Genomic DNA, 57,671 nt, shown 5'->3' on the forward strand with positions numbered 1-57,671 from the left:
GCTTCTCGTCGAGGTCGACATTCCAGTAGACGGTGCCGTGCTTGTACTTGTACAGGCGCTGACCGAGGAGATCTTGGAATCCGGCACGCACGTTCATGTTGTCGTAGCCGACCTGGGTCTCACGGGCGCGCACTGAGTAGAACAGCGGGGTAACACCACCGGTCCAGTATTGCTCGGCATATTTGAAGGTCCACAGCGTATCCGGGTCCTCCGGACCGTTCTGCCAGTCGTTGAAGCCTTCCGGCCAGGTGAAGTTGTGGGCAGTGATCGGGCGAGTCTGCAGGAGGTAGAACTCACCATCGACGTATGCCCACTCGATGTCCTGAGGAAGACCGCCGTAGTGCTCCATGACCTTGCGGCCGAGATCGGCGAGTTCGGCGACCTGGCGGTCGGTCAGGCTGAGTCTCTCCGCGTCTTCCTCGGACACCGGAAGGGTGACCGTGCCGCTCGGTTTGTCCGGCGCCCTGACGATCTTCTCCTTCTTGTTGCCGACGTTCGCCTGCTTGAGGTTGAGGGTTGCGGCATCGATGGTGAACTCGTCCGGGTTGATGATTCCGGACACAATCGCCTCACCGAGTCCGTAGGCCGCGTTGATCACGAGTTCGTCGGTGCGATTGTTCAGCGGGTTGGCCGTGAACATCACGCCGCTCACATCGGCCTCGACCATGGTCTGGACGACAATCGCGATGCTGGCCTCTCGATGGTCGAACCCGTAGTCTTCGCGGTAAGCGACTGCGCGTGCCGTCCACATCGACGCCCAACAGCGACGAACCGCATCTAGGACGTTGTCGATTCCTCGGATGTCGAGGTAGGTATCGTGCATGCCGGCGAAACTGGCCGAGGCGGTGTCTTCGGCCGTGCCGGACGAACGAACAGCGACGTAGATCTCATCGCCCAGTTCGGTGTAGGCACGTGCGATCTCATCGGCAAGTGCTGCAGGTATCTCCACCGAAGTGATGACGTCACGGATCTCGGTAGCCGTCTTCTCGAGCTGGTTGAGATTCTTGTGATCGAGCCCGTCCAGGATCGCGAAGATCTTGTCGGTGGTTCCGCTCTCGGCGAGGGTGTTGGTGTACGCCTCGGTACTCACCGTGAAGCCGTTGGGCACGCGGAAACCCGCACTCGCGAGCTCACCGAGGTTTACTCCCTTACCGCCGACCAACCGCGCGTCCGTTGCGCCAGAGTCGGCAAATCGGATGGCTGTACTCACGTGTGCTCCGTTCCCTTAGTGCTGACGGGTGTGACCCCCGCCATAGTCGCAATCATGCAGAGCAATACGCCGACTGTCAAGGGTTCCTCAGTATGATTTACGACCATCAGGCAATCAGCCCGTTGCCCACCTCTCGGTAATTCATAAGGAATGCAACGGTTTTCGCGTACAGTCAGCCGAGTGCCGAACTCGCCCGCCCAAGGGCCGAGATATTCCTCATAAGGAAACTTGACTGTCGACGTAACCTAGCCTTGTATGGACTAATGACCGCGACACTCTCATGTTGGATCGCACGACACATGTCAACACTGGAGGTATTCATGCGCACCCCGTCAGTCCGCACTCCGAGCCGGGTGGGTGGTTGAGATGTCATCCAGTTCCCTGTCGGGCGTCCCGAACTTCCGGTCCCTCGGCGGCCTCCCCACGACCGACGGCCGCCAGGTCAAGGAAGGCGTCTTATACCGGTCGGAGACCCTCGCCGAACTCGACCAGACCGCACAGGAACAGCTGGCAGCGCTCGGCATCCGTAGTGTCTGCGACCTGCGCAGTGACGGAGAGCGCAAACTGCACCCCCTCATCTGGCCGGGCGATCAGCCGAGTCTCGTTCCGGTGGAGACCTTGCCCGACACCCGTGTGGCCGGCAAGGACCTCATCTACAGAATCATGAGCGATGTCGAGGGCGAGTATCTCGTTGGCGTCCTGAGGGGAAATGCCGCGGATATGCCGGGTGCCTTCTCCAACAGTATGAAGGTGCTCTACGACTCGATCGTCGACGACGAGCAGCTTCCGCTGCTCGTGAAGTGTGTGGCCGGTAAGGACCGTACCGGTTTCGTCATCGCCAACATCCTCCGAGCGCTGGATGTGGAGTGGGACGCGATCGTCGCAGACTACCTGGCCTCCAAGGAGCACATCGACAAGGACCGACTGCACAAGTCGATGATGGAGTACCTCGACGAACCTCCTGGCAGCGTTCTGTCGGCCGAGCGACTCGTTGACCTGGGCAGCCGGCCGGAGTACCTCGAAGCGTCGTTCGAGGCGATCGATCGCGAATTCGGTTCTTACGAAAAGTACCTCGTCGAAATCTGCAGATTGACTCCAGAACGCCGCACTCGCCTGAAGGACCTGATGCTCGACTGAAATCGGCACCGACCAACGATTTGACCCCCGATCCCGTACCGGGATCGGGGGTCAAATCGGCACTGGAGGTTTGGGACGGTGCGAGACGTCCCGCGGCCGTTGACAGCTGTCATGCTCTCTTATTGACACCCCGGGTGATGGTCGCAGCCGACTCCACAATTTCCTTGGGGAGCTCGTAGCTCGGATCAATGGCGATCGTCTGCGGGCGCAGGTACTCCTCCAGGCCCGCCGGCCCGTGCTCACGCCCGATCCCGGACTTCTTGATGCCGCCGAACGCCGCGTTGAAGTCGGCCGAGTAGGAGTTCACCGCGAAGGTTCCGGTGTGGATTCGCTGTGCGATTTTGAAACCATAAGCCACGTCGGCGGTGAACACCGATCCCGAGAGTCCGTACTTCGTGTTGTTCGCGATCGCTACGGCTTCGTCCTCGTCGTCGTATGGTATGACCGCGACAACGGGGCCGAACACCTCTTCTTGTGCGATCTCCATATCAGGAGTCACGTTCGTCAGCAGGGTCGGCTCGACGTACCAGCCGTCGGTCAAACCCTCCGGGACGCCTCCTCCGTACTCGATGGTTGCGCCGTCGTTGACCGCGCGCTTGATGAAGCCGAGAATATTCTCACGGTGCGTTTCGGTGATCACCGGCCCGATGTCGGTCTGCGGGTCGTGCGGATCGCCGGTCTTCAACTTCGCCATTGCGCTGACAAGCTTCTCGACGAGTTCGTCGTGCTTGGCACGGGGAACCAGGATGCGGGTCTGGGCAGTACAGCTCTGCCCACTGCTGGGAACAACGCTGACTGTCACCAGCGTCGGCGCGAACTTCTCGAGATCGGCGTCATCGAGAACGATTGCCGACGCCTTGCCGCCCAGCTCGAGTACAACGGGGCGGATCCGTGCTCCACAGGCTTCACCGATCTTCGAGCCCACGCCTAACGAGCCGGTGAAGCTGACCATATCCACATCGTCGTGTGTGACGAGGTGGTGTGATGCCTCAGCGCCGCCGGCGACGATGTTGATGACTCCTGGAGGGAAGCCGACCTCCTTGATGAGTTCGCCCATTGCGAAGACCGCGAGCGGGTTGGGCTCCGGCACCTTGATGACCACAGTGCAGCCGGCCACGATCGCGGGAGCGACCTTCTGGGCGGTGCCGGGCATCGAGAAATTGAACGCGACGAGGGTCGCGACGACACCAACGGGTCTCTTGACGGTGAGGCTCTGCGTTTTGAACGGCATGACCATCCCGCCCGCGGAGCCACCGGCCAACGGCCCCAGATCGGCGGTACGTACCTCGGTGAACGGGTACTCGCGACCGACCGCGGCGTTGTAGTTCCAATGCAGTGTCGGTGCGACAGCCTGGTAGACATCCGCCAGCTGTCGAGTACATCCGAGTTCGTCGATGAGCAGGTCGGCGATCTCGTCCTTGTGCTCGTAGAGCTTCGCGGCCAGGGCTTCACAGAGCTGCGCCCGCTTCTCCACGGGTAGCGTGGGCCAGTCCGTTTCGTGGAAGGCCTTGCGCGCTGCTTCCACGGCCGCATCGACGTCCGAGGTGCTGGCCGACGGTACGTGACCGATGACCTTCCCGGTGGACGGCGAGACCACCGACATCCTCTCGTTCGAGGCAGCAGCACGCCACTCGCCGTCGATGAAGAATTCGTCATATTCTCGTTTGAGCTGCATTACTTTCACTCCTGTTTCAACGGTCTCCGAGTGCCACATGCTGTGGCGCACCATCACGGCGCATCGTCACGGATGGTCAAGTGTCGTCAATCCCGACCGCCACCGGTCCTCAGTAGGGAGACGAGCCGCCATCGATGTTCAAGGCCGTTCCCGTGATGGCGGCACTCTCTTCGGCGACGAGCATCGATACGGCATGTGCCACTTCGTTCAGTTCCGTATGTCTACCGATCCTCGACAGATCCCTGTAGTTCTGCTGTGGATCTGCGAAGCGGCCTTCCGCCAGGGCTTTGGATGCTTTCCGGACGCGCGTAGGGATATGCACGTAGCCCGGGCAGACCGCGTTGCAGGTGATGCCGTCCGTCCCGTAGTCGAAGGCGATCGACTTCGCGAGACCTATCAGCGCATGTTTGCTGGTGACATACGGCCCGACCTTCGGGAGGGTCGGCATCTTTCCCTCCAAGGAGGCCATCATGACGATGCGGCCCCACTTGCGCTCGAGCATGTCCGGGACAACGGCATGCGTCATCCGGATCGCGGTGAGAACGTTCCGATTGAAGCTGTCGGCCCACACGGATGGATCGAGATCGTGTATGTACCCGAACTCGCTCGACGATCCGCCGCCCACGTTGTTCACGAGGACGTCGATTGTGCCGAGGGACGCATGGCATTGTGATACCACTCGCGCTGCGTCCTCGGGGTCGAGGGCATCGGACTCGATGTACCGGAAGTGGTCGGGCCGGCCGACCGAGTCGGCCAACTCGACGCCCTTTGCGGCGTTGCGGCCCGTCACGGCGACCCGCATACCGTCGTCGAGGAGTCGAAGGGCGATCGCCTTGCCGATACCGTCGGTTCCACCCGTTACCAGCGCGATACGGGGTTCACTCATGTTCTTCATCCTTTGTCGCCACGAATATATGCCTTGTCACCGGTGCGGCTTCACCGCAGTGGTCGATCGTGGTCACCGGGCCCGCAGGTCACTTGACCAATTGTCCGGCGTCGATCGGAATGGCCAGGCCCGTGATGTAGCGAGCCGCATCCGAAGCCAGGAATGCGATGACCTCGGTGATGTCCTCGGGCTCGAGAACGTCGACGGGCAGAGCCGGCATTTGACCGAACACCTTGAGGGCGTCCTCCTCGGTCGGTGATTCGGGTGAGAAGAGTTCGAACGTAGGCTGATTCATGATCATCTTGGTACGAACCGATCCGGGGCACACTGCGTTGACGCGGATGCTGTGTGGCGCCAGCTCGTTTGCCAGCGTCCGCATCAAGCCGATCACACCGTGCTTCGACGACACGTATGGCGCGAGGTTTTCGTAGCCCTTCAGTCCCGCCGACGAGGACGTCAGGGTGATCGATCCGCCCTTGCCGGCTTCGATCATCGAAGGGACTGCGGCCTTGACCGTATTGAAGACGCCCGTCAGATTGACGTCGAGGACATCCTTCCAGTCCTTCTCCGGGATCTCCCAGGTCTTGAGGTAGTTCGATCCGATTCCCGCATTTGCGCTGATGATGCCGATGGGACCGAACTTTTCGAGGCCTTCGTCGACGAGGGAGCACACATCCTCGTAATTGCGGACATCGCCCTTCTTGGCCACGATGCGCCCACCCGCTTTCTCGACGAGGCGAACCGTCTCGTCGAGGTCCTCCTGTGTTGCCAGCGGGAAGAAGCAGGTGTCGATGTCCTCGGCAACATCCAGGGCGAGGATGTCCGCGCCTTCGCGGGCAAGCCGAAGTGCATGGGATCGACCTTGACCCCGCGCGGCCCCGGTGATCAGCGCAACTTTGCCGGTAAACATACCCATTTGTGTCAACTCCTACTCGTGTGTCAGTGCTATTCAGGTGCCGATACGCCGATGCCCGGCATTTCAGGTCGTCGAGTCAGCAGAATCGATGTCCGGCTGCCACTGCGGGAGGGTAACGCCGGATCGCTCCTCCCAGCGCACCCGCATCGGCATCCCCGCAGACAGGGGGATCGACGCGTCCAGTGTTCCGACGAGACGCACCGTCGGGTAATCCGTGAGCTGCACGAGGATCAAGCTGTAGGGCGCCTCGAATGCTGGATCGACGGTGTGCTCGACCACGGTCCACGTGTGGAGTATCGCGGTGCCCGCAGCCTGCACCCAACGGGCCGGCCCATACTTCGTGCCCACCAAGGCCGGAGGGTGTATAGGTGTACCGTCGTCCTGCAACGCCACCAGCAACTTCCGCTCGGCGCACCCGGCCCAGAACGGCGCCGAGTCGGGGTCGTCGACGGCCGGGATCGGCAACTGTTCGACCTGCACGGCTTCCGATACAGAACTCACTGGTCCCTCCTCAGGATCAACGCACTGGTGGGCGCCGGCGAACCGCCGGTGACCAGGCAGGTACTCGCGTTCGGGACTTGGCCGGTGGATTCTCCACGCATCTGGCGCACGCCTTCGACCACGTGATTCAGCCCATGGATATAGCCCTCGGAGAGATGCCCGCCCGAGGTGTTGATCGGGATCTGCCCACCGAGGTCGATTGCTCCGCTTGCCGCGAAGGGGCCACCTTCACCCTTCGCGCAGAACCCGTAGTCCTCGAGCTGGACGAGAGCGGTGATGGTGAAGCAGTCGTAGAACTGCGCGACATCGATATCACTCGGTCCCAGCCCGGCACGCGAATACAGCGTCTGCGCAGCCTGTTTCGACGGGAAGGTGGTGTATTCATCACGGAACAGCGAGGGAAAGACCACACCGCCTTTCGGTTCCGCACCGGTGGACATCGTGACGGCCCGGATCAATACCGGTGGTCGACGCCCGTCCCTGGCTCGATCCGTCGCGGTGACGACAACAGCACACGCCCCATCGGTTTCGAGACAGTAGTCGAACAACCTCAGTGGTTGTGAGATCGTGCGTGAGTTCTGATGGTCCTCCAACGTCATCGCGCGGTGGCCCATCTGCGCTCGCGGGTTCGTCTCGGCACGCTTCCTGATCGTGGTGGCGAGGCTTCCCAACTGCGCGCTGGTGGTGCCGTACTCGATCATGTGGCGCTGAGCCACCATCGCGTACACCTGGCCGGCCGCAGCGAGACCGTACGGAAGAAAGTACTCGTCGTACGTGCCGTTGCCGCCGACAGTGTTCGGCCCATCCAGCCCGCGCCGGGTCTGTCCGTAGCGATCGGACCCCGACCTTCCGTTCAGCGCTCGATACACCAATACCGTGGTGGCTTGGCCACTCTCGATGGCCGCCACGGCCTGGGCGATCTGGCCTGGCGCTGCCGAACCTCCGGCGCCGTTGAGACCCCAGTACGTGATGTCTGTGATGCCGAGCGCATGTGCGAGGTCGTTGTGCGTCACCGTATCGAAGTCGTTGCGGATCAGACCATCGATGTCGTCCGGGTTCAGGCCCGCGTCCTCGAGTGCGCGGCGCGAGGCCTCCACCGCCAATGCCAGTTCGCTCACACCGGACCGGCGGGTGTATGCCGTCTCACCGATTCCCACGATTGAGCATCTGTCGCGATGTTCTACGTAGCTGTGCACTGCTGCTCACCCCGTCCCTGCGGGGCCGTGTCCACGACGACTCCCGCTTCGATCAGGCGGTCGACCTCGTCGTCTCCGATGCCTAGGTCGGCGAGTATCTGCCTGGTGTGCTCGCCGTGGACGGGTGCGCGTCCCAGTGGAGTCGCGCCTTCGATGTCGATGAGCCTGCCGGCCATCCCCATCTTCCCCATCTCAGGGTGGGAGAACGACTCGATCAGTCCACGATCCTGGAGGTCCTGGTCATCGAAGAGTGTGAGCGCCGGGGCATCGGGTAGAGCCTCGGCGGGAACATCGTGGGCATCGAGACGTGCCATCAGCGACTTCGTGCCGTCCGCCGCGAAGATCGTGCGCAGCGTCTGCGCCAATTCGGGTGCTTTGCGTTGCCGGGCCTCTTCGTCGGCGAACTGTTCGGCATCCAGTTCGGGGATCGCCCGGAGAAGGCGCTGCCAGTCCTTCTGGGAGGTCGCCGCCAGGCAGATCCAGCCGTCGCTTGTGGGGTAGATCCGCTCGAGCGGCGAAATCCCCCAACTCTCCGAATCGATCACCGGGCGATCACCGCGGTGGGCCCCGTTCGGGGTGATCCAGGCCATGGAGGCGTTGAGGAGATGTGCGTACACGATCGATGTGTCCACATCCTGCCCCTCGCCGGTGCGGTCACGGTGGTACAGGGCCTGCAGGACGCCGATGGCCGACAGCAGTCCGTTTCCTGTGTCTCCCAGGGACACGGAAGGCCAGATCGGTGTGCCACCGTTGTCTGCTGCGCCGTCGACCCATTCCGTCCCGGCAAGTGCCGCCCCGGTTTGATCGTTCGCCGGCTTTGTCTCCCGTTCGCCGTGTTCGTAACCGCGTGTGTGGCAATAGATCAGCCTAGGATTGATCTGCCGGAGGCTGTCCGAGTCAACTCCCAGCTTCCGCGCGGCGGACGCGCGCATGTTGTGGTGCACCACGTCCGCGGTCTCGACCAGCTTCCGGACGAGCTCCTTGCCCTCGGGCTTCTTCATGTCGATCACCACGCTGCGCTTGCCGCGGTTCGACATGTGCGAGTACTGGGTCCTCATCCATGCCTCGTCTTGACGTGCACTGACCCGGATCACGTCGGCACCGAGCGCAGCCAGTACCTGTGCGCCGAACGGACCTGCGATGGCGAGTCCCAGATCCAGGACCCGTACACCTGCGAGAGGCGCCGACAGGTTCTCCGAGGCCGCGGGCAGCGTGGGCCGGTCCTGTCGAGCTTTCCCGCGGGCCCACTCATCGTGTGCGCCCCGGGACGGGGTGCCTGCGCCGACGCCGGAACGGCATCGCGAGAGGCGGACGATGTCGCCGACTGCTCGGATACGTCCGAGCTCCTCGTCCTCGAACTCCTGCACACAACCGTCAGCCAACAGTGACTCGTCCTGTAGGGCGTCCTCCGGAGATCGAACGATCTCGAACGGCACACCAGCAGTCTTCGCGGCCTTCTCCCAATCGTCGGCCGGAAACTTCCTGGCCGCTGCCTCCATCTCGGGATGGAAGTGCCCGAGCATGACCATGTCTTGGTAGTCCGTCGAGATCCGGAGCTCCGCATCCTTCGGCGACACTCCCGACTCGGGAACGATCAACTCGTCCCCCTCGCTCACACCAAGCATGAAACCGGGGAGTTGCACCCACTGTTGAATCCATCGGTCATCCGAACTCCGATAGAAGCCCTTGGGTGCACGAGGATCGGTGGTCCAGCCCAGATAGCCTTCGGCATGCGGATTTTCGGTCCGCTGCCAGGCAATGCTCCCGGCACAGAGCGCGCCCTGCAGAAGCGAGGTCCCGACGTGCTGCCCGTGCCCGGAAACCTCGCGTGCCCGCAACGCGGCACTGATCCCGATCGTCGCGAGATACGCGGCGCCATTACTGGCCCACGGAATTCCGAGGTACATCGGTCCCGGGCGGTCCGGGCCTACGCCGGTGCCGAGTCCCAGGTCGATGTCCGCCAGCGGGTCCTCCCACTGAGACAGGGCACCGATGGTCGTGCCCGGAACGCCTCGCGCCTCCCAGTTGATTCCGGTTCGCGCGGCGACCAGTGCCTCGATGGGCCGGCGAGCCTGATGGTTCACAGCATCGCCGTACCCGGTGATCGAGCACCAGACCAGTCCGTGGTTACCAGCGGCGATGGCGCCGAGGTCGACTTCTTCGGGTAGGACTTCGACGGCATCGACGAGGACGTCCGCGGTAGCGACCAGATCCTGGAGTACGTCACGATCGGCCTGCCGGGTGAGGTCGAGCTGCACGCGCTTCTTCCCGCGGTGCCAGACGCGATAACCCGACAGCTTCTCGAAGGGATCCTCGGGGAGATCGATTCGCACCACCTCCGCCCCGGCATCCGCCAACAACATCGTGCTGATCGCACCGGCTATGCCCTGGGTCAGATCGATTACGCGCAAGCCCTCGTACACCGGGGGTCCCTGCCCGACTGTCCCTGTGGAATCTTGCACGTCGCCTCCTTGACCCTGCGGTCAACACGGCCCTCAGACGCCGGAATTGCTCACGCCCTACCCGAGAACCTCTTCAGTATGTGTTCGTCGACACATTAGTTCCTCATGAGGGATTAAGCAACGGCCAGTGATCGACCGGGCAATCGAATGCGTGAATACATGTCGTGAATCGTCTGCACAGCAATATGTTCGGTGTCCACACTCGGCAGTTTCGCTCGTTTCGACCTGCGCCGCATTCGACCTCAACCTGCCACGCCTATTGACAATATCATCATGAGGAATATGGTGAGGGTCCCGGCAGGAGGCCTCCGCGGTCTTCTCGGTTACCGACGGTGAGGGATCGCGATGAATAGAGGTCGCCGGGGTCGACCTGGTCGACTGGATACGTCGACCCAGAGGCCGGAGTACGCCGACACGGCGTTGGGGCGCCGACTGACGGAGGACCTCGGGGGTGGGGACCTTCGCCTGGTGCCAGAACGTCACCCTCTGGATTGACATCCACAAGCAAAGTTTCCATCCGGGGCATCGGGACGCGGCGCGTGCGCACAACGGACCGAGACCAATCCCCCGGACAGACAACGAGGAAGAGTAATGACCGTCGACCGTAATGAGCTGAACGGCAAGGTGGCCCTGGTGACTGGCGGTAGCCGGGGCTTGGGTAAGGAGATGTCCATCGCGCTGGCACGCGAGGGCGCCCACGTGATCATCGCGAGCCGCAACGAGGACTCATGTCAGGCCCTGGCCGATGAAATCACCCAGGACACTGGCGTGCAAGCAAGGGGAATCGGCGTTCATATGGGCGACTGGAACTCGGTGACCGCACTAGCAGACGAGGCCTACGATGCGTTTGGCCGAGTCGACGTGCTGATCAACAATGCCGGGATCTCACCGCTGTACCCGAGCCTCGACCAGGTCAGCGAAGCACTGTTCGACAAGATCTTCGATGCCAACATCAAGGGACCGTTCCGATTGTCGGCGCTGATCGCGCCCCGGATGGTCGCAGACGGCGGCGGGTCCATCATTAACATCTCAAGCAATGCGGCCGAACGTCCGGCGCCGGAATACGTTCCGTACGGCGCTGCCAAGGCGGCACTGAACTCCCTCACCAAGGGACTCGCTGCCACCTATGGACCGAGTGTGCGCGTCAACACGATCATGTGCGGTGCTTTCTTCACCGACATGAGCAAAGGCTGGGACTCCGAGGCATTCGAGGATCTGGCCGCCCAATGGCCGCTGGCACGAGGCGGCGACCCGCGTGAGATCATCGGTGCGGTGCTGTACTTGGCCGGAGCTGCGTCATCATATACGACCGGGGTCCTGCTGCCGGTCGACGGCGGCCGGATGGCGATCGGATAGACCGCATCCGAACTGTCTGGAGTTGGCCACGACTCCCCGCCCTCACGCTTCGTTACGTCGGGGTCCGCCGTCCGATTCCAGGGTGAACCATTTGTGGTTCTGGCCCACTGCCCGGGACGGCGCGACGGTCGCGGGCAGCTTGAAGTTTGCGCGAAATGATCTCGCTAGGTTGCGTTCTCAGAGCTGCTGCCGCGGATCCGCTACGGCGACCGTCGTCGCGACAGGACCACTGTTCGCCCACGTAACTGCCCTCGATTTCACCGCTCCGGGAACAAGTCGTGACCGTAATACCCGACACCACGGAAGAAAAGCTTCCTGGCGTGCGGAGCCGTCTCGGCCTCTCCCACGTTCAGGAACGGAAGGACCGCAGTGCTGCCCGCAGGACCCTCATCGCCGCCCGACGAGACGATCATCCCAGGTGACCGGGACTGGTGGGAGGACGCCGCGTGCCGCGGTGTCGAATCGTCGGTGTTCTTCTCCCCTGACGGGGAACGCGGTCACGCTCGGGCCCGACGCGAATCGCGGGCCCGGCGGATCTGTCTGGAGTGCCCCGTGCTCTCCCGGTGCCGCGACCAGGCTCTGGCCACGGGGGAACCATACGGAATCTGGGGCGGCATGACCGAAAACGACCGCAGGCGGCACGCCCACCAGCTAAGCCTTGGCGAGCACAGGCCCCTCACGTCGCGACACGCTCGACCGACCGGCGCCGACACCGGGGACATGGCCTCCCAATAACTACCCGGGACGAGCGCGGAGCCCACGCCCGGCGACCGGCGGAGTGCCCATCGAGACGGCCACCGACGCACTCGCCCGGGCCGACCTTTCGCTGGCCGAGCGTGTGTCCGGCCTCCACGAGCAGATCGAGCAGTTACGCGGTCCGTCCGAGGAGCAGGCACTGGCGTTGCAGATCCCCGTCGCCCGGGATCCGTAACCGGGGTGCCTCTGGTGTCCAATCGACCTCGACCCGGCGTTGATCGCCGTGAGCGATCGCGCGCCCTCAGCCGGGATACCCAACGGCCGCGGTGGAAACTGAGCGAACCGTCCACCGTTATCTCGCCATCACGCACTACATTTCATTCGGTGGCACGCCGCCCAGACCCGCCGCTCCCTGTCACTCATGGTTTATTGGCACTCACCAACGATAATTTCAGCACCGTCTTTTTGCGTGCAGTTCAGTGCGTCCTTCCGCGACCCATTGCACGACCCACTGGTCGGCGACATGAACCCGAGGTCACCTGCGCCTGGATACCGGCCATGTCCGGGATTGCGGACGAGAGCGGGTCGTCGGGCAGGAGGTCAGACTGAGCGCGGTTGAGAGATTTCCGAACCTCTCGTCCGGAAACGACCACACCGCGCCGTTTGCGATGACGGTGGTATCACCATGCACGGTGATCGCAAATCCCCTATTTCACAAGACAGTACGTTCTGCGCCGGGACTGTACCGGCGTCACAGGGTCTACCTGTGACACGCATGCCGGTCACCGTCGGCCGATCGCCGCTAGGGTGCGGTCGCGGGCACGGGGTGATCGGCGGTCATTTCGCCGTCAGATCGGGCCACAGGGTGTCGAGAAGTCGTTCGGCCCACTTCTCCTCGACGGTTCCGTGGCGCAGTACTTCGGCGAGGTAGGAGCCGAGGATGGTGCTGATTGTCATGTCCGTGTCGAGGCCCTGCGGCAGCGCCTCGGCGTCGATCGCGGCGTCGAGGACGTCGATCATGGTGCGCCGGTGGGCGGCGGTGACCTCACGGAACAAATCGGTGAACTCGGGATCCTGGTCGGCGAGGACCGCGGCGATCATCCCCCGGCCCGCGTGTTCTTCGACGGTGCGGCGGGTGTCGTCGAACATCCACAGAAGTTGCTGGCGGATCGGCAGATCCGACGGGATCTCGGGGGCGGTCTCCTGCACCGCCGCGGTCAGCGCGGCACGCAGCATCTCCGCCCGGTCCTGGTAGTGCCGGTAGATGGTGGTCTTCGCGACACCCGAGTGTGCGGATACCGCGTCGATGGTGACCCGATGGGGGCCCTGAGTGCGAAGCAGGTCGAGGGTGGCCTCGATGATCCGGGCCACGCTGCGTTGCCCCCTCAGCGCGTACGGTAGGTCCTGCGGCACCGAAGTATCCGTGGTGGGCATGTCCCGTTCTTCCGCCTCTGCGGGCTTCGGTGGGCCGGCCGGGTCGCCCGGCATTCCCAGTTCAAGATGGTTGGCAGCGAACTTTCACAATCTCCGCTACGCTAATAGTAGCGCATCGCTCTACGGCACCCACCGGAAGACTCGATTCGGCGAAACGCTTTGTGGCACCTAGATCATCGACTATGCGCCGGGGATTCACGGTGGGCCGAAAGTCGACGATCCAGCCAGGACCCGTATCCGCTCCAAGGCTGCACTCAGTGAATCCTCATAAACATTTGCTACGCTACTCGTAGCGCATCGTTCTGCGTGTCCATCGGAACGGCGCACGAAGACCGGAGCGCGGAGGTGATCGACACCGTCACGACGTTCGCGCCCGGGACCCACATTGGAATCGTGCCCGCGGTCGACGATCCCGGCGGCGGCACCGCATCAATATAATTGAATATTCAACTAATTGTCTGGCGTGCAGCCTTCCGAATGGGGAGGGTCACGACCGCAACTGATCGTACGGAGGATCATGGTGAGCATTTCGACTCAACACAGCGGCTCCATCGGGACCGTGTCCCAGAAGGGCATCCCCGACGAGGTGGACGTGGCGATCGTCGGGTCCGGCGGCGCCGGCCTGACGGCGGCACTCACCGCCGCCCAGGAGGGCGCACGAGTCCTCGTGGTCGAGTCAGGTGCTGCGATGGGTGGTCGAGCAGTCGCTGGGTTCGATCGAGGACGGGATCGGCTTCGGAGGCATGGCGGCGCTCGTCACCGAGGACGAACCGTGGTTCACGGAGCTGATGCGTTCCTTGTTGATGCAGCACCGGCGCACCTTGGCGCACGTTCTGCACCAGCACATCACAGGCGGGCAGATCCGTGGGGACCTCGATGTGGAGACGTTCCTCGACTGCATCGTGGGGGCGTACTTCACCGAACGAGCCCGCAGCGGCAAAGTCGAGTCGGACTGGATCGACCGCGTGATACGCACTCTCCTTCCGGCGTTCGCACCGCCGCAGCCCCTCGGGGCCTGATGATGTCCTGGCGTCCCCATGGATGCGAAACAATCCGCCTGGCCGAATCGGGAGAAGAAATGATCGATAGCACCGGGGAACTCCACATCCGGTCCTTGGCCCCGGCGATGGGCCGGTGTTCCGCTGCGCCGGGGCGCGTCGCGGAACTGATCAACGGGGTCTATGCCATAGCAGAAGACGGGATGTGGAATCACGGGGCTACCCGGACCTCGACGGCGGAGATCACCGAATTGGCAGAAGCCGACCAGATCTTCGTGGCCCGGCTGGAGGATCGGATCGTCGGGTGTGTTCGCCTCGTGCAACTCGCCGACCGCGTCGCCGAGTTCGGCATGCTCGCCGCCGACCCGGAGTTACGGGGTGTCGGGATCGGCCGCGCCCTGGTGCAATTCGCCGAGAACCGCGCTGCGGATACCGGCAATCACATCATGACGCTGGAAGTGATTCAGCCGCGCGACTTTTCGCTCCCGTCGAAGGAATTTCTGACCGGGTGGTACACCCGAATGGGCTATCGCGCCGTGCGAATCGACCAACCCGACGACGTGTATCCGGCTCTGACGCCGCTGTTGAAGGTCCCCTGCGAGGTGGTCACCTATCGTAAGAACCTTCGTGCGTGACCTGTCGGTCGCTGTCAACTTGAGGTCGCGTAGACAATCTGATAATCACATAAGACTCATGCGTCACACGCGACCTGGTGAATCGCGGAGGTCGAACCGGCGAAATCGCCCTCGGATTGCTCGAGTTGACAGTGCCAGCGGGCCGGCTCGCCGAGCGTTGCAGGGGTTCGATGGGTTTCGGACATCGGCCGGGCTCCCATTGCGACAGCCGTTCCCGCATCAGCTTGTGAAAATGATCTTCTTGTAGTCGAATCCGAGACTGACTTGCATAACAATGTCGGCGGGATCGGTGACTGCGTACGCGACCCGGACCGCCGACTCTCGACCAGGCAGTGTCGGGGTATTCGGGGAACCACCGACACCGTTAGCGGAGTCGACGATCTTGCTCGCCTCGCGGTTCCCGCTCTGCAACGTCGTTGCGAACACCATCGTCACGTAGTTCTCGGGTGACCCGTTGACGATGGTGATATCAAATACCACAGATTGGAGGCTGGCGTCCGCACCAGCCGCCGACGGACTCTGCGTGTACGGCTGTGGCGCACCCACCGTGACCGCAAGGCCGTTCTCGAAGGTGTACGCCTGACCGAACGTCGGGTTCGCCGGCGCTGGGGTGGCCGCGGTCGAGTCAGCAGGCCGATTGACTCCTGACCCCGGATCCGGGGTCACCTCGCCGCCGTTTCCTCCGCCACAGGCTGCCGGTGCGCTCATACCGGCGCACAGGGCGACAACAGCGAGCGCGTTCTTGATGGATTTCACTTATTCTCCCAGCTCAAGGTCAATAGGTCACCCGATATATCGGGTCAGCCGTCCAAGCGTTCACGACCGTCCGCCGCCCACTTCTTTTCGACACGCCGAGTCCACACACGCGCGGGTTCAGCAACTACTTGGACCGCGGACGGCACCCTGTACGTCGGCGTGTCGCGTGTGTGCCTGTGGACGCTACCGGCGGCACTGCAGCAGAGTGCACGACTTGTCAGCGCGGGGCTAGAGAGCAATTGCCCTGACAGGCAGTGACGTTGGCTGCATGGGGGTGCATAACGTGTTTTCTTCGGTCCCCCTCGGTCATGCCACCCCAAACGCCGTAGGGCTCACCCACCGTCAGAGCGTGATCGCGGCACTGCGCGAGCACGGGGCAGAGCTGACAAACCTGTCGGGCCTGCGCTTCGCGCCGGTCGCGAGCGTGGCCACGTTCACCCTCGGGTGAGAAGAACACCGACACGTCGGCGCCGCAGCACACCGCACGATCCCGCCACTCACCGGAATCGGAGGTGGCCGTCACCTCTCGCGTGTGACCTTCCAGGGGGAACAATTGCCGGCCCTTCCTCATCGAGAACCGCCGACGTCAGGGGAGCCGGATGCCAGATCGACCGTGGGACGGGGATGTTGCGGTTCACAGCGACCGGGAACCACGGACGGCCGGGACAAGATGTCTTGAGCTGTGGTGGCGACACTGATGTGGTTGCTTCGGGCAACATCGATCAGGGCATCGAAGGCGGCGTCATGGCTGCAGGAACACTGCTCGGCCACGCTGGCCGCCTCGGTGGCCAGCAATTGTGCGCCAGCAGGTCCCGGCACAGGGCGTCGTCCGGATATTGCTGACGCGTCGGCCGGCACGGTAGCCCTTTCGTTCATTGGCGGTGCATATGACGGTGGCAGCAGGTGGGCGGGTGTTCCGCACGCGTATCGCCGAGGTCACCGGTCGTCACTCCAGTCTCGTCGAAGCGATGGCCAGAGAACACGGGCATTTACCTAGTCGTACCTAGGCACCGCAGTCTCGACCGATGCACCCTGGAGCTGCCGACGGGCTGGTTGTCGAATTCCAACGTCCGAGCTGCACAATGTCGTCAGATGTCTCGGAAGCGGCGTTCGAAGACGCTCACGGTAATTCTGCGGGCGGCATCGACCCTTCCCGCGGTTGGAGATCCCGCTGATTTCGGAAGACCCTGGAATACTTCCCTTTTTCGTCTCCTGTGACGAAAGAATGGGCTGGGCGGTGTGCGCGTGCCGGCGGATCGCCGCCCGACGCAACGGGTTGCGGGCGAGACCCGGCGAGAGCGTCACTCCACACCTTCGAGGTCGAGCCGCCAACGGTGGGCGGTCGCGTATCTCACACCCCATCAAGTTGAACATTCAACGTTAGGTGTGTGAATATCGCATGGAGGTGGCGAGATGAAGAGGTTCAACAGCGTCCGGCCTCCTCGGCCGTGGGGTACGTGTCGGGGTCGACACGGTTACCGCGCAATGCCGGATGTGAGAGCCGCGACCGTCCGCGGAGGTGAGCCTCGCAGGTGTGGACCCATCCATGTACTCCCACCCGGGATGTAGAACCCGGTTGGGGTGCAGAACCGCCGGCCGGCGGGCATTATGGCGGCCCGGCCGGCGGCCTGCCGACAAATGTCTGACAACAACACCATGAAGTTTGGTCGGCTTGGGCTGAGTCGGATTCTCGGGTGGGCCGGTGTGCGTGGCAGTGCGGTGATCGCGGTTCTTGCGGGCGATCTGCTACGTCCGCCCCTTGGTGTTGCGCCCATGAAGATGGCACCCCCGGTGTCAAGCGCAGGTGGATCCGGGGGTTGGCTTCGGTGGGTGGGAAATGACTGGTCCGAAGAAAGTCTGATCAGCCGTCGACGCGGAACACCGCACCCTCGCCGCGGCCGCGGCGCCGCCCGGCGGAACGGCGCAACGCGGCCTGGACGGCGGCGGTACCACCGATTCCTCCGGCGAGGACAAGTAACAGCAGGGCGACATTGAGGTTCACGGGACAGGTCCTCCTGGGTTAGGCCAGGTGTGGCGGGCAGGCGCGGATCGCGATGCGGAGTGCTCAGTTCACCCGCGGCCGGCGGGGCCGACAACGAGGGCGCAGGGCCTCGGCGTTGCCGAAAGCGAACATCGCGGTGAGCCGAGCCTTGATCTCCACGGTGCTGAGCCACCCGGCACCGACGGGTCAGACGATGCCCTACGGTCGGTTCCCACCCCCACGATAGACGACTCCCTCTTGCTCCGGACGAAATCGGCTGACTCCAAATGTAATCGGCGGTATCACTATGGAGACGGCGACCGCAACGAGGGTCACGAGCGCGGTACCGGGGCGACGGACGCAGCGCAGGCGGGCATGCAGTCACCCCACGAGACGGCCCGCGAAGTCATCGCCGTCCGTCACACCCTCACCAACGAACAACGTGCCCATCTACGAACCACGCGAACGGCGACGGACCGGCGAAACTGCAAGTCGCGCAGCGCGCCATCGACCGACCCGTCCAGCCCAAGCTACGACCTCCGGAGCACCTTGTCATCCATTAGGACCTAAAGTGAATCCTGCTATCGCTCCGGCTTTTTCGCTGATGCACCCCTGCCGGCCGTCACCACCACCAAGCCAGGCCATCCGATCGCGGAGCGACGGCACAGTCGACCGATTTGGGTCGGACGTTCGCCGCGGAATGCGGGTACGCGGACACCCACCTCGGGGGACGCGACCGGACGGGGTGACCTCGTCGGCGCCGGCGTGGTGTGCCCCACGGCGGTGCAGACCCCAACGGTTCCGAGCTCAACCCGTGCTCACGTACTCATCGTCGAGTGACAAGTGACCGGTCGAGCCGTTCTCTCACTTCACTTCACTGCCGCCGTCGTCGTCGTCGCGGAGGCCTACGCCAGCGGAGCCGTCAGACGCTGGCGCACCTTCGCTTGATGAGCGTCGACCCTGGACCTCAACGGTTTGCCGGCCTTGGCCACCCGACGTCCGGCAACAGTCAGCATCGGTCGCGGAATCCCGATCCCCATGACCGGCACCCCTGTCAGGTAGTTCTCCTTGAAGAGAAACATCGAGGCGTCGGACACTTCGTCGTGAGTGAGCGCCGAGGCCACCCACCCGACTTCCGCTCCGATGGCATCCGCATCCAGAATCGGGCTGCGATAACCCTCCGTTGTCTTCGCAAGAAGCCAACGCAGAACAGCGTCACGAACCGCCCACTGACGATCGGTAGCTGCACTCACATTTCAGTCCTCCAACTAGATACCACTAACGCTGCCCTGCACCATAGCCATCTGCAGGAAATAAGCAAGCTCAGTCAAATTTACTGCGCCCCTTGTACCTCGGAAGCTCTGACTGCCACTGCAGGACGATCGGGTGCACGCTCCTGAGGCGTAGACCATCTCCGATGGAGGTACAACCCGATGACGTTGGTCCAACCGACCCCGTCGTCACGACCCGCCCGTACCTGATCCACCTCGTATCGGCCGCTGAACTGGACTTATTTCTTTTGTTGGGTATGGTCGAGGTCAGTTCGCGGTTGCCGATTCGGAAAGGACCGACAATGGCTGACAAGTCCGCCGTCAAGAGTTCGAAACAGTCTGCACGTGCCCTCAAGGAGCGCCGGGCGGAGAAGCGAGAGAAGGCCCTCGAGTCGACTCAACTCATCCGAAAGCGGAAGAGCTGACGCACTACTGGCGTCAACGCCGCACCCCACCACCCTCGTCGTGCCTGAGGATTGATGATATTACCCCGGGAATACGGCCAAAAGCCTGACCCTCGCCCACAGCAGAAGTAGCAGCTCCGGGAGAGACCGGCTCGGCGTGGCGATATCACCGCTGCACTCGCTTCCGATTTTCTACAGGAGCGAACAACACTCACACGACCCTGACAAGTTCAATGGAAGCACGCCGCAGAAGTTTCGGTTCGCCCTGCGTGTGACCACCTGATCGGGGGGCCAACTTCCGGCCTCAGGCATGTCGTCCCGGCCCCTCCCGGCCGGGACGACATGTTTCCCAAAAAAGTCAGAGTGAGCGAGACAAGAGCAACTCACACAGCATCCGGTGAGATCACTGGCTCCTGTGCCGACCCGTAGGGTCGACACAGGAGTGCCGGACCCGTCGAGAAACTATGAAACAGAAATGAATCGTCCTGGACTCGTCACCCGTCGACCCATCCCGACCTCACTGTCGTCGAGGAGACGCCGGGCAACGTTGCGAGTAATCCTGCTGCCGTTGGATATCGTCGAAAGCGCCGACCCGGTCCCGGTTCCCGCGGTCGACGAGGTCGAACCGTTCCTGCCTGCCCGCATCAGCGCTCCCACCGCCACCGGAGACGATGGCCCCCACGCGCAGTTGCTGGCGTTCCGACACATCGTCGATCGCAGCGGTCCCCCGGTCACCTTCGGCCTCGCACTCGATAACCAGCGCGCGCCTGACGGCCCGCAACGCCGCTACGTCGGCCCACCGGCCACCTGCCTGTCACTGTGGGAGGTTCCCGGCAACGGACTGGTACTGGCCTGCGAGGAACTCACCCCCGACCGCGCCGGCAGCCTGATCGACCGACACAACGATCCCCTCCGCGACGGCGGTAGCCCCGAATTCTGGGCCGCCATCGAAGCGTTTCTCCGCCCCTTCGCACTGACGCCCGAGGCGAGCCCGACCGACATTTTCCCGCGACTGGACACCCGACTGCCCAGATCCGAGGTCTACCGGCCGCTGCGCAGCCTGACAATGCACGGCCCTAGTTGGACCGAGCGGGACACCCTCGAGAGCCTGATCATCGAGGTCCACACCGACGGGGTCGATGCGGTTCGGCGACTGGTCGATGAACCGGGCACCACACCCTGCGCTGGGGGTGCGTCCCGCTCCTACCGTGGACTCTTGCGGTGGCACCGGGTCCCGCTGATCGACAGGGCGTCGCGTCTTGGGTCGGGGATCGCGATTCGCGAGGACGCCCGAGCCCTCGCCGTCGACCTCGGCGCCACCGCTACCAGTCCCGACTATCTCGATCGGGGCACCCGTGACATGCTCTACGGCCTCATCGGCTGGGTCGCCCTCCGCGCACAGCACTCGGCGGACCACCGCCGCGTACTGTCGCTCCTGCGCGACCGCCGCCACCTGAGCGAACGCGGCGCTCTCGCGGGCCTCGGCGACATCGCGGCGGCCCGCACACGGATGATCGAGACACGGCTTCTGCAAGCACACCACGCGGGTGCACACCGACATCCGCCACGGATCGAATCGACACACCTGCGATCAACGCTGGTCCACCACACCGCCGACGAGATCGCCTTCCTGCATTCCGAACTCGGTACGCTCTGTGACAGTGCCGAAAGCAGTCTCCTGCCCCACGCTGCCGCCTCCGCCCGAGTCCGGCGATCCACGCTCGTAGCGGTCGCCGCCGGGGCGCTGTTCGTGACCTCGCTCCACGCGGCCGGCGCGGCATCACCGGAGGATCTGCAGCGCTGGGCGCTCACCGTGGCGGCTGTCACCGCGATCGGCGCTGTCACCCTACTCGCGGCTGTCGCACGTCGTCGCCCCTCCAGGACACTCACGATCCAGACAACACCGGTTGCGATACCGCGTGCCTCGCCCGACGTGAAGCCTGTCAAGGACCTCGAACGTCGACGGCGGGAGTCGATCTTCCCATTCGAGACGCACGTGTGGCGCACCGCTCCCAAGCGCCGCGACATGACGCCCACACTGCGAGAGTGCCGAGAGGCCAAAAACCTTTCCGGCTTCGAACCTTCCAACCCGCCGTTGGTGGTGGCAAGTCAGTCGTCCCGTCCAGAATGAATAGACCCGACCCTCAGAAACAGCGGCACCCACACGTGAGGATCAGAATGTTCCAGCGGACGGGCGCAACTGTTCCTATTCTCTTATTGTCAAAGGATTATCCGAGCGATGCTCGTGACCTCGCACCCGCCCTGGTGGCGGTGTTGTCGGTGGCCGTCGCGCTCTCCGCTGCGGTGGGCATGGAGCGACAACTGCGGCAGAAGTCCGCCGGGATGCGCACCCATCCCCTGGTCGGCCTCGGAGCCGCACTGTTCATGATCGTCAGTAAGTACAGACGACCCGAGAAAGACATGTGGCGTGAGTCACATTTCAACGATCAGGGCAGGCGGCGGATCTACCCTATCCTCGCACCGGAAACACGAAGGAACAGGTCGACAAACCAATACCGCACCAGCCACACCTACACTGGCTGGCAGGGATTGGTGCACACCGGTCTGCCGAGATCCGTAGATCCGGTCGAAAATTTCACACGCCGTCAAACGCCCGAGGTGACATCAGCGACGCCCACAACCCAGGCACACCAACGCGGAACCGCACCGCCCAACGGGAGCGCACCCCTTCCCGGACGCACACCGGGACGAGTGCGGTCATGACGTACGCGGCGGGTACCTGCTGCACGTCCCGGCGAGGCCCGGCCGGAGCGGACTACACTCCGACCGGGCCGCTTCGGCCCACCTGATTTCACCCGCATCTCGGGGCCTCGGACGCGTATGCCTCAGCGGCCGCGACAGTTTCAGCGTCCGCTGATACTCCAGCTGCGGTCTCGGCGTCGAGGGCTCGACCCGTCCCGCACCGACAGCCGCGAACCGCCCACCGCACATACCCGGCAACGTCGTCACCCCTCACCCGACACAGATCAGCACACCCACAACCGCCACAGCAACCAGCGAGGCGCCGCCACAGATCAGCCACGCCCGCGTTGCCAGCTGCCGCCACCGATCGCACCGCTCGTCCACGTCCGCGACCGATCCCCTCAGGTACGGATCGGACGGTCGGAACATTGAGAGGCGGCGAACCTTCGCGTCCGCTCGTGCCGCCACACCGAACGAGACGGGCACCACCACCAGCGCAGCCACCAGTAGACCCACCATCGCGCCCATGCCCGTCCCGAACATCGTCGCTTCCTTCCACATCCACAGGCGCCCGTCACGGGTACCGCGCGTTGATCACCCGCCACGCGGAGCCACGGGCACGACCACGCCCCTGTCAGCTCTATCGCCGAACTGCCACCGAGTGTTTCACCCGCCGGGCGTCGGCGGAGAACCATGAGTCGCCGCGGGCCTACACGCCGGGCATCGGGAACTTCCACACCGCCACCACAACCACTCCCATGATGAGCCCGGCGTACAGAACAGTGCCAACCACACCGACCCGCAACGTATTCAGCAGATTGGTGCCCAGGTTCTCGGCAATCCGTGCCATGACAACTCTTCTCTCACGTGCAGATATTTTCGATTGCCACGTCGATGACGCGCACCAGCTACCTTGGACCGACTTCGACACCTGCACATTGGCCGAACTACCTGCACCCATACCCGAAATTGGGCCTGGAGGTTTGGGTCTCGGCTTAGGGTTGCAACCCGAACACCCCAAGCGCCAGGCTTTTCCACAAATTCAGCTGTGTTCTACGTCACACACCGGCGTTTGAACTATGTCGCCCAAGCATTTCGTTACGCCAGTACAGATCGTTAGGGGGTTCGTCAGCGACACCGGTAGGTAAAACAGCTCGCCGCACATACTCGATTGCGCAGAACAGCTGCGCACTATCGGACATGCTGCAGCACAAAATAATCGGCGTCCCGACCGAAACGGGATTGTCACTCAATCACTCGATGCCGAAGCCCGCCGGCATTGCTGTGGCGAAGCAAAACACGCCGGTTCCGGCAGTACCACCCCCGTCGCAGGCTCGCGCCGATCGCGACTCAACCGACTCGTGTACGCACCGCAAGAAGCGTCGAAATCGCACTTACCGGTCTGTTTTCTGAGGTGCGAAAATTACTGCAATGGCATGGATCACACTCCCTGGACTTCCCTGCTCCGGCTCACGAAGATCATTGTGCGCTGCTCGTTACTACGTGCAGGTTGTCCGTGTAGCGCCCCTGCCAGCTGATATACATCGTTGGCGGGGGCTGCGCTTGGCTGCACCACAACACACCAATCGGAGCCGCCGCCGCTGTTCGCACCTGTGACGCGGCGAGCCTCGGCTGACGTGTCGCCCCTCGGAGCGATTCACCCGTCGCCTACCTCGTTCGTCTACTTCTGCGCACGCATCGCCTCGACGCCGCCCCTCGACCGCCCTGACACGACGCAGACCATCGGCGAACCCGAACTCGGCAGATCGCCTCCCGACTTCTACACGAACACTGTTGTCCACCAGTCCTAGTCCGCCCGTTTCGGGCTGTCACGCCGCAGAGCCGACACCGAAACCTGACCCCCACGGCCAACATCTCCACACGATGCCGCAGTGTGTGCACATTCGTGTGGTAACCGGCGAGGAACGTGCGCGCATATCGCTGCCATAGTGTGTTCCCGGTGGGAATCGAACGAATGTCACTGGAGTTGCCGGCCGGCGCGGCCCGTGAGGACGCGGAGAAAGAGGCGGTCGCACAGTTGCGGGCCCAGGGCGTCCGCGCCTGGTCCGATCTGTCCCTGCAGACGGTCCTGACCACCGATTCGCCCGGGATCAGCCGGTACACCTTCACCTACTGGGTCGACGAGAACAACCGTCACTGACCACCCTGCGACCACCCACCGCCGGGCGATCACGCATGCGACGATCAGGTGCTGCCGGCACCATCGAGGCATCCGCCCAGCACAACCGGCTTCGAAGGTACTTCTTTGACGCGGCCGCGTCACCGGCTCTACCTGACGTTCCGCTCCGCCCCGAATCAGCTCCAACGCTGTCGCAAGATCGGTATGCCGCTATGTGCCGGCACGGGGCTGGATCAGGGTCCGAGCGCGGCGTTGTGCGGGGTGAGGATCGCACCCAGCAGGTAGTGCCCGTCGGCGGAGTCGAGCGCGATCACGCCTCCGGCGGCGGTGACGGCGGGGTGGGTGTGTGTGGCCGGGTCATCGGCCAGCATCCAGGCGAGGGTGTTCTCGTCGTGCCGCGGCCGGTATTGCACGCCGTCGACATCGGGGTTCGCGGCGAGGATCGCGGCGACCCACCGGCGGGTGTGCAGATACCCGGAGGGGTCGCACTTGGACAACCAGGCGCCGGCATTGATCCGGGACGCCCCGGTCCCGGTCAGATCCACGACCTTCACCGTGCGGGTGGTCCGCACTTCACTCAGGACCCGGCCGGCGATCTTCGCCCGCGGGATCAGCCGCGGGGACTTCTCGACCGGCAGGTTCCGGCAGAGCGTCTCGGCGACCGCCGCGGCCGGACTGTCACCGAGGTACAGGTATCCGTAGGAGCCGTCGAGACTGTCGAACCGGCCCCCAACCCTGACGCGGGGCCGGGCGGTGGGGTTCAACTCCGCGGCGCCGCGGGTGGCGCCGTGGATGCGCCACAGCGAGGTATCGGCGGGAATGGTGGCGATAAGGGCAGCAGGCAACGGGGTGGGTGGATCCGGGTAGGTCACGCGGGTTCAGTCCTGCGTCAGGTCGTCGGCCATGTCCCGCAGATCCTGCTCGTGCCCACCGGCGACGGCCAGCGCCGCCGGGGATCGTGGGTCGTCGGCGAAGTCGGTCGGGCTGAGCCACCAGGACGCCACACCCCACGGATCGTCCTTCGCGCCGAGGGCCCGGTTGATCTCGGCGACGATCGGGCGGACCTGCCGACGGTCGGCGTCGAACTGGAAGGCGGGGTAGAGCTTGTGCCCCGACACCGGCAGCGCGATCACCGTGCCGGCCGCCGACAACCGGCTGGCAGTGTTGCGGCTGGTCGCCGCCTTCCCCAGGACACGGCTGACGGCGGTGGAGTCGAGCATCTCATGCTGGTCGACGATCGAGTTCAGCACGGACGCGACGATCCGCGTGCGCGCCACCGCCGCCGCGGCCGGGTTGGCAACCGCACGCTCCTGCTGACGCGCCAGCGCGGGGCTCATCGACAGCAACGCCGTCACATCGTCACGGACAGGACGCAGGGCCGGCCGACGGGAGAACTCCTCAACCAACAGCTCCACGAGGTCCGGATCCGACAAGGCATGGATCGAGTCGCGGGCACGATCCCGGTCGACGAGCATGTCCACCACCTCCATTTGTGCCAACAGTGTACCGCGTACCATGCGTGTCGCGATAGAGGAGTGCGGAGGGCCTCGACACTGGCGCTCTCTCGCCGATACTGCGCCCCCTCAGCCGGTCCGGAACATGCGCCCCACCCTTCCGCGCCGGCATGGATCGGCATTCGCACTCAGCGGCATCGCGGGAACCGCCTCGTCTCCCCCGGCCAACGAGCCTTCGCTCGACAATCGAGCCGGCGCCGTCCACCAGTCGGGGGGCCTGGGCGAATGTCCACCGCCGAAGAGTCCGGCGGTCGATGCACTTCAGCGGCCGGCATAGGAGCATGAAATTAGTTAGCAAAAAGAGTTAGCACTCACACGGCATGAGTGCTAAATTCGGATGGGGTCTACGTCACAAGCGACAGACCCTCGACCAGGTCGCAACCATCGACCACCGAACGTCTTCGACCACACCGCTCCCGTTGCGCCCGAACAGTCTTGAAGACGCTTCCAGTCCCGCCAAACCTATTTGCCCCGTCGACCACCCGTCGACCCGACTCGTCAACCGTGAGAAGAAGGATCATGCCCGCCACCGTCCCCCACAGCCCCGGTGCCGGCCACCACATGCGTTCCTCCCTCGACGACACCGAGATACGGAAACAGCACGGTTCACGGTTGCCCGCCGTGTCGATCGCCCTCGGGGCGCTGTCCGTGGCGTCGTTCTGGATGATCGGACTCGGCTTCCTCTTGGGGGTGGCCGCGGTGGTCTGCGGCGCCGTCGCCACCTCGCGGTCCGCGGTAGCCGACGACGAGGCGGCATCGTTGCGGGCCCTGCTGGGCGTCGTTGCCGGCGCCGCGGGGATCACCGTCTCCGCGATCGCCCTGTTCCCCATGCTCGCGCACCTGTGAACCGCGAACATAACGGCTTCATTGTTGGTCGCCACCCGGGTCTGCTGCGGTTCGGTCGCCCACGCCCCTCCTGCCCTGACCGGTTACGATCGCGCCGCTCGTTGGATTCGAGAAATGTTCCGACAGTGCAGCATTGACGACCAGAACCCCATCTGATCGCCGACGGACGGATCAGTCGGACCCCGACCGGTTGCGGAACCAAATCCGGTTCGCCGCTGCAACCGGCACGGATGCAGATCCAAGCTGATCCCTCGACCGGTCGCGTCCGAGGCCTCGACCGCGTCAGTAGCGCGCTGCGATAACGGCTTCGTCGAGGAATCCCTTCAATCCGCCACTGAAGACATCGTTGTCGTCGCCGGCGACCATATGCCCGGCGCCGGTCACGTCGATCAGTGTGGCGGTCGGGATCAGCTCGAGTAGCTCCTTGGCGCCTTCCTCGCTGACCACATGGGATTGCGTGCCACGCACCAGCATCGTGGGAACCGTGATCGCGGCTGCCGCCTTCCGTGCGCGTTCGTATCGCACGATCGAATCCGCCTGACGAGTCGGTTCGTCGCCCTGGCGAAGGAACGCCGGATCCCAATGCCAGAACCAGCGGCCATCACGCAGGCGAAGGTTCTTGCGCAACCCCTGCGGGTTGGGCTTGCGGACACGGTTCGGGGTATACGCCGCGACCGCCGCAGCAGCGTCGGCCAGGCTCTCGAAACCCTCGAGACCACTACGCATGAACGCCATGATCTCCGCGGTACCGGCGGTTTCGACCTTCGGTGCGATATCGACCAACACCAGCCCGCGAGCAAGCTCGGGATTCTCCCCCTGCCCGATCAACGACGTCATACCTCCCATCGAGGCACCGACGAGTACCGGCTTCTCCCCCAGTTCACCGATGATCGAGGTCAGGTCGGCGACCAGCGCATCGATGCCGTAGTCCCCGTCCGGTGCCCACTGACTGTCCCCATGCCCACGCGCGTCCACAGCAATGGCAGACCAACCATCTGCCGCGAGACTGCGCCCGGTGTTCCGCCAGGAATGCCGGGTCTGCCCACCGCCGTGCAGCAACAGGACCAAACCTTTTCTGTCGACACCCGATCCGCCGGCACCCCGCGCCGGTGGGTCCCACCGGTCGCCGGCAAGGGTGACACCGTCACCGCGGAATTCGGACTGTGCGACTATGAGATCCACTAAAGTTCCTCACCAACATTATCGAATTCGAGCATTTACCATCATGTTGCACCACGCGGTGAACACCGATTCACCCCGCACTCGTTTCTGGCCATTGTCCGGTGTCTTCGCCGATCTGAGCTATCACCATAGGGTCCGACACGTTTCAGCCGCCCGTCCAGCGCGGCAATCGCTTCCCGAAGAACGCGTCAAAACCGTCACGCATATCTGCCGACTACGACGCAGGCGCAGGGGGGCGCGGACGAGTTCTCGTACACCGTCAGGCCCTGCCAAGGCCACACTGGCGTGGCTGAATTCAGGGCGTATCGAATCGAAGTGCGCTTCCCCTACAACTACGCCGGGGGGTGGCATAGGTGATCGGCCTCGGCTAAGAACACATCGGCACCGCAACGTCACCTCGTGCGGTACCGCCACCCCGGTCTGAGACCGCACCGTGGTGGTGCCTTTCCACTCCTAGGTGCGCATTCGGCGATGATCAGGCTCGCTGCCGGCCGCGGTCCTCGCTTTTCCCGGCCTGCGCCTCGGCTCCGAAGAAGGTGGTGTACCAGATTCGGCTGACCACCTCCGCCGCCTGCTCGACGGGCATCGGCGACTCCTGCATCGCGTCTTGCGCGTACCAGACGTAGGCCGACTGCTCCACCATGCACGCCATCGCTTCGACGGTGACCGCGACGGGAAGGCCGTTGATCTCCTCGATGCCGCACTTCGTCTTCAGGACAGTGGTGAAGCGGGCGATGTGCCGGTTGCGCATCTGCCACCAGAACTCCCGGAACCGGGCTTCGACGCTCGCCGCTTCCACCAGGGTGCGCATGACGTCGCGGTAGTTGTAATAGTGCGTCAGGTAGCCGGTGTTCGATTCGAGCAGTGCCTCGTACGGCTCCTCGTCGAGGCGGTGCTTCGTCGTTCCGCTCGCGCGGAACAGGTCGTCGTGGGTGTCGGCGATCAGCGCGGCGAAGAGGTCTTCCTTGTCCTTGAAGTACCGGTACAGCCCCCCGAGTGACATGCCGGCTTCCGTTGCCACGCCACTCATCGTGGTTCCGACGTAGCCATCTCGTGCAAAAACGGATCGGGCTGCATCCAGAAGCCGGGCTCGGGTGAGCTTTCCCTTGGTGGTATTCGGTACGTGGGGCATGACCCTCCTTCTCGTTGCAGGCATCGTATCCACTGATCGGGGCGTTGATCCAGAGTTTACAAAAAAGCGACGTCACTCTCTTGACTGGGGGCACCCGGATGCCACAGAATCGTTACAACGACGCCGCGATCTTCCCGCGTTGCGCTTCCATCATCCGGCTTTTCACCGAAACGGAGTCGCCGTGAATTCCCGAGTAGCCACCTTCGACGCCGAGGCGCTCGACGTAACTCCAGCCCTCGAGTCCAGGAGTCCGCTCCCGTCTCCCCTCGACCGATTCCGCGACCATCTCGCGCGGGATCCCCACGCCGTCGCGGTGCGCGACGACCGGGACAACGCACTGTCCAGGCAGGAACTGTGGGACCTCGCTTCCGAGATCCAAGGCGAAATGGCCTCTCGCGGACTCACCGCCGGCGACGTCGTGGTCGTTTGCATGCCGAACTGGACCGAGTGGATGGCGGCCTATCTGGCCGTCGTGCGCGGCGGCCTGGTTCCTGCGACGTTGCCGATCACCACGGATCCGAGGTCGATCGCGTACACGGCGAACCTGGTGGGCGCCAAGGCTGTCGTCCTCCCCCGGGCACATCGGGGGCGCGACTTCACGACCGAATCCACCACACTTGCCGAGGAGTTGGGGCACCTCGTCCATGTCCTTCTCGTCGACGGCGACCACAAGACGCGGGCGTGGCGCACATTCGACGGTCCGCCGGTGGTGGTCCCGGAGTACCCGCAGGGGACGGCGCACATCCTGTTCTCCTCGAGCACGACGGGCAAGTCGAAGGCGATCGCGCATTCCGAGACAAGCCTGGGCGCCTACAACGAGGGCGTCATCAACCGTTACCGGGTCACCGGCGAGCGGCCCGTCTTCATGCCGTCGCCCCTCGGTCACAGCACCGGTTTCTGGCACGGCGCGCGGATGTCGATGATGACCGGAGCAACGCTCGTCCTCCAGGACTCGTGGAACCCACACCGAGCACTCGAACTCGTGGACCGGCACCGCTGCGCCATCACCGTCGCTGCGACCCCTTTCCTGAAGGACCTGGTCGACGCCGAATGGCCATCGGACACACCGAAACTGAATGGAATGCGCGTGTTCCTGTGCGGAGGTGCCCCCATTCCCCCCAGCCTGATCGAGCAGGCACAGAATCAGATGCCCGGAACCCGGATCGGGTCGATCTGGGCGCTGAGCGAGGGCGGAGCCACGTCCAGCCTCCCCGATGACGCGCCTGACGTCGTCGCCCGGAGCTGCGGGCGCGTGATGCCCGGGGTGGTTCTCGAGACCATCACCAAACAGGGCACCATCGCACCGCGCGGCACCGACGGCGAAATCGTCATGCGCACCCCGTCGCTGTTCCTCGGCTACATCGGACAGGAGGATCTGTATCGCAGCTCCTTCACCGCCGACGGCTACTTCCGCACCGGAGACACCGGGATCGTCGACGAGGACGGGTACCTCCGACTGACCGGACGGCTCAAGGACCTGATCATCCGCGGCGGAGTGAATATCTCGCCGGTCGAGATCGAGAACGCCCTGGCGGGGCACCCACAGATCGTCAAGGTCGCCGTCGTCGGACGCCCCGACGACCGCCTGGGCGAACGGATCTGCGCCGTTCTCCAGATCAACGGCACTGCTCCCACATTCGAGGAGATCCTCTCCTGGCTCGACAGCCGCGGTGTACCCCGGCGGCTGTGGCCCGAATCGATCCACATCGTCTCCGGAATGCCGCAAACACCTGCAGGCAAAATCCGCAAGAACATTCTCAGAGAACTGATTTCGGAGGAAAAGGAATGACCACCGGCATCGACGACACCATCACCACCCACACCGCCTCACTGCGCGACATCGACGTCACCTACACCCGCGCCGGCCACGGATCCGCCGTCGTCCTGGTGCACGGACTCGCCGAGGACCACCAGAGCTGGCGCCCGGTGCAGGAAGCGGGCCTGGAGGCCACCACCTACGCCTATGACCTGCGCGGGCACGGACAGACCACCGCCGGGTCACCGGAGGGCACCCTCGCCCAGCTTCGCGACGACCTGCTGACCTTCCTCGAGGAGGTCACCGGGCCCGCGACCTGCGTCGGCTTCTCCCTCGGAGGCACCGTCGTCCTCTCCGCCGCGGCACAGCGCCCCGATCTGGTGACGAAGGTCGTCGCACTCGGTACCTCGAGCGTCGTCGGGCGGGGAGCCGCCGGCTTCTACGCGGGCCGCATCGCACTGTTCCGCGGCCCGGACACCGCCGCCCAGCAGGAGGCACTATTCTCGGATACTGCTGCGGCCCTGCATAATCCGGAGTCGGACGTCGATGCCGTCACCCGCTTCCGGCTCGCCGCGGTCGGCGACGGAAGAGGCTACGTCAACGCGTCCACCGCGATGGCAGCCCTGGTCGACGCCCCTCTCACACCGGAGTTGTCGAAGGTCGGTCCCGGGGTCGAGGTGGTCATCATCGGCGCCGACCACGACACCTTCTGCCCGAAGAAGGCCGCCGACATCATCCTCGGCGCCATCGAGCACGCCACCTACGCGGAAATCACCGGCGCCGGCCACCTGATGCTGGTCGACCAGCCCGAGCAGTCGATCGCACTGCTGCAACAGACGCTCGACCTCTAACACCCCGACCGCGCCTACCACCACTCGAAAGGCCCCACAGATGCAAGAACGTCCGACCGCCCTCGTCACCGCCGCCGCAGGTGCCGGTATCGGCGCCGCCATCGCCACCCGTCTCGCTTCCGACGGTTTCGACGTCGTCATCACCGATATCCACGAGCGCCGCCGCCAGGAGCTCGCGGACAAACTGTCCGCCGAGTTCGGCCGCGAGTTCACCCATCATGCCCTCGACGTCACCGACGAAGCCCAGGTCGAGGAGGTCGTCGCCGACATCGAATCGACCAAGGGCCGCCTCGACGTCCTGGTCAACAACGCCGGCTGGAGCAAGATCGAGCCGGTCGCCGAAATGTCCGCCGACACCTGGCGCCGCTGCCTCGATGTCGACCTGAACGGCACCTTCTACACCATGCGCCACGCGCTGCCGTTGATGCAGAAGAACAAGTCCGGAGCGATCGTCAACATCAGCTCTATCGCCGCCTACGAGACCAGCACCGAGCACGGTGCCGCCTACTCGGCGGCCAAGGCCGGCGTTCTCGCGCTCACCCGCGTCGCCGCCGCCGAGAACGGTCAGTTCGGGATCCGCGTCAACGCGGTCACCCCGGGACTGATCTACAACGACTTCCTCCGCAAGATCTACCCGGACGATTTCTTCTCCGGCTACGCCGAGAACCGTTCCCTCGTCGGACGAGTCGGCCGCCCCGAGGATGTCGCCGGCCTGGTCTCGTTCCTGGTTGGCCCCGACTCCGGGTACGTCACCGGTGAGGTCTACGGCATCAGCGGAGGGGTGCATCCCCATGGCTGACCATCCTCTGCACCGCCCGATCCGTGAGCTCACCGACGCCTACGCACGCGGCGACCTCAGCCCCGTCGACGTCACCGAGGACCTGATCGAGCGCATCGACCGGTTGAACCCGCAGGTGCACGCCTACGTGACCGCACTGCCCGAGCTTGCCCGCGCCCAGGCCGCGGGTGCCGCCGAACGCTACCGGCGTGGCGACCGCGCACCACTGCTCGGCGTGCCGGTGTCCATCAAGGATGCGTTCCACCTCGCGGACACCGAGACCACGCTCGGTTCGCTGACCCAGCGCGGCCGGATCGCCCGCTCCGACTCCGGGGTCGTCGCCCGACTACGCGCCGCGGGGGCGGTCATGCCTGGTAAGACGAACGTGCCGGAGTTCTGCCAGTCCGCCACCAGCGACAACCTCCTCGGCCCCGACACCGGCAACCCGTGGGACATCGCACGCACACCCGGTGGGTCGAGCGGGGGCGCCGCCGCGTCGGTGGGTGCCGGCCTGGCCGCCATCGCGCTCGGCTCGGACGGCGGCGGCTCCATCCGCATCCCGGCGGCGTTCTGCGGGCTCGTCGGATTCAAACCGAGCACAGGTATCTGCCCTGATGAGCGTGGATTCCGCGCCATGACCGATTTCGTCACCGCCGGTCCGCTGGCCTGGACGGTGGACGACGCCCGCATCATGGGCGAGGTCCTCGCGGAGACGCGCTTCGCCCGCAGCGCATCGCCGAAACTGCGGATCGCCTACTGCGCCCGCCCCGAAGGGCGCCCGGTCGATCCCGCCGTCGCGGACACGCTGGCCGCCGTGGCGGCGACATTGTCGGACCTCGGTCACGAGGTCGTCGAGTGCACGGTGCCTGTCGACGGCTGGAACGAGATCTTCGGTCCGCTCGTGCTCGACGACGAGTTGCGTGAACGCGGGCACCTGCTGGAGCGACCGGATCTCCTCACCCCGTACGAGCGGTCCACGCTGCGCGCCGCCACGAAGCTGCGGAGCGCGGACGTAGCCCGCGCGCGGGGGTCTCTGACCGACTTCCGGCTGCGGATCGACGGGTTCCTGCACCGCTTCGACGCGGTGCTCACGCCCACCGTGGCGACCGTCGCCTTCCCCCACGGCGAGCGGCCGAAGAGTATCGACGGTGTCGACGTGGACTGGCTGTGGGGTGCGTTCCCGTTTACCTCGCCGTTCAACGTTGCCGGTACCCCGGCGATCACGTTGCCCGCCGGCACCTCCGATGGCCTGCCGATCGGCGCCCAACTCGTCACCGCCCGGGGACGCGACGCGGACCTGCTCAACCTGGCCGAGTCGCTCGAGGCCGCGCTGGACTTCGATTACACCCCGCTGCGCGACCGCTGGGCCGACCAGCCGACAGCCCCACAGCCGGTACCGGTCCCATGACCGGCGGGCCGCTCGCGCACCACGCGCACGATGATGTCCTCGAGCTCGTACTCGACCGGACGAGTCGTCGAAATGCTCTGTCCCGGGACTTGCTCCGCGAACTTCGGCACGCATTCACCAACCTTCCGGAGGGCATCCGCGCGGTCGTGCTCACCAGCACCGGACCGGTGTTCTCCGCCGGCGCCGATTTCGCGGACCTGACCGGCACCTCTGCCGATCTCGCGTACGACCGGGACCTGGACAATGCGTGCACGGCCATCCGCGACTGCCCGGTGCCGGTCATCGCCGCCGTCGACGGGCCCTGCGTCGGCGCGGGCGTCGAGCTGACCACCTCGTGTGACGCACGGTTCGCCGGCCCGAACACCTGGTTCCGGGTGCCGGCGGTCGAACTGGGTCTGCTCTACAACCCGACGTCGATCCGGCGGCTCCACGCGACCCTGCCCCGCTCCACCGTCACCCGCCTGCTGGTGTTCGCGGAACGGTTCGATGCCGCGGACGCCGTCCGCAGCGGGCTCGCGACCCACCGCACCGACGGCGACCCCCGCGAGCACGCCCTCACCCTCGCCCACACCCTGGCCCAGGCACCACACGAGGCTCTCGCCGCCACCCGCGCACTGCTCCGGCACCTCGATAACGGGCACTTCGACGACGCCGAGTGGCAGACCACCCGAACCCGTCTACTCGACAGCCCCGCCCGACACGATGCCGTGGCCGCCGCCTCCGCGCGGCACGGCGTCACCCACCCCTGAACGACTTCGATCAAGGACACTCATGACGAACACAACGCTCGCCCCTGACCCCTACGATTTCCTCGCCCTCGAACAGCTTCTCAGCGACGAGGAGCGGATGGTGGCACACACCGTCCGCCAGTTGGTCGTCGAGAAGATCAAGCCGAATGTCGGTGAGTGGTTCGAGAACTGCGAGTTCCCGCGTGAGCTCGCCACCGAATTCGGCAAGCTCGGCATGCTCGGCATGCACCTGTCCGGCTACGGCTGCGCCGGCATGAGCGCCGTCGCCTACGGATCCGCATGCCTCGAGCTCGAAGCCGGCGACAGCGGCGCCCGCAGCTTCGTCTCGGTTCAAGGGTCTCTGGCGATGTTCCCGATCTGGAAGTTCGGATCGGAGGAGCAGAAGCAGGAATGGCTGCCGCGGATGGCCGCCGGGGAGGCCATCGGCTGCTTCGGCCTGACCGAACCCGACTCCGGTAGCGATCCGTCGAGCATGCGCACCACCGCCCGCCGCGACGGCGACGACTGGGTGCTCACCGGCACGAAGATGTGGATCACCAACGGCAGCATCGCCGACGTCGCCGTCATCTGGGCGCAGACCGAGGACGGCATCCGCGGATTCGTCGTCGACACCACGACCCCCGGCTACCAGGCCCGCAAACTCGACCGCAAGATGTCACTGCGCGCGTCGATCACCGCGGAGATCGTCCTCGACAACATGCGTCTGCCCGGCAGCGCAGTACTGCCCGGCGTGACCGGAATCAAGGGCCCACTGTCCTGCCTGAACGAAGCCCGCTTCGGCATCCTGTTCGGCGCGGTCGGTGCCGCCCGCGACTGCTACGAGACCGCCCTCGAATACACGTTGAACCGCACCCAGTTCGGCAAACCCCTGGCCGGGTTCCAATTCACCCAGGGCAAGCTCGCCGACATGCTGATCCGCATCAACCGCGCACACCTACTGGCGCTGCACCTCGGCAAACTGAAGGACGCCGGCACGCTGGCTCCCGCACAGATCAGCTTCGGCAAGAAGGACAACGTCGCCCAGGCCCTGCACGTGGCCCGCGAGGCCCGCGGAATGCTCGGCGCCAGCGGAATCACGTTGGAATACCCCGTCATCCGGCACATGAACAACCTCGAATCGGTATACACCTACGAGGGCACCAACGAGGTACACACCCTGGTCCTCGGCCAGGCCGTCACCAACATCGGAGCCTTCCGGTGAGCACCGTCGCCGCCCTGAAGGGCCACGACCTCGGCCATCGGGTCGTCTCGTACGACGAATCGGACGCGATCCTGTACGCACTGTGCGTCGGTGCCGGGCCCGACGAGTTGCCCCTCGTCTACGAGCGGGACCTGCACGTACTGCCCACCTTCGGTCTCGGTCTCGGGCTGTGGGCGGTGGAGGACGCGGGGGCCCTCGGCGCCTACGACCGCTTGAAGTCACTGCACGCGGCCCAGCACCTGACCGTGCACGAACCCCTTCCCCGCGCGGGGAAGCTCGAGATGCACGCGCGCGTCACGGACGTGTGGGACAAGGGCTCCGCCGCCACGATCGACATCGCCGTCGAGTGCGAGCAGGTGACCGCGACGTACTCGATCCACCTGCCGGGTTCGGGCGGGTGGGGTGGTGAACGGGCGCCGTCGTCGGCCCGGGTCGACCTCGACGCTGCGAGCTTCCAGGAACCGTTCTACGTCGAGCCCACCCTCCCCGCCCTGTACCGACTCACCGGCGACCTGCATCCCGTCCACATCGACCCCGACGTCGCTGCCGGATACGGGTTCGACCGACCGATCCTGCACGGCCTGTGCACCCTCGGCATCGCGTCACGAATGGTCGCGGAAGCGGCCGGAGCGCAGCCGTGGGAGCTCAGTGAGCTGCGTGCACGGTTCGCCGCCCCCGTCCCTCCCGACAACACCCTCACCGTCAGGGCACAGGCCACCGGTGCCGGCATCGACTTCGATGCGCGCATCGACACCACCGCTGTGCTCGCGGGCGGCCACGCCCGCTTCTGACCGATCGACAACGCTTCACCGAAGGAATTCCCCAGCACCACACGAAGTTCCCCCGCCGAAAGGGCACCCGCCATGACCACACCCACCCCCTCCACCTTCGGAACCAAGCAACAGAAACGCGCCTTCCTCGCGAGCCTCGTGGGCACCACCGTCGAGTGGTTCGACTTCTTCATCTACGCCACCGCAGCAACCCTGGTGTTCTCGAAAATCTTCTTCCCCGCCCTCGCATCGAACGTCGGGACCCTCGCGTCCTTCGCCACCCTCGGAGTCGCGTTCCTCGCCCGCCCGGTGGGCGCCTTCATCTTCGGTCACCTCGGCGACCGCCTCGGCCGACGCACGACCCTGATCACCACCCTCACCGTCATGGGTGCCTCCACCGGCCTGATCGGGGTGCTGCCCACGTGGGACCAGGTCGGCATCTGGGCACCGATCCTGCTGACCGCGCTGCGCTTCCTCCAGGGCGTCGCCGTCGGCGGTGAATGGGGCGGCGCCGTGCTGATGAGCGTGGAGAACGCGCCGAAGTCGCGTGTCCGCCTCTACGGCTCCGCACCCCAGATCGCCAGCCCCCTCGCGCTCGTCCTCGCGACGATCGTGATGTACTTCGTCGCCCGGATGCCTAACGAGCAGCTGTTGTCGTGGGGATGGCGCATCCCGTTCCTCGCCGGGTTCGTCCTCGTGGTGATCGGCATGATCATCAGGCTCGGCGTGTCGGAATCGAGTGAGTTCACCGAGGCGAAGAAGATCGGCACGGTCAAGAGCAACCCCATCGCGACGGTGATACGAACGATGCCGGGCAAGGTCGCCGCCGGTATCGGCCTGCAGGCCAGCGTGATCGTCCTGTTCTACCTGATCACGACCTACATGCTCACAATGGCCACGAACATCCACGGGTTCACCAAGAGCGACACCCTGATGATTCTGCTCATCGCCGCCATCATCGATCTCGCCGCCATGATCGGAGTGGGGATCCTCTGCGACCGGCTCTCGGCCTGGACGGTGTTCGTCAGCGGAGTGGTATTCACCGGGGCGTTCGCCTTCCCCCTCTTCGCACTGTTCAACACCGGGAACATGGTCCTGATGATCATCGCGTTCACCACCGCCCTCGTCCTCGGCCACGCCACCACCTACGCCGTGGTCTCGAGCATGACCGCCGAACTCTTCCCCACCGAGGTCCGCTACAGCGGTGTCGCGCTGTGCAGCGCGTTCGCCGGCGTCGCGTGGGCAGCGCCCACTCCCCTCGTCGCGGCGGCACTGGTCCCGACCGACGGCTCCGAGCACTGGTGGCCCCTCGCCGCGATCCTCGTGGGCACCGCCGTGGTGTCGTTCACCGCCGCGTTCGCTGTCCGCCGCAGCTTCGCATCACGTCGCCATCCCCAGGGAAACGGCGGTGACGCCGAGCGTCTGGACGCCCGCATCCCCGCCGGCGACCCGGTGTAAATCTGCGAATTCACCTCCACCGGAAGTGAATTAGCCATACCTCCACACCAATCCCCTATGCAGGAGAAACAATGACTGTGATGCTCACCGATGAGCAACGCGAATTCGGATCCGCGGTCCGCGAATTCTGCCGCCGCGAGGTGGGCAGCAGGGAACAACGAGACAAGCTGACCGACTGTGGGCGCCAGTCCCACAGCCTCGACCTCAACCGGCGGGTCGCCGAACTCGGCTGGGCGGCGATCAATTTTCCCGAGGAATACGGCGGCGCCGGCGGCAACCACGTCGACCTGTGCGTCCTGCTCGAGGAGCTCGCCCGGGGCATGGCACCGATACCATGGCACGGAACGACCCTCATCACCGGAGGCATCTACAACCGGTTCGCGCACGAAGAACTGAAGAAGGCCGTCCTGGCCCGAATCGCCGACGGTGCGGCACTGGCCATCGCGATGTCCGAACCGGGAGCAGGATCAGATGTCGCCGCGATGAACTGCCGCGCCGAGCGCACCACCGACGGCTGGGTAATCAACGGCCAGAAGACGTGGTGCACCAACGCCCACCTCGCCGACAGCATCCTGTTGGTGGCCAGAACCGACCGCGGCGAGAAGAAACACCACGGACTGACCATGTTCCATGTGCCGTCCGATACTGCCGGTCTGTCGATTAAGGGCATCGACACCATGAACGGGGAGGAGGTCAACGACCTGTACTTCACCGACTGTGTACTGCCCGCCGACGCGGTGGTCGGCGAGGTGGGACAGGGATGGCGGCAGCTGATGGCCGGGCTGGACACCGAGCGGCTGATCCTGGCCGCACAGATGCTCGGCACCGCCGAACGCGCCTTCGACGACTGCCTGGCGTTCGTCACCGAACGCACCCAGTTCGGTCAACCGGTCGGCTCCTTCCAGGCCGTCAAACACCGCATGGCCGACCTCGCCACCGAGATCGAGTGCGCCCGCCTGCTCGTCTACAGCGTCGCCCAGCAGGCAGACGACCCGAGTCGATCCACAAACCTGTCCCGCGCCTCGTCCATGGCGAAACTCAAGGCCACCGAGGTCGCAAAGAGCATGTCACTCGAAGGCATGCAGCTGATGGGCGGCTACGGCTACTCCACCGAGTTCGACATGGTGCACCACGTCCGAGTGTCATTGGCCGCCACGATCTACGGTGGAACCAACGAGATCCAGCGAGAAATCATCGGCAAGTCGTACGGTCTCTAGTTGTACTGACCACGGACGTTGGTGACGGCGTGGCGAGGTGACATAAAGAAGACCTCCGAGTGAAGTGCGAGCTGTCTAGGAACGCATCACTCACTCAGGAGGTCTTCGTGGTCCACCGTAATGCCCCGTTGTCCGAAACGGGTCGCCTGCGCCTTGCTCAATGTGTCGTTGATGATGGGTGGCCGCTGCGGCGGGCTGCTGAACGGTTCCAGGTCGCGGTCACCACCGCAGCACGCTGGAGCGCTCGTTACCGCGCCGAGGGGCCGGCCGGGATGGCCGATCGCAGCTCACGGCCACATCGCAGCCCGAACCAGACCCCGACGCGCACCGAGCGGCGCATCATCAAGGTCCGCGTCATCCGCCGCTGGGGTCCGGCCCGGATCGCGTATCTGCTGGGTCTGAATATTTCGACAGTGCACAAGGTCCTGAGCCGGTACGGGTTGGCTCGACTGCGGTGGCTCGACCGCCCGACCGGACGGGTGATCCGTCGCATGCACTCACCGCACTGCGGCGATCTCGTTCATGTCGATGTCAAGAAACTGGGCAAGATCCCCGCCGGCGGTGGATGGCGGAAGGTCGGTCGCTCGGCAGGCAGCCGCAATGCCCGGGCCGACAAAAGCAGCGGCGAGGTCGACAAGTACTACCGTCCGGTCCGCGGCTACCACTTCCTGCACACCGCGATCGACGCACACTCACGGTTGGCCTACTCCGAACTGTTGGGCGACGAACGCAAAGCCACCGCCGCCGCGTTCTGGCTACGCGCCAACGCGTGGTTCACCGAGCACGGCATCACGGTCGAAAAGGTGTTGACCGACAACGGTTCCTGCTACCGATCACACGCGTTCCGAGACGCACTCGGTGAGATCAAGCATCGCCGAACCCGCCCCTACCGACCCCCAACCAACGGCAAAGTCGAACGCTTCCACCGCACCCTGGCCGACGAATGGGCCTACGCCCGCCTCTACACCAGCGACCGCGAACGCTGCGACGAGTTCCCGCGATGGCTGCACACCTACAATTACCACCGAGGCCACACCGCACTCGGCGGCCAACCACCCGCCACCCGCGTACCCAACCTCCCAGGTCAGTACATCTAGTGCCCGTGTAGGGGAGATCGAGGCAGCCATGCGTCGCGGTGCTCAACACCTGAATCACCACCTCATCCGAAGAGCGGATATAGCACGGGGCGATCAGCTCCGACTTTTAGAACGCAATCGAGAACTCATGACGACGGGCCGTGCGCTCTGGAGAGGTAGGGGTGGGCTCCTGGTTGGGTCAGGGACGAAGAGTCGCTGCCCGTACCCAGGAGCCCACCATGTCAGCATCGTCAATCGCGCCGTGTCCGTCGTGCCCACCCTGCTCGCCGGGGCATCGGTGTGCGGTGTATTCGTCCTCCTCGCTGACCGGCGAGCAGTGGGCGGTGTTGGAACCGTTGCTGCCGCCGCCGGGCAACACCACCAGTCGTGGTGGCAGACCCGAAAAGTATTGCCGACGGCTGATTCTGGATGCGATTCTCTACGTGGTTCGCGGTGGAATCGCGTAGCGGCAGCTGCCGGTGGAGTTCCCGCCCGCATCGACGGTGTATGGGATGTTTGCCCGCTGGGTCCACGCCGGCGTGGCATCCACGACGCGCTGCGCGATCGGTTGCGTGTGCGAAGCGGCCGGGACCGCTGCCCGACCGCACCTCTCGATTCGCGACCTGGTAGCTGCCCAGCTTGGGTCGTGGCTACTGCAGCGTCGTACAAAGGATTCCGGTATCCGAGCGAGATCATCGCCCACTGTGTGTGGCTCTACCACCTTCGCGTTGAGCCTGCGTGACATCTCGGAGATGATGCTCGAGCGCGGCGTCGTGGTCTCCCACGAAACGATTCGTCAATGGTGCGCCAAGTTCGGCCAGGACTACGCCAATCAGCTCCGCCGACGGCGACCCCGACTCGGAGACAAGTGGCATCTGGACGAAGTGTTCATCCGGATCAACGGCAAGCAACACTACCTCTGGCGCGCCGTCGACCAGGACGGCAACGTCCTCGACGTCCTGGTCCAGTCCCGCCGAAAAGCCGTGGCCGCGATGAACTTCTTCCGGCGGCTCCTTAAGGGATTGCAGTACGTGCCACGCGTGCTCGTCACCGACAAGCTGGGCAGCTACCAGGTCGCGCATCGAGAGGTGATGCCGTCGGTCGAGCACCGGCGATCGAGGTACCTCAATAATCGGGCGGAGAACTCCCATCAGCCCACGCGACGACGCGAGCGGGGGATGAAACGGTTCGCCTCGGCCGGGCAGGCGCAGCGGTTCCTCTCGGCGTTTGGCGGCATCGCAGGGCACTTTCAGGCGCGGCGACACCTGCTCACCGCTTCCGAATGGCGACGCGAGATGACTGACCGATTCGCCGTGTGGAACGAGGTCACCGGTGTCTCTGCCGCAGCCTGAACGATGCGACTCCGACAGGACCCCTCACTCGGCCCCATACTCCCGGATCCAGCCCTGGGCCCAGCCAAGTTGACGATGCCATCTCACCTACGCACCAGGCGAGGTGGTCGGTGCTGCCGCGGAGATGCCGGCCCCAAGGGCCATCATCGGTACGATCGCGACGGATGCAACAACCGCGCGCAGAATATTCTCGTTCATTGTGCTCACCTTCTATTTCTGTGCCCGGCCTTGCGCCGAACGGGTGGACTTGCTTGTTGGGGTTCGGGATTCCTTCGAAAGTCGGGCTCCCCGTTCTGTGAACACCTTCCATCCTGGTCCCGGCGCGCCCTGGAAACATCAGCGACAGGGTGGAAACACGTCACCCCGGGTGAGCTCCTTCACGGTTGTCTGTAGTTGACAAAGAAACGAACTCCGCGAGCGGATTGAATCATCCCGAGTTCGCTGCGCCCCTTGTCGATTGCCGTATGTGATCGCACATGACGCCCACAATCGAGGCCGTGTGCAATATGCGGTAATCGTCAACGATGGCGGGAAGGACAAACCGAACTGTGAAAGGGCGTGGCACCGCGGCTACGCGACCGGCGCCATCGTCTTCCTCGAATAGGAATTTGCCAGGCCCGCCCATTGTCAGTGAACTACTTGCGCCACAATAGTTCTCGATGTACCAGCCCGGCAGTCGGCTGAAACACCGCCGGCCATTGTCGAAGCTCTCCTGGATCGCGAGCTGGGCACTGAAGGGCAAGGTGTCCATGATCTCGCGCACCCTTCCTTGCCTGCGGGCGACGGCTTGGCGGAATGGCATGCCGGGGGTGGCCTTCATCTGCGGGACGATGCCCTCGACGTCGTCGACACCACCGGCGTGGTGACCGGCGTCGACCATGGCCTGCTCTGCGGCCATCTGCGCGTCGTCCTTCTCCTCGGACATGCCGATCGGGCCGATCATGGTGCCGTTGAGGAACTGCTTGACCACCGGCTCCTCGCTGGTGAGCAGCACCTCACGGGGTCCGAACATCACCAGTTGGCGGCGGAAGAGCATACCGAGGTTGTCGGGCACCGTGCGGGCGAGGTTGATGTTGTGCGAGACGATCAGGATCGTCGCGTCGATCTCGGCGTTGATGTCGATCAACGTCTGCGATGTAGGTCGTGCGGACCGGGTCCAGGCCGGAGTCCGGCTCGTCGACGAGGATGATCTGCGGGTCCAGTACGAGGGCCCGGGCCAGGCCGGCGCGCTTGCGCATGCCTCCGGAGATTTCTCCGGGCAGTTTCGTTTCGGCGCCGATCAGTCCCGGCCGTGGCCGGGTTCGCGGTCGCGGTTCTCGTGCACACCGTCGTCGCCGAGAGGGGTCGGCCACGGTAGCTGCCGTCCGCCGAGCCCGCCGAGTGGGTGCGCGCGATCTTCTCGACCGCCGGCGCCTCGCACGGGAACTTCCTCGGCGCCGTCGACCCGGACACCGGTGGCCACCGAGACGGGCAGCTCGATACCGCCTCTATCTCGAACCGACTGTCAGGCGATTCCAGTGCCGCGACAGGGGTCACCTGCCCGCACTATCTACCTCGGCCGTCGACGGTAGGGAGCAAGTAGATCACCATTCCCACCAAGGCCTGACGATCACCGGCGCTGCGGCGCAATCGAACCGACGGTACTTCGTCAGGTTGATCCGACTACGCGCAGGGTTCTGACTGCAGGTTGGTAGTCAATGGGCGCAAGGCCGGTTGGCATTTTCGGAGTCCGGAATCTAGAGCCAGACACTGTAGGTCCAGCGGCTCTGCACGCTGCGGACGCCATATCCGACCGATTGGTTGGCAGCACTTGATCGCGCTCTATTTCGCCGTGTTTATCACTGTGTGTGCGATATCGAGCATCTCCTTGATATCGGTGAGCTTGACTCGAGGTCGGCCGCGCTCACGTCCCCGCGACCGTTCCTCCGCATCGATTGCCAACCAGCCTTTCCGGTCGACAACCTCGGGGCGGCGCTCGTGGACCAACGTGGCCAGATCCTCTCCGTCACCGAACTTCGGGTGCGGCAGCCGTCCCGCGACCATGTCGTCGATCAACGCTGCCACGGTGTCGTGGGCGCATTGCTTGTTGGTGCCGATCACGCCCGACGGCCCGCGTTTGACCCATCCTGTGGTGTACAACCCCGGAATCGTCGCCGCGGTGTTCGGATCGACGATCCTGCCGTCGACGTTGGGGATCCTCCCTGAGACGTCGTCGAAGGGCACATCCGGTACGGCGGTGCCGCGCAGACCGATCGACCTCAGTATCAGCCCGGCCTCGAGGACTTCCCGATGTTCGGTGGCCAGGGCCGCGAGTGCACCGTCCTGGGTCCGGACCAGCTCGTTACGGACGATCTCGACGCCCTCGACACGATCCTTCCCGAGAATCCGGGTCGGCGACGCCAGGTACCGCAGGACAATGCGCTTGTGCCCCGGAGTGGGAATTACGTCGGCGTACTCTCGGGCGATCCGAGTCTTGAGGTCCGCCGAAAAGGACCGGTCAGCGTCGGTCGCATCTCCGAGGTCGAACTCGTCTGTATCGGCCACGACGTCGACACCCGGGATGGAACCGAGCGCCAGGAGCTCGGGCGTGGTGTACGCAGCCTGGGTGACCCCCCGCCTCCCCAGCACGACGACCTCTCGAATCTTGCCCTTGCGCAAAGCTTCCACTGCATGCTCTGCCATATCGGTTCGAACCAGCTCATCAGGATCCGTGACGAGTAGCCGCGCGACATCCAGGGCGACGTTCCCGTTCCCGATGATCACCGCACGCTCGCACCCCAAATCGAATGTCCGGTGCGCGAAATCGGGGTGCCCGTTGTACCAGGCAACGAACTCGGTGGCTCCTACACTGCCCGGCAGCTCCGTTCCGGGGATGTCGAGTTCGCGGTCCTCGAGTGCGCCGACGGCATAGATCACGGCATGGTGGTGACCGAGCAGCTCATCATTGGTGAGATGCCGGCCGATCTCGACATTGAGGTGGAACCGGAACCCGGGCTTCGCAGCGATCTTGCGGAACACTTCGGTGATTGCCTTCGTGCCGAGATGATCGGGGGCGACCCCAGCGCGCACGAGACCCCACGGCGTGGGCAGACGATCGAACATCTCGATCTCGACGCTGCGGCTCGGCATTCTGCCGAGCAACTCGGCCGCGGCGTACACACCGGCCGGTCCCGAGCCGACGACGGCCACTCGCAAAGGCACGTCCAGCTTCGGCACTTTCACCGGCGTCGGCTTGTCGAACGGCGGTACGGAAGAGTCGAGCGGGTGGCGACGGAAGTACTCCGCATTGATTTCACGGTACCGCGACTGGTGTTCCGGAAGTTCGTCCCCGTGGTAGATCGCCTCGACGGGGCACGCTTCCATGCACGCGCCGCAGTCGATGCAGGTCTGCGGATCGATGTAGAGCATTTCTGTCGTGCGAAACTCCGGATCATCTGGGGTCGGGCGGATGCAGTTGACAGGGCACACCGGGACACAGCTGGCGTCGTTGCAGCAGGGCTGTGTCACAACAAAAGACATGGAAACTCCTCAGACGAAAGCAACCGGATCGGCGACTCGGAATCCGGCACTCAGCGCACGCGCATCGCTACATCGAAAACCGAGAGGTAGGTCAACGCGTGATCTCGCGCGAAGTCGCTGACCTCTCCTTCGTTCGCCATCCTCGTCGCATCGATTGGGGAAACGAGTTCGCACATGGCGGCCATCGGTCGCATGTTGGCCGCTTGCACCAAGCGCACTATCGTTTCGGCGATGCCCGACCCAGCGTTTCGGGCAATGACCGGGGCCACGTGTCCCGGCCGGGACAGCCCGGACGGAACGGTACGCGGGTCTGCGATGGTCCTGATGGTGTGCGCTCGGTCGGCTGCCGAGATTCCGGTACCGATACCTTCCACGGCGTCCACGGTCACCGCCGGGATCGAACTCACCGCCGATGCGACAAGTTGCCACATCTGGGGCAATTGGAGACGGACGCAGTCTTCCTCCGGTACCGCGACTTTCACGAACCCCGAGGTGTGCCGAATCATGAACGCCAGGGATTCGGTGGTCGCGAACTCGGCAGCAACGACAAGGCTCGCTTCTCCGCAAGCGGGATCGAACAGAACGATCGATTTTCCGGCGGCGATATCGGCCACCGCCCGTTCGACGCGAGCCTGGACAGTGCACCGCGGATCGAGCCGGGGCATACAGCTGATCTCAGCGATCGACATTGCCGCTCCTCGCGTTGGTTGCGGATTCCGGCCGAGAGCGCTTGGCGGTGAAGGCCAGGATTGCGGAGCGGAAGTCGTCCCTGCTCGTCAGTCGAATTTGGCCATCGCGCTCACGGGCAAACGCGTTCCCGAGTTCGCGCAGACTCGCCTCGTTGATGGCGCGTTTGGTTTCGATGATCGAGTCGAGGGAGATTCCGCTCAGGCGTGTCGTGAGTTCTTCGAGTTCCGACTCGAACACGTCCCGCTCGTACACTGCCGCCACCAGTCCGGCCCGCTCGGCCTCCTGTGCGCTCAGGCGTTCTCCGAGCAGCGACATCCGCATCGAGATCGCGCGGCCGGCCGATGCGGCGACCAGTGCCGTCGCACCGCCGTCGGGCATCAACCCGATCGAGGTGAACGGCATCGAGAAGAAGGCGTCGGATCGGACGACGGTGAGATCGGCGGCGAGGGCAAGCGAGACCCCCACTCCTACAGCTGGTCCGCGGACGGCGGCGACGACCGGACGGGAGACCCGGGTGATCGTGGTGATGCACCGGGAAGCCGCGTCGGAGGTGCTGGCAGTGTTCTCGACCGACAGCGGGTCCTCGACGTCGAGATCTCCTCCGGCGCAGAAGGCCCGGCCTTTCCCAGAGAGCACGATCACTCGCACGTCGGGATCCTCGCCGGCACTCTGGACGGCATCGGAGACGTTGTGCAAGGTGTCCTTGTCGACGGCGTTCATGCGTTCGGGACGATCGATCAGGATGTGCCGCACCGATTTATCGTCGACGATACTCACAGTCATGGAAGAACCTTCCGGAAGAAGTCAGCGATCTCGGCGACGCCGTCGCGTGCTCGAGGGAGAAAGTCGGTGAAGAGCGTCCACGCATGGCAGGTGTCCGGGTAGACGGACAGCGTGCTCGTGCCGCCCCCGGACTGCACCGCATGGTGGATCCGGACCGCATCGTCGAGCAGGATTTCGCTGTCGCTGGCCAGCAGCAGGATCGGAGGTAGGCCGGTGAGGTCGGCGAAGACCGGAGAGGCAAGGGGGTGGTCGTGGTCGTGCCCGCGGAGGTATGTGGCGGCGAGCATGCCGAGCGAGCGTTCGGTGATGACCGGGTCGGTGTCCCGGTTGGTGGCGACGCTTTCTCCGGATGCCGTGAAATCGGCGAGGGGAGACACCGCGACGGCGACCGCAGGCAGCGTGGCGCCGCGGTTGCGGGCGTCGACCAGGACGGCCACCGTCAGGCCACCGCCGGCGGAATCACCGCCGACGGCCGTGTGCCCGGGTCCGTATTCGGCGATCAAGGCGTCCACCACAGCCGCCGCGTCCTCGAGTGCGGCGGGAAACGGATGTTCCGGAGCGAGCCGGTAGTCGGGCAGGATGACCGCGGACCCGAGCGCCCGGGACAGCGCTGCGGCGGCATGGCGGTATCCGTACGGACTCCCCATGACGTAGCCACCGCCGTGAAACCACACGAGCACGTTGTCGTCGATCGCGGGTCCGGCCGCGACGCGTAACGCTCCGACGCCGCCGACGACGATTTCGTCGACCGAAACATCCGCGGAAAGTTCGGGTTCCAGCATCATCTCGTCGAGGTTGTGCCGGAGTTGTTCGAGTGTGAGGCGTCCGTTGCCGAATACCGCGGCGAAGGAGTTTCGGGCACGCTCGAGCGCACCCTGGTGATCGACTGCGGAGTCGACGATTTCCGAGTGAGTCATGCTTGCGCCCTGCCCGTGGTCGCGAGCGCCGCGTGGGTGCCGAAAGCCCTGCCGTGGTAGGTCAGGGGCGGAATCGTTTCGCTGGCGATGTCCACGACGCGCCCGAACACGACCGTGTGGTCGGCCACCTCCAGGGTTTCCATCACCTCGGCAGCGATCCAGTGCGGGACATCGGCGATACGCGGCACTCCCCCGTCGACCCGCCACGCGACGTCCTGGAATTTGTCCTGTCCCTTGCGCGCGAACTGCCCGGCGAGCGCCGACTGCCGACTGCCGAGGACGTTCATCCCGAAGCGCCCCGATCTGAGGACCAGTGCCAGCAGGTCCGATCCCCGATCGAGGGAGACCAGCACCGACGGCGGCGATATCGACAGCGACGCGAAGGCGCTGACGGTCGTGCCGTGGGGGCGGTCCCCGTCCATCGCGGTCACGACCGCGACCGGTGTGCACACCGCGGCCATGGCGTCGCGGAAGCGCGTTGCCAGTTCGTCGAGTTGCTGTGCGGGCATGTCGGATGCCTTTCGTACGTGTGATGCCGGATGGAGGAGTGGATTGCGGGTGCCGGACCGCCGGTGCGGCACCCGCATGTCTGGTGGGACCCGACGAGGTGTCAGAGTCCGAGGTGCTTGCGGATGAAGGCTCCAGCTTCGTCCGCGGCCTGAATGCCCTCCGGCAGGATCGACGAGAACAGCGGCCACACATGGACCATGTCGTCGTACGTCGAGACGCTCGCCGCTCCGCCCTTCTCCACGATCGCGGCGGCCGCTCGACGGGAGTCGTCGAGGAGCACCTCACCGGAACCGACCAGGAAGAGTGTCGGCGGCACGTCGTGCAGGTCGGCGAAGAGCGGAGATGCCAGCGGATCCTTCGGATTGTGGCCCTGCAGGTACGCGTCGCCGACGTTGCCGATCGACCCGCGTGAGACCGCGACGTCTTTGCCGTCGAATTCGTCGATGCTGTCGCCGCTTGCCGTGAGGTCGAGGAGGGCTGAGATGAATACCGCTGCTGCGGGAAGCGATTCACCCTTGTCACGCACCGCGAGAAGAGCGGCGAGTCCGAGTCCGCCGCCGGCCGAGTCGCCACCGGCCGCGACATTGCCCGCACCATACTGCGAGACGAGTGCGGAGATCACGGCGATGCCGTCGTTGACGGCAGCGGGGAACGGATTCTCGGGTGCACGCCGGTAGTCGGGCAGGACGACGGTCACGCCGCTGGCGCGTGAGAGGTTGTGTCCGAGTTCCTGGAAGCCCCGCGCGCTGCCCATGATGTACCCGCCACCATGGAACCAGACGAGGACCTTGTCCTGCGCCGCTCCCTCAGCCGTGACGAACAGGACGGGGACGCCGCCGACCTCAGCCTCGACCGGCTCGATGCCCTCGGGGAGGGGGAACTGCAGAAACAGCCGGTCGTATGCGTCGCGCAGATCGTCCACCGTCGCCGTCGCCGGGTCAGGGAAACCTTCCACCCACATCTTCTCGGCGCGCACGAGAGCTTCGGTCCTGGCCATGGGTCCTCCGAAAATCGAGTTCGAATCCCGACATCGCCTCGCGATGGGGTTGTGAGCAATGTTACATAGTTATCACTAACTGTGGAAGGTATTTCCCAGGACTTTTTTCAAAATGCACAATGATCTGGCCATAATGAGGGTTCACAGGATAGATTTTCAGCAGATAGTGGCACGGCCCGGATCACACCAGCCTGTGCCGCAAAGACACCGCCGGTACCCGCACCCGCGGTTCCGGTCCTTTCCCCGGCCTGAGTTCTGCTCCGTCCCGACACATCCCCGGACGCGGACACAACGGCCGGGCACTCGTCCAGACGTTCCCACTCTCGCCCGGAGGTCCACAACCATGACCCTCATCTCGGACGACGGTTCCTCCCGCACACAGGAGTCCGACGTTCGCCCCTCACCCTCTCTCGAACGCGTGCTGAACCCGTCGACCATCGCGGTTGTCGGACTGAGCGACAAATCCCCCGTTGCGCCCTTCATCGAGCCGACGCTCGACAGCGACGCCGAGGTGTTCTTCGTCCACCCCACGGCACCCACCGTTCTGGGAAAACCGACCTATCGCACCATCGCGGACATAGCTGAACCCATCGATGCCGTCCTGTCCGTGATGTCGGCCGAACGGACGGTGACCCTGGCCGAGGAGTGCGCGACACTCGACTGCGGAGGGCTCGTCATCTACGCCGCCGGCTTCTCCGAAGTAGGCGCGGACGGGGAGGATCTCCAGCGTCGACTCGCCGCCGCAGCGCAACGCGGCGGAATGGCCGTGATCGGGCCGAACAGCCTGGGCTACATCAGTGTTCCCCGCAGTCTCAACCTGACCGCCTCGGCGGACTACCGGCCGCCGGCGGGTGGGGTGTCGATCGTCTCCCACAGCGGCGCGATGATCGGTGGCATCGCGATCGCCGCCCGCGCTCGCACCGGCATGGGTATCTCGCGATTGATCTCGGCCGGAAACGAAGTCACCACCGACATGGCCGACTACGTGGACTTCCTGGCCTCGGACCCGGAGACCGCCGCCGTGGGACTGATTGTGGAGGGCATCCGCCGGCCCGAGGAGTTCCTGCGCGCGGCCCGCCGATGCATCGCAGCGGGAAAGCCGATCGTGGCGCTCAAACTCGCACGCAACAGCCGGACCCAGCAGATGGCGGCCTCGCACACGGGAGCTCTGGCCGGGAGCGCCTGGGCCTACGACGTGGCGTTCCGTCACGCAGGCATCCAACTCGCCCACGATCTCGAGGAACTCGTCGACCGGCTGTCGCTCGTCGGCCAACTCGACCCCGCCAAGTGGAACAAGGTCGAACGTCTCGGTGTCGTTGCCGGGACCGGAGGGTTTGCGTCCCTGGCCTACGACCTCGCCGAAGCGGAAGGTCTGGTCCTCCCGCCCCTGGACGACCTTGCTGACTGGGTGCGCTCGACCATCCCGGGCATCACCGTCCCGAACCCCCTCGACACCACCGGCTTCGGCGCGACGTTCTGGACGGACATCGTCGACCGTTACGTCGGATCACCCGAACTCGAGGCCGTCGTCTTCGTCAACATGTGGGGCGAGGGCGACGACTCCCCGATGTACCGCCGCCTCATCGACGACGTTGCCGTCGCTGCACGCCGATTCGGAAAGCCGGTCGCGATCGCGGCCGGTGCCGGCCCCGTCGGTGCCTATGCGCAGGACGTCATCGGTTCCGATGGGAGCGTCGCACTCGGGTACGGGCTCCGCGGCACGCTGCGCGGACTGCACACGATGGGCACGTTCGTCCGCGACCGTGGGACGCCACGTCCGCCGGCCGACGCCGTTACGCCCGTCCCGCGCCCGACCGGACCGCTCCCCGACGCCGGTGACGGTGACGGTGACGGCCGGAGTTTTCTGCCGTTCACCCAGGCCATGGCGCTGCTCGACCGGTTCGGCATATCCACGGCGCCGCATTGCACCGTCGACACCGGTGAGCAGGTCGAGCCCGGTTTCGCGGGACCGTACGCGGTGAAACTCGCCGATGTGCCCCACCGGACGGAGCTCGGAGCCGTCGCGCTGGACGTCGGTCGGGACGACCTCGAACGCGCCGTGGCCGACATACGCGCGATCGCGCAGCAACACGGGCTGCCCGAGACCGTGGCCATCCAGCCGATGACGGCCGCGCGAGGTGAACTGCTGGTCGGCATCGAGGGACGCAGCGAGCTCGGCCCGATGGTGGTGCTGGGTATCGGTGGCATCCTCGTCGAGGTACTCGAACGAGTCGGTGGTCGTCCGGCACCGTTGACCCACACCGACGCCGTGGCTCTCATCGACGAGTTCCGCGACCTGCGCCTGATGCACGGTTATCGCGGATCCGAGCCCTGGCACCTCGCGCAGCTCGCCGACCTTCTCGTCGGCTTCGGACAGCTGGCCGCCGCGTGCCACGGCTGGATCGAATCACTCGACGTCAATCCGCTCCTCGTCACCGAGGACGGTCTCGTCGCGGTCGACGCCCTCTGCATCGTGCGCGACACGGAAGGAAACCGATGACGACGACCGAAGCAGTCATCCGTTGCGGCAACGACGTCCGTACCCACTCGGAGATACGGGTGCGCGCCACTCGCCTGGCCTCGGCGTTGTCCGCGCTCGGTGTGGGGCACGGTGACCGATACGCGCTGGTGATGCGCAACGAGATCGGCTTCGTCGAGGCCACCCTCGCCGGTGCCGCGATCGGTGCGGTTCCGGTCCCTGCGAACTGGCACGGGAACTCCGACGACCTCGGTCACGTGCTCACCGACAGCGCGGCCAAGGTGGTGCTGGTGCACACCGACCTGCTCCCGAAGGTCGAAGCGGTTCTCTCGCCGGGTACCACGATCGTCGAAGTGCGGACGCCGCAGGTAGTGGCGGCCGCCTACGGATTCGACCGTCCCGCCGCCTCGCGGCGATACCCGGACCTCGACGAACTGCTCGACGTCCACGAGCCGCACATCGCCGGGATCACCGAACCGCCCATGAGCGTCATCTACACCTCCGGCACCACCGGATTGCCCAAGGGGATCCTGCGCAGTCCGACTGCTCCCCAGGACGTCACCGCGCTGCACGAGGTGGTGATCGCGGCGTTCGGGTTCGGCACTGCACGTTCCACGCTCGTCGCCGCACCGATGTACCACACCGCCCCGAACACGCAGTTCCAGTTCGCGTTCGCACTGGGCTTGGACGTCGAGATCATGCCGCGCTTCGATCCGGAGGAACTCCTCCGGGCGATCGAGCAACGCCGGATCGAACACCTCCAGGCCGTTCCCACGATGTTCGTGCGCCTGCTGAAGCTGCCGGCACCGGTGCGGGAGCGGTACGACCTGTCGTCGTTGATCGCCGTCGTCCACGCGGCCGCCCCGTGCCCACCCGACGTCAAGCGCGCGATCATCGACTGGTTCGGCCCGATCGTCCACGAGTACTACGGCGGTTCCGAATCCGGTGCTGCCGTGATCTGTTCGAGCGAGGAATGGCTCGCGCACCCCGGCACGGTAGGCAGACCGGTCTCCGATGCCGCCGTGCGGATCATCGCCGCAGACGGCAGCGAGGCCGCCGTCGGTGAGCCCGGCGACATCTACCTCCGGCCGTTCTCCGCATGGCCCGACTTCACGTACCTGGGGGACGACGCCAAACGCCGCGCCATGGAGAAGGACGGGTTCGTCACCGTCGGTGACATCGGCTATGTCGACGCGGACGGCTTCCTGTATCTGAGCGACCGCCGGAACGACATGATCATCTCCGGCGGGGTCAACATCTATCCGGCCGAGATCGAATCGGTGATACTCGGCCTCGACGGAGTGGCCGACGTCGCGGTGTTCGGCATTCCCGATCCGGATTTCGGTGAAGCCGTGGCGGCGCACATTCAACCGGATCCCGGGGCGACCCTCGCCGAGGACGACGTCCGCGCGCACGTCGCCTCGCACGGTACAAGGTGCCCAAGGTTGTGGTGTTCGAGGACGTCCTGCCGCGTGAGGACACCGGCAAGCTGTTCAAGCGGAGGTTGAAGGCCCACTGCTGGGAGCAGCACACGTCCGAGGTGCCCACCGGACACGCATAACGCGGGTACCACACACGAGATGCGCGCCCGATCGGTTCGATCGGGCGCGCATCTCGTTCTCGGACGCTGTTGTCGTCAGAACGCTGCCTCGTCCAGGCCCATCACGGAATCGTCGACGGCACCGGCGATCCTGCCCTCGGCCACCACGACAGGAAGGACGTTGCGAGCGAAGAACCGCGCTGCCGCAGCCTTGCCCTCGTAGAAGGACCTTTCGGCCGCGGGAAGGTCCGTGTCGAGCGCGCGGAGAGCGATTGCGGCACTGCGCAGCAGTAGCCAGGCGACGAGGACGTCACCGAGCACGTAGAGCAGCCGGCTCGCGTTGAGTCCGACCTTGTAGACGTTCTTCTCGTCACCACCGGGGACCTTCGGATTCGTCTGGGCGAGATCCGCAGTCATCGTCGCGACGATCGACTCCACGCTGTCGGTCGCCTCGACGAGAAGGTCCCGTTCGAACGCCAGCTTCGTGGCCGCGGCCGGATCGTCGGCGAATCCCGAGATCTCTCGCACAAGGTGCCCGAAAGCCACTCCCCTGTTCCGGGCGATCTTGCGGAAGAACAGGTCCTGCGCCTGGATGGCGGTCGTTCCCTCGTAGACGGTGTCGATCTTGGCGTCGCGCACGTATTGCTCGAGCGGATAGTCCTGAAGGTATCCCGATCCACCGAAGGTCTGCAGGGATTCCGTTCCCAGGATCGTCCACGAACGTTCGGAGCCGTATCCCTTGACCACGGGCAGGAGCAAGTCGTTGACGGCCTCGGCGAGGGTCGTGTCGGTGCCGGCGGCGCTGCCGATCGCGATCTCATCCTGCCACGACGCGGTGTACAGCACCAGGGACCGGAGCCCCTCCGCGAACGACTTCTGTGTGAGCAGCGACCGGCGGATGTCGGGGTGGCGGGTGATGGGCACCCGGGGTGCCGCCCTGTCGGACGAACGTGTCAGGTCGGCACCTTGCAGCCGGATCTTGGCGTACTCGAGCGCATTGAGATACCCGCTCGACAGGGTCGCGATCGCTTTGGAACCCACCATCATCCGGGCGTCTTCGATCACGTCGAACATCTGACCGATGCCGTCGTGGACCTCCCCGAGAAGCCAGCCGCGTGCCGGTTCGTTCTCACCCAACGTCATCTCACAGGTTGCGGAGACCTTCACGCCCATCTTCTTCTCGACGCCCGTGACGTAGACACCGTTGCGCTCGCCGGTGAGCTCACCGGTCTCGAGGTCGAAGTGGAACTTGGGGACGAGGAACAGACTGAGTCCCTTGGTGCCGGGCCCTCCGGCGCCCTCGACACCCGCGGGCCGGGCCAGAACCATGTGGATGATGTTGTCCGTCAGATCGTGTTCGCCCGCAGTGATGAACCGCTTGACACCCGTGATGTTCCAGGTGCCGTCGTCGTTGGGGGTGGCCTTGGTGCGACCGGCCCCGACGTCGGAACCGGCGTCCGGTTCGGTGAGCATCATCGTCGCGCCCCACTGCTTGTCCGCAGCGATTTCCGCGATCTTCTTGTCCCGATCGGTGCCGTGACGCCACACCACCCGCGTGGCCGTCGGGAACCCCACATATGTCCACAGGGTCGGGTTCGAGCCCAGGACGAACTCGCCGATAGCCCAGTTCAGGGAACTGGGCGCGTGGGTTCCGCCCAGTTCGGGAAGCACACGCAGGCGCCACCATTCGGCGTCCATCCACGTCTTGTACGTCGCCGCATAGGCCGGCGGGACGGTAACCGTGTGCGAAGCGGCATCGAAGACCGTAGGACTACGATCGGAATCCTCGAACGAGGCCGCGAGCTCCTCGCGGGCGAGACGATCGACCTCGCGCAGTGCGACCTTCGCGGTATCGAGGTCTACCTCCTCGAACGGACCGGTCCCGAGTACACGGTCGCGCTCGAGAAGTTCGAACAGGTTGAACTCCACGTCGCGGAGATTGCTCTTGTAATGCCCCATGGTCGGGTACCTCTCACACTCGTCGGCCTGCCCCGGGCAGGCCGGAACACCGGCCGCGCCCGAAGGCGCGGCCGGACCGGAATCTCAGGATCGGGCCGGAATCTCGGATCAGGCTTCGGCTTCTGCGTAGATCGGGAGCAGAACCCCCGCGGCATTGACGAGCATGATCGGATCGACGAGCAGGTGCTGGGTTGCCACATTCATGTCGCGAACGAAACGGCCCAGCGTGCTCTTGCGGCCGATGCTCTGGCTGCCACCCCACCGATGGGCGAAAGTCACGACATCGGCCGCGACTTCGTGCACCCAGGACAGCATCTGGCTCACCCGGGCGATGTGTTCGGGGGTCACCGCCTGTCCGGAGTTCACGGCAGCTTCGGCAGCCTTGGTGACCTCGTAGCAGTACAGACGCGCGGCCTGGAGGTTGGCCTCCTTGCGCGCGAAGTCGATCCGGAAGATTTCGGCGTCCCCCACTGGGACAGTGTAGGTGGGACGGGTCTTGCCAGCCGTGATGCTCGCGACGATTTCCAATGCACGGGTTGCGATTCCGAGCGCGATCGGCGCATGCGGCAGGCCCCCGGCCAGTTCGTTCGTCAGCTTGTACATGGTTTCCGAGCGCGTCGGAGTACCACCGAAGGTGGGGGTGGTGTACTCGGCGGGAACGAACTGCTTTGTGATCGTGTAGTCATTGCTGCCGGTGCCCGCGAGACCCCATACGTCCCAGTTCTTCTCGAACTCGACTTGGTTCTTGGGCAACAATGCGATACGCGCCTGCGGCTGCCCGTTCTCACCCAGGATCGGGTTTCCCTGCTCATCGGCGACGAAGAACCCGGCGCCCACCCAGGTGGCGTGGTCGGAGCCGCTGGCGAAGGAGTACTTGCCGTCGATGATGTAACCGCCCTCGACCTGCACGCCCGGGTACCGCGGCAGGAGCTGACCGGCGACGATGAAGGGCTCGTCCTTGCTCATCAGTTCTTTCGTCACCGCGGGATCGAGGTAACCCACCACGCCGGCGGTGCCCCATTCGCTGGCCATCCATGCCCAGCCTGTCGAGGCGTCGGACTTGGTGATCTCCTCGAACACCCGCATCCCCTCGCTGGGGAGCAGGCCGCCACCGCCGAGTTCTGCGGGGACCAGCATTCCGTGCAGGCCCAATTCGACGAGCGCGTCCGCGACCGGTTTCGTGATCGTCCGGCCCTCTTCGATGGCGGCCGCTTCCTGCCTGATCAGCGGTGCGATGGAACGAGCGCGCTGCAGATAGTCGGCCTCCCTGTCGCTGCCGGCAACTGCGTCTCGGGTCAGCGTCTCGGTCATGTTCATGCCTTTCGTGGGGATGTCCGGAGGCGTGCCCAACATTCGAGTGTCTCCCACGCAACCGGTCTTCGTAGTCTCTACGGCGCTCCCGAAGCTGATCGAGAAGCATTCCGGTGTGAGTAAGCTAACATAGTTATCACTAATGTCAATACTTAATAGCGCAGGTCAATCGCCTTTGGTTCCTTGACCAAGGCCACAATGCTCATTTACAGACCCGCCCGAGACGAGGAAGTAGGCGCACCGGTGCGGGTTGCCCGACGGCGTCGGAAGAAAGATGTTCGTACGTCTCGGGGCGCACGCGACATCCAACTCCACCGCCACCCACCTCTCCGCAGTAGGATACATAGTGACAACTAACTATTCGGCCATATATTGCAGTTCAGTATCCATTGACCGCCATGTCGAGCCATAGTTAGCATTAACCCAGGCTCGATGAGCCACCTCGTCGAGCGGCTCACAGCGATCGATGTCCTTCGCTCTCCGATCGACCGAACCCCACCTACACACTCCGGAAGGAGAACCGTGAGCCTCACCGTCACCCCTAACCCGAATCTCGATCGTGCCACCGTGCACGCCGCAGTCACCGCAGGCAATATCCCCTGCCTGCTCCCCGTCCTCTATCAGTTGACCGGCGAAGAAAAGTGGCTGTCCTCACCGTATCTTCCAGCCTCCACCAAGGGATTCGAGGAGCTGAACGACGGCGGCCTCGACCCGGCGATCCAGGCGGAGATCCACAACGCGGTCACCGACGCGGTGCTCGACTGGTGCAACGGCAAGCCGATCGCACACCCCGCGCCCACCGGCAGCGAGCTGACCCGGTTGATGAGCACGGTCATGGGCGAACCGATCTCCGAGGTCTACGCACCGATGATCGCCGAACAACTCGGGTTCGCACCCTTCACCCCCGAGAACGTCGGTGACCTCGTCCGGACGTCGCGCCCCGACTTCGGTGTCGCGATTGTCGGCGCCGGAATATCCGGCATAACCTGCGCTATCAACCTGGAGAAGGCCGGCATTCCCTACACCGTCCTCGAGCGTAACGACCACATCGGCGGTACCTGGTGGGAGAACCGGTACCCCGGCGCACGGGTCGATATCCCCAGCGACCTGTACTCGTTCTCGTTCCGTCCCAAGAATTGGTCCGAGTACTTCGCCCGTCGCAATGAGATCTTCGACTACGTCTCCGATGTCGCCCGCGAGGCGGGAATCACCGATCGGATCCGGCTCGGTTACTCGGTCGACACCGCAGCATGGAACGCGGACGAGCAACTGTGGATCCTGTCGGTCACCGGACCCGATGGCACGCAACAGGAGTTGCG

Annotated in this window: 52 protein-coding genes and 3 pseudogenes (2 of these 55 only partly in view); 27 read left to right on the top strand and 28 right to left on the bottom strand. The window is 64.8% G+C overall.

The annotated features are described in order from the left end of the window. Window positions 1-1,210, bottom strand: partial view of a PEP/pyruvate-binding domain-containing protein gene (locus CJ177_RS42215; protein WP_095870577.1) — the beginning only. The gene continues 1,505 nt to the left of window position 1, outside the view; 1,210 of the gene's 2,715 nt are visible here — the first part of the coding sequence; its start codon is at window positions 1,208-1,210; its stop codon lies beyond the left edge, outside the window. A gap of 366 nt (window positions 1,211-1,576) precedes the next feature. On the opposite strand from CJ177_RS42215, the gene CJ177_RS42220 reads away from it, so the two are divergent. Further along, complete coding sequence (locus tag CJ177_RS42220; protein ID WP_095870578.1) at window positions 1,577-2,347, top strand: tyrosine-protein phosphatase; 771 nt, start codon at window positions 1,577-1,579, stop codon at window positions 2,345-2,347. A gap of 109 nt (window positions 2,348-2,456) precedes the next feature. Here CJ177_RS42220 and CJ177_RS42225 read toward each other — a convergent pair whose 3' ends face one another. The 6 genes from CJ177_RS42225 to CJ177_RS42250 all read right to left on the bottom strand — a co-directional run bounded on the left by CJ177_RS42225 (window position 2,457) and on the right by CJ177_RS42250 (window position 9,983). Next, complete coding sequence (locus CJ177_RS42225; protein WP_095870579.1) at window positions 2,457-4,022, bottom strand: aldehyde dehydrogenase; 1,566 nt, start codon at window positions 4,020-4,022, stop codon at window positions 2,457-2,459. Window positions 4,023-4,131: 109 nt separating this feature from the next. Then, window positions 4,132-4,908 (bottom strand): SDR family NAD(P)-dependent oxidoreductase, encoded by a 777-nt coding sequence (locus CJ177_RS42230; protein ID WP_179443419.1) that lies wholly within the window; start codon window positions 4,906-4,908, stop codon window positions 4,132-4,134. Between the two features lie 88 nt (window positions 4,909-4,996). After that, on the bottom strand, window positions 4,997-5,824 hold the full coding sequence (locus tag CJ177_RS42235) for a mycofactocin-coupled SDR family oxidoreductase (RefSeq protein ID WP_095870581.1): 828 nt from the start codon (window positions 5,822-5,824) through the stop codon (window positions 4,997-4,999). Window positions 5,825-5,887: 63 nt separating this feature from the next. Further along, the gene (locus CJ177_RS42240; RefSeq protein ID WP_179443420.1) at window positions 5,888-6,325 is read right to left on the bottom strand and encodes a Zn-ribbon domain-containing OB-fold protein; all 438 of its coding nucleotides are present in this window, start codon (window positions 6,323-6,325) and stop codon (window positions 5,888-5,890) included. Beyond that, a complete protein-coding gene (locus CJ177_RS42245; protein ID WP_257014958.1) occupies window positions 6,322-7,482 on the bottom strand; it encodes a lipid-transfer protein in 1,161 nt (386 codons plus the stop codon). The genes CJ177_RS42240 and CJ177_RS42245 overlap by 4 nt, the downstream gene beginning before the upstream one ends. A 23-nt stretch (window positions 7,483-7,505) precedes the next feature. Further along, on the bottom strand, window positions 7,506-9,983 hold the full coding sequence (locus CJ177_RS42250; RefSeq protein WP_095870584.1) for a CoA transferase: 2,478 nt from the start codon (window positions 9,981-9,983) through the stop codon (window positions 7,506-7,508). A gap of 591 nt (window positions 9,984-10,574) precedes the next feature. Between CJ177_RS42250 and CJ177_RS42255 the strand changes: the two genes are divergently transcribed. The 3 genes from CJ177_RS42255 (at window position 10,575) to CJ177_RS42265 (ending at window position 12,270) form a co-directional block, all read left to right on the top strand. After that, window positions 10,575-11,339, top strand: a complete 765-nt coding sequence (locus CJ177_RS42255; RefSeq protein WP_095870585.1) for an SDR family NAD(P)-dependent oxidoreductase — start codon at window positions 10,575-10,577, stop codon at window positions 11,337-11,339. Between the two features lie 369 nt (window positions 11,340-11,708). Beyond that, window positions 11,709-12,074, top strand: coding sequence for a WhiB family transcriptional regulator (locus tag CJ177_RS42260; protein ID WP_095870586.1), 366 nt, complete (start codon window positions 11,709-11,711; stop codon window positions 12,072-12,074). 43 nt (window positions 12,075-12,117) lie between these two features. Continuing rightward, on the top strand, window positions 12,118-12,270 hold the full coding sequence (locus CJ177_RS42265; protein ID WP_373560081.1) for a hypothetical protein: 153 nt from the start codon (window positions 12,118-12,120) through the stop codon (window positions 12,268-12,270). Between the two features lie 602 nt (window positions 12,271-12,872). On the opposite strand, the gene CJ177_RS42270 is transcribed toward CJ177_RS42265, so the two are convergent. Beyond that, on the bottom strand, window positions 12,873-13,469 hold the full coding sequence (locus tag CJ177_RS42270; RefSeq protein ID WP_179443421.1) for a TetR/AcrR family transcriptional regulator: 597 nt from the start codon (window positions 13,467-13,469) through the stop codon (window positions 12,873-12,875). Between the two features lie 517 nt (window positions 13,470-13,986). On the opposite strand from CJ177_RS42270, the pseudogene CJ177_RS47115 reads away from it, so the two are divergent. From CJ177_RS47115 to CJ177_RS42280, 3 genes and pseudogenes are all read left to right on the top strand, one after another. After that, a pseudogene (locus CJ177_RS47115) lies at window positions 13,987-14,127 on the top strand (FAD-binding protein); the annotation flags it as partial. A gap of 34 nt (window positions 14,128-14,161) precedes the next feature. After that, window positions 14,162-14,488, top strand: coding sequence for a TetR/AcrR family transcriptional regulator C-terminal ligand-binding domain-containing protein (locus tag CJ177_RS42275; protein ID WP_306453427.1), 327 nt, complete (start codon window positions 14,162-14,164; stop codon window positions 14,486-14,488). Between the two features lie 59 nt (window positions 14,489-14,547). Continuing rightward, window positions 14,548-15,102, top strand: a complete 555-nt coding sequence (locus CJ177_RS42280; protein ID WP_095870705.1) for a GNAT family N-acetyltransferase — start codon at window positions 14,548-14,550, stop codon at window positions 15,100-15,102. Window positions 15,103-15,321: 219 nt separating this feature from the next. On the opposite strand, the gene CJ177_RS42285 is transcribed toward CJ177_RS42280, so the two are convergent. From CJ177_RS42285 to CJ177_RS42300, 4 genes are all read right to left on the bottom strand, one after another. Beyond that, window positions 15,322-15,858 (bottom strand): hypothetical protein, encoded by a 537-nt coding sequence (locus tag CJ177_RS42285; protein WP_095870588.1) that lies wholly within the window; start codon window positions 15,856-15,858, stop codon window positions 15,322-15,324. A gap of 217 nt (window positions 15,859-16,075) precedes the next feature. Next, window positions 16,076-16,429, bottom strand: a complete 354-nt coding sequence (locus CJ177_RS42290; RefSeq protein ID WP_095870589.1) for a WhiB family transcriptional regulator — start codon at window positions 16,427-16,429, stop codon at window positions 16,076-16,078. Window positions 16,430-17,719: 1,290 nt separating this feature from the next. Then, entirely contained in the window at window positions 17,720-17,860 is a 141-nt protein-coding gene (locus tag CJ177_RS47765) for a hypothetical protein (protein ID WP_166680749.1), read from the bottom strand. A gap of 884 nt (window positions 17,861-18,744) precedes the next feature. After that, entirely contained in the window at window positions 18,745-19,092 is a 348-nt protein-coding gene (locus CJ177_RS42300; protein WP_095870591.1) for a serine recombinase, read from the bottom strand. Window positions 19,093-19,412: 320 nt separating this feature from the next. Here CJ177_RS42300 and CJ177_RS48885 point away from each other — a divergent pair, with 320 nt between their 5' ends. The 3 genes from CJ177_RS48885 to CJ177_RS48890 all read left to right on the top strand — a co-directional run bounded on the left by CJ177_RS48885 (window position 19,413) and on the right by CJ177_RS48890 (window position 22,238). Further along, the gene (locus CJ177_RS48885) at window positions 19,413-19,535 is read left to right on the top strand and encodes a hypothetical protein (RefSeq protein WP_009476095.1); all 123 of its coding nucleotides are present in this window, start codon (window positions 19,413-19,415) and stop codon (window positions 19,533-19,535) included. 454 nt (window positions 19,536-19,989) lie between these two features. Further along, window positions 19,990-21,645, top strand: a complete 1,656-nt coding sequence (locus CJ177_RS42310; RefSeq protein ID WP_095870593.1) for a hypothetical protein — start codon at window positions 19,990-19,992, stop codon at window positions 21,643-21,645. Window positions 21,646-21,824: 179 nt separating this feature from the next. Beyond that, on the top strand, window positions 21,825-22,238 hold the full coding sequence (locus tag CJ177_RS48890; protein ID WP_257014983.1) for an MgtC/SapB family protein: 414 nt from the start codon (window positions 21,825-21,827) through the stop codon (window positions 22,236-22,238). 249 nt (window positions 22,239-22,487) lie between these two features. Here CJ177_RS48890 and CJ177_RS42320 read toward each other — a convergent pair whose 3' ends face one another. Next, a complete protein-coding gene (locus CJ177_RS42320) occupies window positions 22,488-22,760 on the bottom strand; it encodes a hypothetical protein (RefSeq protein ID WP_095870594.1) in 273 nt (90 codons plus the stop codon). A gap of 166 nt (window positions 22,761-22,926) precedes the next feature. Next, window positions 22,927-23,067 carry a hypothetical protein gene (locus CJ177_RS47770; protein ID WP_009476098.1) on the bottom strand — a complete coding sequence of 47 codons (141 nt, stop codon included), beginning with the start codon at window positions 23,065-23,067 and terminating at the stop codon, window positions 22,927-22,929. A gap of 1,125 nt (window positions 23,068-24,192) precedes the next feature. On the opposite strand from CJ177_RS47770, the gene CJ177_RS42330 reads away from it, so the two are divergent. Further along, window positions 24,193-24,378: a hypothetical protein gene (locus tag CJ177_RS42330; RefSeq protein ID WP_257014964.1), complete on the top strand. Its 186-nt coding sequence runs from the start codon at window positions 24,193-24,195 to the stop codon at window positions 24,376-24,378. A 212-nt stretch (window positions 24,379-24,590) separates the two neighbouring features. On the opposite strand, the gene CJ177_RS42335 is transcribed toward CJ177_RS42330, so the two are convergent. Together CJ177_RS42335 and CJ177_RS42340 are read right to left on the bottom strand one after the other, a co-directional pair. Next, on the bottom strand, window positions 24,591-25,229 hold the full coding sequence (locus CJ177_RS42335; protein ID WP_095870596.1) for an RES family NAD+ phosphorylase: 639 nt from the start codon (window positions 25,227-25,229) through the stop codon (window positions 24,591-24,593). A gap of 6 nt (window positions 25,230-25,235) precedes the next feature. After that, entirely contained in the window at window positions 25,236-25,832 is a 597-nt protein-coding gene (locus CJ177_RS42340) for a hypothetical protein (RefSeq protein ID WP_095870707.1), read from the bottom strand. 558 nt (window positions 25,833-26,390) lie between these two features. Between CJ177_RS42340 and CJ177_RS42345 the strand changes: the two genes are divergently transcribed. Then, window positions 26,391-26,717 (top strand): hypothetical protein, encoded by a 327-nt coding sequence (locus tag CJ177_RS42345; protein WP_257014965.1) that lies wholly within the window; start codon window positions 26,391-26,393, stop codon window positions 26,715-26,717. 282 nt (window positions 26,718-26,999) lie between these two features. On the opposite strand, the gene CJ177_RS42350 is transcribed toward CJ177_RS42345, so the two are convergent. Together CJ177_RS42350 and CJ177_RS42355 are read right to left on the bottom strand one after the other, a co-directional pair. Further along, window positions 27,000-27,899 carry an alpha/beta fold hydrolase gene (locus tag CJ177_RS42350; protein ID WP_095870597.1) on the bottom strand — a complete coding sequence of 300 codons (900 nt, stop codon included), beginning with the start codon at window positions 27,897-27,899 and terminating at the stop codon, window positions 27,000-27,002. A 475-nt stretch (window positions 27,900-28,374) separates the two neighbouring features. Further along, window positions 28,375-29,055, bottom strand: a complete 681-nt coding sequence (locus tag CJ177_RS42355; protein ID WP_306453428.1) for a TetR/AcrR family transcriptional regulator — start codon at window positions 29,053-29,055, stop codon at window positions 28,375-28,377. Window positions 29,056-29,212: 157 nt separating this feature from the next. Between CJ177_RS42355 and CJ177_RS42360 the strand changes: the two genes are divergently transcribed. The 12 genes and pseudogenes from CJ177_RS42360 (at window position 29,213) to CJ177_RS42415 (ending at window position 41,647) form a co-directional block, all read left to right on the top strand. Continuing rightward, the gene (locus CJ177_RS42360; RefSeq protein WP_179443422.1) at window positions 29,213-30,820 is read left to right on the top strand and encodes an AMP-binding protein; all 1,608 of its coding nucleotides are present in this window, start codon (window positions 29,213-29,215) and stop codon (window positions 30,818-30,820) included. Then, complete coding sequence (locus CJ177_RS42365) at window positions 30,817-31,638, top strand: alpha/beta hydrolase (protein WP_095870600.1); 822 nt, start codon at window positions 30,817-30,819, stop codon at window positions 31,636-31,638. The genes CJ177_RS42360 and CJ177_RS42365 overlap by 4 nt, the downstream gene beginning before the upstream one ends. A gap of 40 nt (window positions 31,639-31,678) precedes the next feature. Then, window positions 31,679-32,437 (top strand): SDR family NAD(P)-dependent oxidoreductase, encoded by a 759-nt coding sequence (locus tag CJ177_RS42370; protein WP_095870601.1) that lies wholly within the window; start codon window positions 31,679-31,681, stop codon window positions 32,435-32,437. Continuing rightward, a complete protein-coding gene (locus tag CJ177_RS42375) occupies window positions 32,430-33,824 on the top strand; it encodes an amidase (RefSeq protein WP_095870602.1) in 1,395 nt (464 codons plus the stop codon). The genes CJ177_RS42370 and CJ177_RS42375 overlap by 8 nt, the downstream gene beginning before the upstream one ends. After that, window positions 33,821-34,573: an enoyl-CoA hydratase/isomerase family protein gene (locus CJ177_RS42380; protein ID WP_095870603.1), complete on the top strand. Its 753-nt coding sequence runs from the start codon at window positions 33,821-33,823 to the stop codon at window positions 34,571-34,573. The genes CJ177_RS42375 and CJ177_RS42380 overlap by 4 nt, the downstream gene beginning before the upstream one ends. 22 nt (window positions 34,574-34,595) lie before the next feature. Beyond that, complete coding sequence (locus tag CJ177_RS42385; RefSeq protein ID WP_095870604.1) at window positions 34,596-35,774, top strand: acyl-CoA dehydrogenase family protein; 1,179 nt, start codon at window positions 34,596-34,598, stop codon at window positions 35,772-35,774. Next, window positions 35,771-36,565, top strand: coding sequence for a MaoC/PaaZ C-terminal domain-containing protein (locus CJ177_RS42390; protein WP_095870605.1), 795 nt, complete (start codon window positions 35,771-35,773; stop codon window positions 36,563-36,565). The genes CJ177_RS42385 and CJ177_RS42390 overlap by 4 nt, the downstream gene beginning before the upstream one ends. Window positions 36,566-36,637: 72 nt before the next feature. Further along, complete coding sequence (locus CJ177_RS42395) at window positions 36,638-38,002, top strand: MFS transporter (protein ID WP_095870606.1); 1,365 nt, start codon at window positions 36,638-36,640, stop codon at window positions 38,000-38,002. A 71-nt stretch (window positions 38,003-38,073) separates the two neighbouring features. Further along, a complete protein-coding gene (locus CJ177_RS42400; RefSeq protein WP_095870607.1) occupies window positions 38,074-39,219 on the top strand; it encodes an acyl-CoA dehydrogenase family protein in 1,146 nt (381 codons plus the stop codon). Window positions 39,220-39,326: 107 nt separating this feature from the next. Further along, a complete protein-coding gene (locus CJ177_RS42405) occupies window positions 39,327-40,316 on the top strand; it encodes an IS481-like element ISRhosp6 family transposase (RefSeq protein ID WP_095870608.1) in 990 nt (329 codons plus the stop codon). Between the two features lie 218 nt (window positions 40,317-40,534). Continuing rightward, a complete protein-coding gene (locus CJ177_RS48895) occupies window positions 40,535-40,762 on the top strand; it encodes a transposase (RefSeq protein ID WP_257014966.1) in 228 nt (75 codons plus the stop codon). Window positions 40,763-40,941: 179 nt separating this feature from the next. Continuing rightward, window positions 40,942-41,647: pseudogene (locus CJ177_RS42415) on the top strand (IS6 family transposase). A 427-nt stretch (window positions 41,648-42,074) separates the two neighbouring features. Here the strand turns inward: CJ177_RS42415 and CJ177_RS42420 are convergent. The 8 genes and pseudogenes from CJ177_RS42420 to CJ177_RS42455 form a co-directional block, all read right to left on the bottom strand. Next, window positions 42,075-42,933: pseudogene (locus CJ177_RS42420) on the bottom strand (ATP-binding cassette domain-containing protein); the annotation flags it as partial. Beyond that, on the bottom strand, window positions 42,927-43,109 hold the full coding sequence (locus tag CJ177_RS49630) for a hypothetical protein (protein ID WP_179443404.1): 183 nt from the start codon (window positions 43,107-43,109) through the stop codon (window positions 42,927-42,929). The gene CJ177_RS49630 and the pseudogene CJ177_RS42420, both read right to left, overlap by 7 nt. Window positions 43,110-43,468: 359 nt before the next feature. Next, window positions 43,469-45,166 carry a 4Fe-4S binding protein gene (locus CJ177_RS42430; RefSeq protein WP_095870609.1) on the bottom strand — a complete coding sequence of 566 codons (1,698 nt, stop codon included), beginning with the start codon at window positions 45,164-45,166 and terminating at the stop codon, window positions 43,469-43,471. A gap of 50 nt (window positions 45,167-45,216) precedes the next feature. Next, a complete protein-coding gene (locus CJ177_RS42435; RefSeq protein ID WP_095870610.1) occupies window positions 45,217-45,855 on the bottom strand; it encodes a 3,4-dihydroxy-2-butanone-4-phosphate synthase in 639 nt (212 codons plus the stop codon). Continuing rightward, window positions 45,842-46,639, bottom strand: a complete 798-nt coding sequence (locus CJ177_RS42440) for an enoyl-CoA hydratase-related protein (protein WP_095870611.1) — start codon at window positions 46,637-46,639, stop codon at window positions 45,842-45,844. The genes CJ177_RS42435 and CJ177_RS42440 overlap by 14 nt, the downstream gene beginning before the upstream one ends. Further along, window positions 46,636-47,556: an alpha/beta hydrolase gene (locus CJ177_RS42445; protein WP_095870612.1), complete on the bottom strand. Its 921-nt coding sequence runs from the start codon at window positions 47,554-47,556 to the stop codon at window positions 46,636-46,638. The genes CJ177_RS42440 and CJ177_RS42445 overlap by 4 nt, the downstream gene beginning before the upstream one ends. Continuing rightward, the gene (locus tag CJ177_RS42450; protein ID WP_095870613.1) at window positions 47,553-48,065 is read right to left on the bottom strand and encodes a flavin reductase family protein; all 513 of its coding nucleotides are present in this window, start codon (window positions 48,063-48,065) and stop codon (window positions 47,553-47,555) included. Before CJ177_RS42450 ends, CJ177_RS42445 begins: the two co-directional genes overlap by 4 nt. A 101-nt stretch (window positions 48,066-48,166) precedes the next feature. Then, window positions 48,167-49,063 (bottom strand): alpha/beta hydrolase fold domain-containing protein, encoded by an 897-nt coding sequence (locus CJ177_RS42455; protein WP_095870614.1) that lies wholly within the window; start codon window positions 49,061-49,063, stop codon window positions 48,167-48,169. Between the two features lie 343 nt (window positions 49,064-49,406). Here CJ177_RS42455 and CJ177_RS42460 point away from each other — a divergent pair, with 343 nt between their 5' ends. Both CJ177_RS42460 and CJ177_RS42465 read left to right on the top strand, forming a co-directional pair. Continuing rightward, a complete protein-coding gene (locus tag CJ177_RS42460; protein ID WP_095870615.1) occupies window positions 49,407-51,563 on the top strand; it encodes an acetate--CoA ligase family protein in 2,157 nt (718 codons plus the stop codon). After that, window positions 51,560-53,050 carry an AMP-binding protein gene (locus CJ177_RS42465; protein WP_257014967.1) on the top strand — a complete coding sequence of 497 codons (1,491 nt, stop codon included), beginning with the start codon at window positions 51,560-51,562 and terminating at the stop codon, window positions 53,048-53,050. Before CJ177_RS42460 ends, CJ177_RS42465 begins: the two co-directional genes overlap by 4 nt. Window positions 53,051-53,178: 128 nt before the next feature. On the opposite strand, the gene CJ177_RS42470 is transcribed toward CJ177_RS42465, so the two are convergent. Continuing rightward, window positions 53,179-55,041: an acyl-CoA dehydrogenase gene (locus tag CJ177_RS42470; RefSeq protein ID WP_095870616.1), complete on the bottom strand. Its 1,863-nt coding sequence runs from the start codon at window positions 55,039-55,041 to the stop codon at window positions 53,179-53,181. A 108-nt stretch (window positions 55,042-55,149) separates the two neighbouring features. Further along, complete coding sequence (locus CJ177_RS42475; RefSeq protein ID WP_095870709.1) at window positions 55,150-56,352, bottom strand: acyl-CoA dehydrogenase family protein; 1,203 nt, start codon at window positions 56,350-56,352, stop codon at window positions 55,150-55,152. A 522-nt stretch (window positions 56,353-56,874) separates the two neighbouring features. Here CJ177_RS42475 and CJ177_RS42480 point away from each other — a divergent pair. Further along, window positions 56,875-57,671 carry the start of an NAD(P)/FAD-dependent oxidoreductase gene (locus CJ177_RS42480; RefSeq protein WP_179443423.1) on the top strand. It continues 1,138 nt past the right edge of the window, so only the first 797 of its 1,935 coding nucleotides appear in the window; its start codon is at window positions 56,875-56,877; its stop codon lies beyond the right edge, outside the window.

Origin of the sequence: Rhodococcus sp. ACPA1, from assembly GCF_002300195.1 — a bacterium.
In the GTDB taxonomy this organism is placed as follows: domain Bacteria; phylum Actinomycetota; class Actinomycetes; order Mycobacteriales; family Mycobacteriaceae; genus Rhodococcus_F; species Rhodococcus_F opacus.

Coding starts and splice junctions, on each gene's coding strand:
- CJ177_RS42255 (WP_095870585.1), top strand. CDS start 10,575: ATGACCGTCGACCGTAATGAGCTGAACGGCAAGGTGGCCCTGGTGACT.
- CJ177_RS48895 (WP_257014966.1), top strand. CDS start 40,535: ATGTCAGCATCGTCAATCGCGCCGTGTCCGTCGTGCCCACCCTGCTCG.
- CJ177_RS42465 (WP_257014967.1), top strand. CDS start 51,560: ATGACGACGACCGAAGCAGTCATCCGTTGCGGCAACGACGTCCGTACC.
- CJ177_RS42220 (WP_095870578.1), top strand. CDS start 1,577: ATGTCATCCAGTTCCCTGTCGGGCGTCCCGAACTTCCGGTCCCTCGGC.
- CJ177_RS42430 (WP_095870609.1), bottom strand. CDS start 45,166: ATGTCTTTTGTTGTGACACAGCCCTGCTGCAACGACGCCAGCTGTGTC.
- CJ177_RS42235 (WP_095870581.1), bottom strand. CDS start 5,824: ATGGGTATGTTTACCGGCAAAGTTGCGCTGATCACCGGGGCCGCGCGG.
- CJ177_RS42355 (WP_306453428.1), bottom strand. CDS start 29,055: ATGCCTGCAACGAGAAGGAGGGTCATGCCCCACGTACCGAATACCACC.
- CJ177_RS48890 (WP_257014983.1), top strand. CDS start 21,825: ATGGAGCGACAACTGCGGCAGAAGTCCGCCGGGATGCGCACCCATCCC.
- CJ177_RS42385 (WP_095870604.1), top strand. CDS start 34,596: ATGACGAACACAACGCTCGCCCCTGACCCCTACGATTTCCTCGCCCTC.
- CJ177_RS42345 (WP_257014965.1), top strand. CDS start 26,391: ATGCCCGCCACCGTCCCCCACAGCCCCGGTGCCGGCCACCACATGCGT.
- CJ177_RS42470 (WP_095870616.1), bottom strand. CDS start 55,041: ATGGGGCATTACAAGAGCAATCTCCGCGACGTGGAGTTCAACCTGTTC.
- CJ177_RS42340 (WP_095870707.1), bottom strand. CDS start 25,832: ATGCTCGTCGACCGGGATCGTGCCCGCGACTCGATCCATGCCTTGTCG.
- CJ177_RS42380 (WP_095870603.1), top strand. CDS start 33,821: ATGACCGGCGGGCCGCTCGCGCACCACGCGCACGATGATGTCCTCGAG.
- CJ177_RS42460 (WP_095870615.1), top strand. CDS start 49,407: ATGACCCTCATCTCGGACGACGGTTCCTCCCGCACACAGGAGTCCGAC.
- CJ177_RS42290 (WP_095870589.1), bottom strand. CDS start 16,429: ATGAGGAAGGGCCGGCAATTGTTCCCCCTGGAAGGTCACACGCGAGAG.
- CJ177_RS42375 (WP_095870602.1), top strand. CDS start 32,430: ATGGCTGACCATCCTCTGCACCGCCCGATCCGTGAGCTCACCGACGCC.
- CJ177_RS42475 (WP_095870709.1), bottom strand. CDS start 56,352: ATGACCGAGACGCTGACCCGAGACGCAGTTGCCGGCAGCGACAGGGAG.
- CJ177_RS42395 (WP_095870606.1), top strand. CDS start 36,638: ATGACCACACCCACCCCCTCCACCTTCGGAACCAAGCAACAGAAACGC.
- CJ177_RS42365 (WP_095870600.1), top strand. CDS start 30,817: ATGACCACCGGCATCGACGACACCATCACCACCCACACCGCCTCACTG.
- CJ177_RS42280 (WP_095870705.1), top strand. CDS start 14,548: ATGATCGATAGCACCGGGGAACTCCACATCCGGTCCTTGGCCCCGGCG.
- CJ177_RS42230 (WP_179443419.1), bottom strand. CDS start 4,908: ATGAGTGAACCCCGTATCGCGCTGGTAACGGGTGGAACCGACGGTATC.
- CJ177_RS42330 (WP_257014964.1), top strand. CDS start 24,193: ATGTCACTGGAGTTGCCGGCCGGCGCGGCCCGTGAGGACGCGGAGAAA.
- CJ177_RS42445 (WP_095870612.1), bottom strand. CDS start 47,556: ATGACTCACTCGGAAATCGTCGACTCCGCAGTCGATCACCAGGGTGCG.
- CJ177_RS48885 (WP_009476095.1), top strand. CDS start 19,413: ATGGCTGACAAGTCCGCCGTCAAGAGTTCGAAACAGTCTGCACGTGCC.
- CJ177_RS47770 (WP_009476098.1), bottom strand. CDS start 23,067: ATGGCACGGATTGCCGAGAACCTGGGCACCAATCTGCTGAATACGTTG.
- CJ177_RS42435 (WP_095870610.1), bottom strand. CDS start 45,855: ATGTCGATCGCTGAGATCAGCTGTATGCCCCGGCTCGATCCGCGGTGC.
- CJ177_RS42455 (WP_095870614.1), bottom strand. CDS start 49,063: ATGGCCAGGACCGAAGCTCTCGTGCGCGCCGAGAAGATGTGGGTGGAA.
- CJ177_RS42225 (WP_095870579.1), bottom strand. CDS start 4,022: ATGCAGCTCAAACGAGAATATGACGAATTCTTCATCGACGGCGAGTGG.
- CJ177_RS42270 (WP_179443421.1), bottom strand. CDS start 13,469: ATGCCCACCACGGATACTTCGGTGCCGCAGGACCTACCGTACGCGCTG.
- CJ177_RS42440 (WP_095870611.1), bottom strand. CDS start 46,639: ATGACTGTGAGTATCGTCGACGATAAATCGGTGCGGCACATCCTGATC.
- CJ177_RS42310 (WP_095870593.1), top strand. CDS start 19,990: ATGAATCGTCCTGGACTCGTCACCCGTCGACCCATCCCGACCTCACTG.
- CJ177_RS42370 (WP_095870601.1), top strand. CDS start 31,679: ATGCAAGAACGTCCGACCGCCCTCGTCACCGCCGCCGCAGGTGCCGGT.
- CJ177_RS42320 (WP_095870594.1), bottom strand. CDS start 22,760: ATGTTCGGGACGGGCATGGGCGCGATGGTGGGTCTACTGGTGGCTGCG.
- CJ177_RS42400 (WP_095870607.1), top strand. CDS start 38,074: ATGACTGTGATGCTCACCGATGAGCAACGCGAATTCGGATCCGCGGTC.
- CJ177_RS42450 (WP_095870613.1), bottom strand. CDS start 48,065: ATGCCCGCACAGCAACTCGACGAACTGGCAACGCGCTTCCGCGACGCC.